This window comes from Citrobacter sp. Cpo100 (genome assembly GCF_030332595.1).
In the GTDB taxonomy this organism is placed as follows: domain Bacteria; phylum Pseudomonadota; class Gammaproteobacteria; order Enterobacterales; family Enterobacteriaceae; genus Citrobacter; species Citrobacter portucalensis.
This window is the reverse complement of sequence record NZ_JAOWHM010000034.1, coordinates 72,482-130,152: the sequence shown is the minus strand read 5'-3', so window position 1 is coordinate 130,152 and position 57,671 is coordinate 72,482. Positions and strand designations below refer to the sequence as shown.

The 57,671-nt window shown below is 50.9% G+C and carries 56 protein-coding genes and 2 tRNA genes; 32 read left to right on the top strand and 26 right to left on the bottom strand.

Going from position 1 to position 57,671, the window contains the following annotated elements; translation table 11 throughout:
* Positions 1-78: 78 nt before the first annotated feature.
* The 4 genes from OGX96_RS12200 (at position 79) to galE (ending at position 4,272) form a co-directional block, all read left to right on the top strand.
* Entirely contained in the window at positions 79-1,251 is a 1,173-nt protein-coding gene (locus OGX96_RS12200; RefSeq protein WP_198801840.1) for a MalY/PatB family protein, read from the top strand.
* Between the two features lie 154 nt (positions 1,252-1,405).
* Positions 1,406-2,041 carry a carbonic anhydrase gene (locus OGX96_RS12195; protein ID WP_003826059.1) on the top strand — a complete coding sequence of 212 codons (636 nt, stop codon included), beginning with the start codon at positions 1,406-1,408 and terminating at the stop codon, positions 2,039-2,041.
* Positions 2,042-2,249: 208 nt separating this feature from the next.
* On the top strand, positions 2,250-3,188 hold the full coding sequence (locus OGX96_RS12190; RefSeq protein ID WP_111465187.1) for a glucosamine inositolphosphorylceramide transferase family protein: 939 nt from the start codon (positions 2,250-2,252) through the stop codon (positions 3,186-3,188).
* A gap of 67 nt (positions 3,189-3,255) precedes the next feature.
* Complete coding sequence (gene galE / locus OGX96_RS12185) at positions 3,256-4,272, top strand: UDP-glucose 4-epimerase GalE (RefSeq protein ID WP_003826055.1); 1,017 nt, start codon at positions 3,256-3,258, stop codon at positions 4,270-4,272.
* Between the two features lie 46 nt (positions 4,273-4,318).
* Here the strand turns inward: galE and OGX96_RS12180 are convergent, their stop codons facing one another.
* From OGX96_RS12180 to tctD, 13 genes are all read right to left on the bottom strand, one after another.
* Entirely contained in the window at positions 4,319-5,710 is a 1,392-nt protein-coding gene (locus OGX96_RS12180; RefSeq protein WP_198801838.1) for a DUF4832 domain-containing protein, read from the bottom strand.
* Positions 5,711-5,741: 31 nt separating this feature from the next.
* A complete protein-coding gene (locus OGX96_RS12175) occupies positions 5,742-6,149 on the bottom strand; it encodes a hypothetical protein (RefSeq protein WP_003826052.1) in 408 nt (135 codons plus the stop codon).
* A gap of 2 nt (positions 6,150-6,151) precedes the next feature.
* Positions 6,152-7,264, bottom strand: a complete 1,113-nt coding sequence (locus OGX96_RS12170) for a glycosyltransferase family 4 protein (RefSeq protein WP_198801837.1) — start codon at positions 7,262-7,264, stop codon at positions 6,152-6,154.
* A 1-nt stretch (position 7,265) separates the two neighbouring features.
* Positions 7,266-8,477: a glycosyltransferase family 4 protein gene (locus tag OGX96_RS12165; protein WP_198801836.1), complete on the bottom strand. Its 1,212-nt coding sequence runs from the start codon at positions 8,475-8,477 to the stop codon at positions 7,266-7,268.
* Between the two features lie 14 nt (positions 8,478-8,491).
* Positions 8,492-9,481, bottom strand: a complete 990-nt coding sequence (locus tag OGX96_RS12160; RefSeq protein ID WP_198801835.1) for a glycosyltransferase family 2 protein — start codon at positions 9,479-9,481, stop codon at positions 8,492-8,494.
* Between the two features lie 4 nt (positions 9,482-9,485).
* The gene (locus OGX96_RS12155) at positions 9,486-10,856 is read right to left on the bottom strand and encodes a hypothetical protein (protein WP_008785587.1); all 1,371 of its coding nucleotides are present in this window, start codon (positions 10,854-10,856) and stop codon (positions 9,486-9,488) included.
* Positions 10,853-12,064, bottom strand: coding sequence for a lipopolysaccharide biosynthesis protein (locus tag OGX96_RS12150; protein WP_198801834.1), 1,212 nt, complete (start codon positions 12,062-12,064; stop codon positions 10,853-10,855). Before OGX96_RS12150 ends, OGX96_RS12155 begins: the two co-directional genes overlap by 4 nt.
* Complete coding sequence (locus tag OGX96_RS12145) at positions 12,061-14,190, bottom strand: GumC family protein (RefSeq protein ID WP_103285671.1); 2,130 nt, start codon at positions 14,188-14,190, stop codon at positions 12,061-12,063. The genes OGX96_RS12150 and OGX96_RS12145 overlap by 4 nt, the downstream gene beginning before the upstream one ends.
* 2 nt (positions 14,191-14,192) lie before the next feature.
* Complete coding sequence (locus OGX96_RS12140) at positions 14,193-14,750, bottom strand: polysaccharide biosynthesis/export family protein (protein ID WP_003826038.1); 558 nt, start codon at positions 14,748-14,750, stop codon at positions 14,193-14,195.
* Position 14,751: 1 nt separating this feature from the next.
* A complete protein-coding gene (locus OGX96_RS12135) occupies positions 14,752-16,038 on the bottom strand; it encodes an outer membrane beta-barrel protein (protein ID WP_103285672.1) in 1,287 nt (428 codons plus the stop codon).
* Entirely contained in the window at positions 16,028-17,443 is a 1,416-nt protein-coding gene (locus tag OGX96_RS12130; protein WP_008785590.1) for an undecaprenyl-phosphate glucose phosphotransferase, read from the bottom strand. Before OGX96_RS12130 ends, OGX96_RS12135 begins: the two co-directional genes overlap by 11 nt.
* 455 nt (positions 17,444-17,898) lie before the next feature.
* Positions 17,899-19,311, bottom strand: a complete 1,413-nt coding sequence (locus tag OGX96_RS12125) for a sensor histidine kinase (RefSeq protein WP_286583139.1) — start codon at positions 19,309-19,311, stop codon at positions 17,899-17,901.
* The gene (tctD, locus tag OGX96_RS12120; RefSeq protein ID WP_003826032.1) at positions 19,298-19,972 is read right to left on the bottom strand and encodes a transcriptional regulator TctD; all 675 of its coding nucleotides are present in this window, start codon (positions 19,970-19,972) and stop codon (positions 19,298-19,300) included. Before tctD ends, OGX96_RS12125 begins: the two co-directional genes overlap by 14 nt.
* A 153-nt stretch (positions 19,973-20,125) precedes the next feature.
* Between tctD and OGX96_RS12115 the strand changes: the two genes are divergently transcribed.
* The 3 genes from OGX96_RS12115 to OGX96_RS12105 are packed head-to-tail and all read left to right on the top strand — an operon-like array spanning position 20,126 to position 23,077.
* A complete protein-coding gene (locus OGX96_RS12115; protein ID WP_008785593.1) occupies positions 20,126-21,103 on the top strand; it encodes a Bug family tripartite tricarboxylate transporter substrate binding protein in 978 nt (325 codons plus the stop codon).
* Between the two features lie 14 nt (positions 21,104-21,117).
* Entirely contained in the window at positions 21,118-21,552 is a 435-nt protein-coding gene (locus OGX96_RS12110) for a tripartite tricarboxylate transporter TctB family protein (RefSeq protein ID WP_008321484.1), read from the top strand.
* A gap of 10 nt (positions 21,553-21,562) precedes the next feature.
* Complete coding sequence (locus OGX96_RS12105) at positions 21,563-23,077, top strand: tripartite tricarboxylate transporter permease (RefSeq protein WP_003826025.1); 1,515 nt, start codon at positions 21,563-21,565, stop codon at positions 23,075-23,077.
* A gap of 91 nt (positions 23,078-23,168) precedes the next feature.
* Here OGX96_RS12105 and OGX96_RS12100 read toward each other — a convergent pair whose 3' ends face one another.
* The gene (locus tag OGX96_RS12100) at positions 23,169-24,065 is read right to left on the bottom strand and encodes a LysR substrate-binding domain-containing protein (protein WP_198801833.1); all 897 of its coding nucleotides are present in this window, start codon (positions 24,063-24,065) and stop codon (positions 23,169-23,171) included.
* A gap of 83 nt (positions 24,066-24,148) precedes the next feature.
* Between OGX96_RS12100 and OGX96_RS12095 the strand changes: the two genes are divergently transcribed.
* From OGX96_RS12095 to csiR, 7 genes are all read left to right on the top strand, one after another.
* Entirely contained in the window at positions 24,149-24,766 is a 618-nt protein-coding gene (locus tag OGX96_RS12095; RefSeq protein WP_286583196.1) for a short chain dehydrogenase, read from the top strand.
* Between the two features lie 248 nt (positions 24,767-25,014).
* A complete protein-coding gene (gene glaH, locus OGX96_RS12090; protein ID WP_286583136.1) occupies positions 25,015-25,992 on the top strand; it encodes a glutarate dioxygenase GlaH in 978 nt (325 codons plus the stop codon).
* Between the two features lie 17 nt (positions 25,993-26,009).
* The gene (lhgD, locus tag OGX96_RS12085) at positions 26,010-27,278 is read left to right on the top strand and encodes an L-2-hydroxyglutarate dehydrogenase (protein ID WP_186413075.1); all 1,269 of its coding nucleotides are present in this window, start codon (positions 26,010-26,012) and stop codon (positions 27,276-27,278) included.
* Between the two features lie 23 nt (positions 27,279-27,301).
* On the top strand, positions 27,302-28,750 hold the full coding sequence (gene gabD, locus OGX96_RS12080; protein WP_198801832.1) for an NADP-dependent succinate-semialdehyde dehydrogenase: 1,449 nt from the start codon (positions 27,302-27,304) through the stop codon (positions 28,748-28,750).
* A 25-nt stretch (positions 28,751-28,775) separates the two neighbouring features.
* Positions 28,776-30,059: a 4-aminobutyrate--2-oxoglutarate transaminase gene (gene gabT, locus OGX96_RS12075; RefSeq protein WP_008785600.1), complete on the top strand. Its 1,284-nt coding sequence runs from the start codon at positions 28,776-28,778 to the stop codon at positions 30,057-30,059.
* Between the two features lie 147 nt (positions 30,060-30,206).
* Complete coding sequence (gene gabP, locus OGX96_RS12070) at positions 30,207-31,607, top strand: GABA permease (protein ID WP_032944690.1); 1,401 nt, start codon at positions 30,207-30,209, stop codon at positions 31,605-31,607.
* A 45-nt stretch (positions 31,608-31,652) separates the two neighbouring features.
* Entirely contained in the window at positions 31,653-32,339 is a 687-nt protein-coding gene (csiR, locus tag OGX96_RS12065; protein WP_032944692.1) for a DNA-binding transcriptional regulator CsiR, read from the top strand.
* Between the two features lie 12 nt (positions 32,340-32,351).
* Here the strand turns inward: csiR and lysM are convergent, their stop codons facing one another.
* On the bottom strand, positions 32,352-32,801 hold the full coding sequence (lysM, locus tag OGX96_RS12060; protein ID WP_003037241.1) for a peptidoglycan-binding protein LysM: 450 nt from the start codon (positions 32,799-32,801) through the stop codon (positions 32,352-32,354).
* Positions 32,802-32,896: 95 nt separating this feature from the next.
* Entirely contained in the window at positions 32,897-33,055 is a 159-nt protein-coding gene (locus tag OGX96_RS12055; RefSeq protein ID WP_003037242.1) for a YqaE/Pmp3 family membrane protein, read from the bottom strand.
* A 183-nt stretch (positions 33,056-33,238) separates the two neighbouring features.
* Here OGX96_RS12055 and OGX96_RS12050 point away from each other — a divergent pair, with 183 nt between their 5' ends.
* The 3 genes from OGX96_RS12050 to OGX96_RS12040 all read left to right on the top strand — a co-directional run bounded on the left by OGX96_RS12050 (position 33,239) and on the right by OGX96_RS12040 (position 34,345).
* Positions 33,239-33,538, top strand: coding sequence for an ArsR/SmtB family transcription factor (locus OGX96_RS12050; protein WP_057067657.1), 300 nt, complete (start codon positions 33,239-33,241; stop codon positions 33,536-33,538).
* 9 nt (positions 33,539-33,547) lie between these two features.
* Complete coding sequence (locus OGX96_RS12045; RefSeq protein ID WP_032944694.1) at positions 33,548-34,075, top strand: rhodanese family protein; 528 nt, start codon at positions 33,548-33,550, stop codon at positions 34,073-34,075.
* Between the two features lie 90 nt (positions 34,076-34,165).
* Positions 34,166-34,345: a GDFGVC terminal motif YodC-like protein gene (locus OGX96_RS12040; protein WP_003825999.1), complete on the top strand. Its 180-nt coding sequence runs from the start codon at positions 34,166-34,168 to the stop codon at positions 34,343-34,345.
* A gap of 36 nt (positions 34,346-34,381) precedes the next feature.
* On the opposite strand, the gene stpA is transcribed toward OGX96_RS12040, so the two are convergent.
* Positions 34,382-34,783: a DNA-binding protein StpA gene (stpA, locus tag OGX96_RS12035; RefSeq protein ID WP_008785604.1), complete on the bottom strand. Its 402-nt coding sequence runs from the start codon at positions 34,781-34,783 to the stop codon at positions 34,382-34,384.
* Between the two features lie 557 nt (positions 34,784-35,340).
* On the opposite strand from stpA, the gene alaE reads away from it, so the two are divergent.
* Entirely contained in the window at positions 35,341-35,790 is a 450-nt protein-coding gene (gene alaE / locus OGX96_RS12030) for an L-alanine exporter AlaE (RefSeq protein WP_003037259.1), read from the top strand.
* 36 nt (positions 35,791-35,826) lie between these two features.
* On the opposite strand, the gene OGX96_RS12025 is transcribed toward alaE, so the two are convergent.
* Together OGX96_RS12025 and pdxR are read right to left on the bottom strand one after the other, a co-directional pair.
* A complete protein-coding gene (locus OGX96_RS12025; protein ID WP_003037262.1) occupies positions 35,827-36,177 on the bottom strand; it encodes a DUF2002 family protein in 351 nt (116 codons plus the stop codon).
* A 123-nt stretch (positions 36,178-36,300) separates the two neighbouring features.
* Positions 36,301-37,635, bottom strand: a complete 1,335-nt coding sequence (pdxR, locus tag OGX96_RS12020; RefSeq protein ID WP_100271986.1) for a MocR-like pyridoxine biosynthesis transcription factor PdxR — start codon at positions 37,633-37,635, stop codon at positions 36,301-36,303.
* 90 nt (positions 37,636-37,725) lie between these two features.
* On the opposite strand from pdxR, the gene OGX96_RS12015 reads away from it, so the two are divergent.
* The 14 genes from OGX96_RS12015 (at position 37,726) to emrB (ending at position 52,014) form a co-directional block, all read left to right on the top strand.
* Positions 37,726-38,157, top strand: a complete 432-nt coding sequence (locus OGX96_RS12015) for a carboxymuconolactone decarboxylase family protein (protein WP_003825991.1) — start codon at positions 37,726-37,728, stop codon at positions 38,155-38,157.
* Between the two features lie 280 nt (positions 38,158-38,437).
* Complete coding sequence (gene nrdH / locus OGX96_RS12010) at positions 38,438-38,683, top strand: glutaredoxin-like protein NrdH (protein WP_048236625.1); 246 nt, start codon at positions 38,438-38,440, stop codon at positions 38,681-38,683.
* The gene (gene nrdI / locus OGX96_RS12005) at positions 38,680-39,090 is read left to right on the top strand and encodes a class Ib ribonucleoside-diphosphate reductase assembly flavoprotein NrdI (RefSeq protein WP_003825987.1); all 411 of its coding nucleotides are present in this window, start codon (positions 38,680-38,682) and stop codon (positions 39,088-39,090) included. The genes nrdH and nrdI overlap by 4 nt, the downstream gene beginning before the upstream one ends.
* Positions 39,063-41,207: a class 1b ribonucleoside-diphosphate reductase subunit alpha gene (gene nrdE, locus OGX96_RS12000; protein ID WP_198801831.1), complete on the top strand. Its 2,145-nt coding sequence runs from the start codon at positions 39,063-39,065 to the stop codon at positions 41,205-41,207. The genes nrdI and nrdE overlap by 28 nt, the downstream gene beginning before the upstream one ends.
* 10 nt (positions 41,208-41,217) lie before the next feature.
* Positions 41,218-42,177 carry a class 1b ribonucleoside-diphosphate reductase subunit beta gene (nrdF, locus tag OGX96_RS11995; RefSeq protein ID WP_286583129.1) on the top strand — a complete coding sequence of 320 codons (960 nt, stop codon included), beginning with the start codon at positions 41,218-41,220 and terminating at the stop codon, positions 42,175-42,177.
* 354 nt (positions 42,178-42,531) lie between these two features.
* Positions 42,532-43,734 (top strand): glycine betaine/L-proline ABC transporter ATP-binding protein ProV, encoded by a 1,203-nt coding sequence (gene proV / locus OGX96_RS11990; RefSeq protein WP_003825980.1) that lies wholly within the window; start codon positions 42,532-42,534, stop codon positions 43,732-43,734.
* A complete protein-coding gene (gene proW, locus OGX96_RS11985) occupies positions 43,727-44,791 on the top strand; it encodes a glycine betaine/L-proline ABC transporter permease ProW (protein ID WP_008785611.1) in 1,065 nt (354 codons plus the stop codon). Before proV ends, proW begins: the two co-directional genes overlap by 8 nt.
* A gap of 189 nt (positions 44,792-44,980) precedes the next feature.
* Entirely contained in the window at positions 44,981-45,976 is a 996-nt protein-coding gene (gene proX / locus OGX96_RS11980; protein WP_043017315.1) for a glycine betaine/L-proline ABC transporter substrate-binding protein ProX, read from the top strand.
* Between the two features lie 190 nt (positions 45,977-46,166).
* The gene (locus OGX96_RS11975; protein ID WP_071445458.1) at positions 46,167-47,351 is read left to right on the top strand and encodes an MFS transporter; all 1,185 of its coding nucleotides are present in this window, start codon (positions 46,167-46,169) and stop codon (positions 47,349-47,351) included.
* A gap of 122 nt (positions 47,352-47,473) precedes the next feature.
* Positions 47,474-48,211 (top strand): AzlC family ABC transporter permease, encoded by a 738-nt coding sequence (locus OGX96_RS11970; RefSeq protein ID WP_003825971.1) that lies wholly within the window; start codon positions 47,474-47,476, stop codon positions 48,209-48,211.
* Entirely contained in the window at positions 48,201-48,536 is a 336-nt protein-coding gene (gene ygaH / locus OGX96_RS11965; RefSeq protein ID WP_198801829.1) for an L-valine transporter subunit YgaH, read from the top strand. The genes OGX96_RS11970 and ygaH overlap by 11 nt, the downstream gene beginning before the upstream one ends.
* Before the next feature lie 90 nt (positions 48,537-48,626).
* Positions 48,627-49,157, top strand: a complete 531-nt coding sequence (emrR, locus tag OGX96_RS11960) for a multidrug efflux transporter EmrAB transcriptional repressor EmrR (RefSeq protein ID WP_003037300.1) — start codon at positions 48,627-48,629, stop codon at positions 49,155-49,157.
* Between the two features lie 129 nt (positions 49,158-49,286).
* Complete coding sequence (emrA, locus tag OGX96_RS11955) at positions 49,287-50,459, top strand: multidrug efflux MFS transporter periplasmic adaptor subunit EmrA (protein WP_003825968.1); 1,173 nt, start codon at positions 49,287-49,289, stop codon at positions 50,457-50,459.
* Between the two features lie 16 nt (positions 50,460-50,475).
* Positions 50,476-52,014 (top strand): multidrug efflux MFS transporter permease subunit EmrB, encoded by a 1,539-nt coding sequence (gene emrB / locus OGX96_RS11950; protein ID WP_003825966.1) that lies wholly within the window; start codon positions 50,476-50,478, stop codon positions 52,012-52,014.
* A 48-nt stretch (positions 52,015-52,062) separates the two neighbouring features.
* On the opposite strand, the gene OGX96_RS11945 is transcribed toward emrB, so the two are convergent.
* The 7 genes from OGX96_RS11945 to OGX96_RS11915 all read right to left on the bottom strand — a co-directional run bounded on the left by OGX96_RS11945 (position 52,063) and on the right by OGX96_RS11915 (position 57,404).
* Entirely contained in the window at positions 52,063-53,433 is a 1,371-nt protein-coding gene (locus OGX96_RS11945) for a carbohydrate porin (protein WP_103286015.1), read from the bottom strand.
* A gap of 345 nt (positions 53,434-53,778) precedes the next feature.
* On the bottom strand, positions 53,779-54,294 hold the full coding sequence (gene luxS, locus OGX96_RS11940) for an S-ribosylhomocysteine lyase (RefSeq protein WP_003037312.1): 516 nt from the start codon (positions 54,292-54,294) through the stop codon (positions 53,779-53,781).
* A gap of 149 nt (positions 54,295-54,443) precedes the next feature.
* Positions 54,444-56,000: a glutamate--cysteine ligase gene (gene gshA / locus OGX96_RS11935; protein ID WP_032944711.1), complete on the bottom strand. Its 1,557-nt coding sequence runs from the start codon at positions 55,998-56,000 to the stop codon at positions 54,444-54,446.
* Between the two features lie 77 nt (positions 56,001-56,077).
* Positions 56,078-56,506, bottom strand: coding sequence for a YqaA family protein (locus OGX96_RS11930; RefSeq protein ID WP_003825961.1), 429 nt, complete (start codon positions 56,504-56,506; stop codon positions 56,078-56,080).
* Positions 56,503-57,069: a fructose-1-phosphate/6-phosphogluconate phosphatase gene (yqaB, locus tag OGX96_RS11925; RefSeq protein ID WP_003825960.1), complete on the bottom strand. Its 567-nt coding sequence runs from the start codon at positions 57,067-57,069 to the stop codon at positions 56,503-56,505. The genes OGX96_RS11930 and yqaB overlap by 4 nt, the downstream gene beginning before the upstream one ends.
* A 121-nt stretch (positions 57,070-57,190) precedes the next feature.
* A tRNA-Arg gene (locus OGX96_RS11920) sits at positions 57,191-57,267 on the bottom strand.
* Positions 57,268-57,327: 60 nt separating this feature from the next.
* Positions 57,328-57,404, bottom strand: a tRNA-Arg gene (locus OGX96_RS11915).
* Positions 57,405-57,671 lie beyond the last annotated feature (267 nt).

The window sequence follows — 57,671 nt, the reverse complement described above, 5'->3', positions numbered from 1 at the left end:
ATATCCATTAGATATACATAAACATTCTTCGCTTTTGCGTTGCTTACACTATTTTCAGAGACTTTCCAGGAGTCAACAATGTCTTTGTTTGATGATATTGTCACAAGGGATGTTAATTGTCGTAAATACGGGCAATTACAACAGATGTACGGTACCACCGATGTATTACCACTGTGGATTGCAGATATGGATTTTGCGACACCAGAGCCAATCATGAGCACGCTGCGTTCGGTGGTGTCGCAGCCTGTGCAAGGCTATAACCTGGATTATCCACAATGGAAAGAATCTGTTATTCATTGGTATGCACAACAGTATGATGCCGATATCAAGGCACACTGGTTACATTTTATTCCCGGTGTTATAAAAACTATCGTACTCTCTTTAATGGCGCTTACCCGTCCAGGCGATAATATTTTAACCTGTACGCCAATCTATGATCCCTATCCTAATCTGGTAAACACCAGCGGTAGGAATTTGATTCAGACGCGCCTCATTGAGAAAAACGGGCACTATGAATTTGACTGGCATGATTTCAGCGAGAAACTCAAGCAGTGCAAAATGTTTTTGTTCCCTTCACCGCATAATCCAGGTGGAATGGTGTGGTCGCGGGAAACGTTGGAAAAAATAAGCCACTATTGCCAGCAGGCAGGCGTCATCATTCTGTCTGATGAAGTGCATAGTGATTTAACCCTGCCAGGAAAGCGCCATTTGCCGTTTTTTACTGTTGATGAAGCACCAAATAGTCGGTCAATCGTGCTTACTTCCATCAGCAAGACCTTCAATACGGCGGCGATCCAGGGCGGAATCGCCATTATTAAGAATGATGAATTACGCCATCAGTTCTACCACTTTCTGGATAACTGCTACCTTGCCGAGACGCATTCATTGCAGCAGGCGGCCATTTATAGCGCTTTTACCCATTGTGCCGACTGGCACCAGAGACTATTGGCCTATCTGGCCGACAATGTAGCGTTTGTAAAAAGTGAAATCGAAAAGCACTGTCCTTTGATCTCAATAGTGTATGGCGGCGCGTCGTATCTGTTATTTCTGAATGCGGAAAAAATGGATCTCAGCGATGAGCAGCTAAGCGCTTTTTTTGTGCATGACGCTAGGCTTGGCCTGTCACCTGGGGCGCAATATGGTCCCGGTGGAGAGGGGCACATGAGACTCAACGTTGGCTGCCCGCGCCCAGTACTGGTAGACGCGATGAACAGGCTAAAAGCGGCATACCAGAAATGGCAGAACGCATAGCGTACATCACACGATTTGCCCTGCCACGGTGGGGCAAAATTATCCAAAGATGTTGCTGAACTGCTATAAAGTCTTTCCCTTCTGTCGGCTGGTGTTAAACTGGAAAGTGTGATCTTCATCATAACCTGCTTAAACAGAGACAAGAGACACTGCTATGCAACATATCATCGAGGGCTTCCTCAACTTCCAAAAAGAGATTTTCCCTCAACGCAAGGAACTCTTCCGCAGCCTGGCATCCAGCCAGAATCCTAAGGCACTTTTCATCTCCTGTTCCGATAGCCGCCTGGTACCAGAACTCGTTACTCAGCAAGATCCAGGACAGCTTTTCGTTATCCGCAACGCCGGTAATATCGTACCGTCATTTGGTCCGGAACCGGGTGGTGTATCCGCAACCATCGAATACGCGGTTGTCGCACTTGGCGTAACGGATATCGTCATCTGCGGTCACTCTAATTGTGGCGCAATGAAAGCCATTGCCGATAGCCAGCCCCTGGATCCGATGCCCGCTGTCGCTCACTGGCTGCACTATGCCGATGCCGCGAAAGCCGTGGTCGATAAAAAAACCTGGGATAACCCAATCGATAAAGTTAACGCCATGGTGGAAGAGAACGTTATCGCACAGCTTAACAACATTAAAACGCATCCTTGTGTCGCGGTTGGGCTGCGCAATAATGCGCTTCGTCTGCACGGTTGGGTGTATGACATCGAAAGCGGTGAAATCCGTACCCTGGATAAAAACAGCAAAACCTACGTTTCCCTTGCAGATAACCCGCAGGTGCATTTCGAGTAATTCCCCCACTGGAGCAAGGATGCTCTGGATAGCTTTTACCTACTTTTGTGCTATAGACAAAGCACAGACTTGCGACTAGCTTTAAAATAGCTACTGGTGTTCCTACATCGGATTTCGCACATATTATAAAATATTGCGACAGGTCTCATGCACAGAGTACAGACAGCTGTTCATACATGGTGCAGGCGATAAAAAGGAGCCGGTACGAATGCAAGCAAAAATAAAAAAAATAATAAATATGATATTTTATCATGAGTCGTGGGATATCATGCTTATTAAGGATAATGGTACACACTTATTCCCCGACAACACTCTGGAGATATTAAGCAATTCCACTGCGCAGCAGTTAAAAAAGAAATATACATTTCAGGCCGATCCTTTTCTGATTGAAAAAGACGATAAACTGTATGTTTTCTATGAAGCTTTTAGCTTTCGTAACTCAAAAGGCACGCTACGATGTCGCGTTCTTGACCGTGATCTGGTTGAACTTGAAGATATTAGGCTTGAAGGCTTTGACGACTTAAAGTGTCATTTGTCTTTCCCTTATCTGATACATATCAACGATCAACTGTTCATGATCCCCGAGTCTTCAGAAAGAAAAGAGGTAATACTGTTTCAGTCAATTGAGTTCCCTGCACGCTGGAAGCAAGTTAAAGTTTTAATCTCTGATACCAAATTAACCGACAACGTATTTATCTCAATTAATGAAACCTGTTATCTGTTGTCCACCACGATGGATAACGAAATAATTATTCATTCGACAGATCATATTTATGGACAATGGCAGCGGATTACCCCGGCGTTGAAGGTGAGCAATCCTCATCATCGGGGAGCGGGTGCCCCTTATCATGTTGATAACAAAATATACTTCCTTACTCAGGAATGCACGCCGGAAACTTATGGAAAATCAATCTATATCAAAGAATTAGTGACGCTGAATGACGCTAATTTTGCTGAAGCTCTGATCGAACAAATCAATTCGTCGATCAACCACAGTGATGGCGTCCACACGCTGAACTTCTCAAATAACTATATTGTTTATGATACAAAAGTTAATAAGTTCAGTCTGTTGGCAATCTTTAAAAAAATATCATATAAATGTATGATAAAATACAGAAACACTTACCTTACCCGGCAAAATAACTGATTCACTGGATCCTCGGGTGGCATTGGTAGAAAATCGCTCGGGTTTATAGCATTTTTCTGGAGTCTGTATGGCAATTCTTGTCACTGGTGGTGCAGGTTATATTGGTTCACATACTGTGTTAACGCTACTGGAAAGAGGCGATGATGTCGTAGTCATCGATAATCTGGCGAACGCCAGCAGAATCTCGCTGGACAGGGTCGCGGAACTCACCGGAAGAGAGCCCATTGTCTATATCGCCGATGTTCTCGACAGGCAGGCATTAAAAAACATTTTCGCCGACCATAACATCACCGATGTCATTCATTTTGCGGGACTCAAATCGGTTTCAGAGTCGATAAAAGAGCCCCTCGCCTACTATGAAAACAACGTCACCGGTACGCTGGTTTTGCTGGATGAAATGCTGGCCGCTGGCGTTAATCGTTTCATTTTTAGCTCATCTGCCACGGTATATGGTAATCCAGAAAGCGTGCCGCTGAGCGAGCAATCGCGCACGGGTGGTACCACTAATCCGTACGGCACGTCTAAGTTGATGGTCGAACAAATTCTGGCCGATTTCTCACGTGCACAGCCGGATTTTCGCATTACCTGCCTGCGCTATTTCAACCCGGTTGGCGCCCATCCATCGGGTCGGATTGGTGAAGATCCTAACGGTATCCCTAATAACCTGGTTCCGTATATCTCCCAGGTCGCGATTGGTAAGCTGGAAACCGTGTCGGTGTACGGTAATGATTATCCAACCCCTGATGGTACCGGTGTGCGTGATTATATTCACGTCATGGATCTGGCGACCGGTCATTTAGCCGCGCTGGATTGCCAGAACAAAGGCGCGGCTTACAAAGTGATTAATCTCGGTACCGGTGTCGGTTATTCCGTAATTAATCTGATTGAGGCGTTTGAAAAAGCAGCGCAGACAAAAATTAACTATCAGTTTGTCGCCAGAAGACCCGGAGATATTGCCGAATGTTGGTCTGACCCATCGCTGGCATACAAAGAGCTAGGTTGGAAGGCCATCTATAACCTTGATGAAATGATGCGTGACACCTGGAACTGGCAAAAAAATAACCCGAATGGGTATCAAATTTAATGTTCTCAGCAGCGAGCCTGACCGTCAGGCTCGCTGCTGTGTCTGACTAGCGTACCGTTATTGTTGACACCCGGTACCAGCCGCTGCTCTGTTTCCCTTCATTGGCAAAGTTAATTCTCGCCGCACCCGACTTATCCAGCATCGCAACCTCAATCGCGTATTGCCCTTCCGCCAGTCGGCCAGGCATAGATAACGCATAACTGACCTGATACTTACCGGGGAGCCAGCGGCGAATATCCTCCGCGGAATTCCCCTGTGCCACCACCTTATTGGCGCTGTCTACGACCCGGAATGCCAGTATGTAAGGCAGATAAATCGGTGCGACACCCTCATTGTACCAGGTACTGTTTAATGTCAGCGTTTGTCCGCTGTCCCACACGGACTCATGGCTCAGGGACGCAAGGCGAAATCGATAGCCCAATTTGGTCAGCGCATCGTCGACAATCGGTCGATAGTCGCTGGGTATCGTTCTCGATTTCAGGTTAATGGCACTGGCGTGCTGCTTGACCGCCCAGTCAAAAATCCCCTGCACTTCAGCACGTGTATAGTGAAAGGTGTTCTTCCAGTCCTGCATATACGAGCAGATCTCCAGACTCACCGGCGCACGTTTCCAGGCGTCGTTGAACCCTGAATAACTCTGCTGCGCAGCCAGCAATCGCTGCGGGTAATCATCAGCCATATGGTTCCAGGTGTCCGAAAATACGCGCAGGTCCCCCCAACAGTCCGCACGCCACCCTGCCCCACGAGCCACCGCATTCGCCAGACTTTGTCCGCTGCTTATCAACATGATTTTTGGCGTCACCGGAAAAGCAGAAAAGTGCATCGCGACGTAGCGATCCAGTTGCGCCGTGGTGTATCGCTCCAGTAATGGCTTCAGGTTCGGGAAGTTGCTGTTATGCCATTCTCCCCACGATCCCACCATGCCAATATCAACAAACGCGAGATTCTCATTACCATCGTAGCGTTTACCAAATGCGTTCAACAGACGCTGACTGTATTGAATAAACAGAGGATCGTCTAAATCCGGGGCAAATGTCTTTTTATCCGGCGTCCAGGTTCCTTTCACACCTTTTTTAATCAGCCAGTCAGGAATTTGCGAACCGCTTTCCGGCTCTGCCAGAGCCATAAATCGTAGCCCGACATTCATCGCAGGACGATGTGCCGCCGCGTATTTGAAAGCATCATCCACCAACGCAAAATTGTACTGGCCTTCGACTGGCTCCAGATCCCGCCAGTAAAAACGCTCGTATTCAAATCCGGTATTGGGATAGTCCGCCAGCCCCAGCGTTTCACCGTATCCCTGATGAAAACTTGCCACGCCAATCCCCGGATTGGTTAACGGGCCCGTCAATGCTTTGGGGGTAACGGTCGTCAATGCGGCCATAACCGTCAGCGGGAAAAACATGCACAACAACGCACAAACCCATTTACGCTTCATCGCAATGACGTCCTCCACCAATTTGTTAACGCTAGCGGTCTTTCAGGCTTAACCACCAGTCCCAGATACCTACGTGAAAATTTTGGAACACATCAATACCTAACGCGGATTTGATCATATACAGCGTCAGCAATATGCAGCAGGTGACGAATAGCACGGCAATCAGCAGCAAAAAAGTGAGTAACATTCTCGACAGGGTTGATTCCTGGCGATGCTGGCGGCGTAAATCTCTGCCAAACAAAAAAACCAGATAATAACGCTTACTGAAAAAAGGAAAGCTTCTGCGAATATCGATCTGATGCCGCGAAGTCAGGGTTGTAGCAAGGAGCGCTTTTTCCACCCCTTCTTTTTGTTCAGGGGTCAATTCCTCCGCTATCCGCTCATCAAGGTGAGCGTAAAACCGTTCGATGGCAGGAGGACGATTTTGAGGACTGGTCAAAATTAACCTATATCTTTATCAATGGAGTGGTAGACGTTAACCGTCTTTTTGGCGATTTCATGCCAATTGTAGTTTTGCAAATATACACCATAGTCCACGCTATTTGCTGTTGCCCCTTGGCCTAATTTTTCAGCCAAACCCGCCACATCTCCCACCTTAAAATAGGCCTCGGCGGGCAGTTGAACTTCAAGGTTAGCCGGAATATCACTGACGATGGCCGGAAGAGAAAATGACATTGCCTCCAGCAGCGCAATGGGCAATCCTTCATGGTATGAGGGCATCACAAACAATTTAGCCTGCGAAAACACCGCCTGAAGTTCGTCACCACGTAAAAAACCAGTCATCACAACACCTGGCGTGTCGGCGGCAAGCTTTTTGAGGCGCACGCTGTATTCGGTCGGATGATCCGCATCGCCAATTAACACTAACGGCATGGTCAAACCACTGTGTTGATAAGCGGCGATGGCATCATGCATCCCTTTTTCTTCCACAAACCGCCCAACCACCACGAGGTAGTTTTTCGGCTGCAGCCCAAAGCGGGAGAGCGTACTGTCGATGGTGAGTTGTGATAATAACCGCGGCTCGTTCACGCCATTGTGAATTAAATGCGCATCATAGCGACCGTGTTTTTTCTGGATCAATTGATTAATAACTTCAGAAATCACAATCACCTCGTTGGCATATCTGACCGCCCAACGCTCACCCAGCAACAATATTTTTTTGGCTACAAACCCCCATTTCTGGCGATCGTAATCAGGCCCGTGGTGGGTAAAAACCACCTTTTTACCCATCACGCGTAAGAGTGGGATCACAAGGCCAGGGCCGATAGCATGGACATGCACAATATCCGAATGGTCGATACGTGTCCTAAACGCCGCTAAAACGGAATGGACAATCGCTTCCAGCGAGCGCTTTTTGGGCGCCCACAGCGCGTAGGTTTCGACTTTCTTATATACCGATCGTTTGTAATTTACATATGGCGAGCGAGCAATCACGCAAATATCCACGTCGAACTGCTGTTTAATGGCAGGATAAAGATTCTGACAGTGTGTCTCCACACCGCCCAATACATCGGGAATACCACGCGTTCCAAAAACCGTTATTTTTTTACTCATACTATGGCCTGCTCAGCAGTTCTTTATACAGCGCCTGTAGGGTATCCATATGTTTACTCAGCGCATATTTTTCACTCAACCGCGCACGGCCATGTAAACCCATATTCCTCGCCTTCTCAGGCGAGTCGGCCAGAGCGTCCATCGCATTGGCTAACTCCTGCACATTACCCGGTTCGAATAAAATCCCTTCGATACCGTCACGAATTTGTTCGGGGATGCCACCAATGCGCGACCCGATAACCGGCTTGCCTAAGGACATCGCCTCTAATATCGCCATTGAACAGTTTTCATAGCATTCTGAAGGCAGGATCACCGCTCGCGCATGCTTAATAAGCTTATCGAGCGCTTCCCCTTGTTGCACATAACCTAAAAACTCAACGTCCGGATATTTGGCGGCTAATTCATCATGCAACGGGCCGTGCCCCACAACTTTCAGCGGCGCGCTGTTCTGCATTTTTTTATGCGCTGCCAACAACGTTGCCACGCCCTTTTCACGGCTCAGACGACCGAAGTACAGCATATAGCCTTCATCGTTTACTTCGGCCAGAGGACGGCTGTCATCAACGCCATTGACGATGACATCAATGCGCGAATTTGGCAGCGTGCGCAGCAAGACACCGCGTAAAAAAACGCTTGGTGAAACAATCACATCCAGTGCCTGATAGTTTTGTGCAATATACTGCCAGGTTGCCTCCAGGGAGAGCAGAAGACTTTTTGAGGCTGAACCTTCCTGACAACGATACCTGAAGGCATTGAAAACCGTTCCGGTGATACAGGAATCACACACCTTGCCGTCGCGCAGCATGGAATACGCAGGGCACACAATCTTATAGTCATGCGCAGTCAGCACCGTTTTGCAGCCAAAATTGCGCGCAACTTTAATCAACGCCGGTGTTAACTGATGGTAGATGTTGTGAAAGTGGACGATATCCGGGCGCTCTTTTTCTAATAGCGCCAGCATTTTTTTGCAGGCCTGCGAATTATGAATAAAGTTAACCGCCGTTTTGATACCACCCAGCAGATTGCTCGCTTTGTGGTAGTCCACATTACTGACGAAATAATCCGTATAGTCCGAGGGGAAATTATTCTCATGAAGCATAGAGAAATCAATAACCTGCACTCCGGCCTGTTTCAGCATATCGCGCTCTTGAAAATAAACCGTTTCCGCGCCGCCTTTAATGAAAAAAAACTTATTCACTAATAAAACTTTCATTGCGCCAGCCTTAGTTATTCATGAATGATTTTACTGTCAGGCGGAGTCAACGGATCGCGTACTGGTTTAGTCAAGCCTTTAACCAGCCCGGCTGAAAGCACGGCCAGGTTCATTACGCTCTGCAATCCGTTCAATAACGATCGATTCTGCACGGTTTTCAGGACAATAAACGCAAGCAACGGCAAAAAGGCAATGTCGAAAAGTTCGAGATTGAAGGTCACCGCCGCAATTAACAAAGCAATCAGATAAACAGAAAAAATCGCTTCGTTCCTGACCATTTTTAACGCTTTGCCGAAATAAGGTTTTCCCCAGGCACAACGTAAAAGCTCGCCCGGAGCCTGATAGTATCCGCTTTTCCAGCGGTGCTTGAGCATCTGAAAGGTCGGCATAGTATGGGAAGTATGAATAAAATACGGAATATTCAGACGACGCAGTTTATAACCCGCATCGCGCAAACGCAGGCCCAGTTCGGCTTCTTCATAAGCATGCAAATTACGGTTGGTAAGATAACCAATTTTTTCAATTGCAGATCGGCGATATAACCCGCCACCGCCTAAATGGTCACTATCCCCGAGCGGATAAATTTTATTAATACGCTGCTTACGCGATTTAAATTCATAGTTAACAGCATCGTCCATTTCAACGGTTCCCGCAACGCCTGCATATTCCGGTTCGGCCTGCAAAAACGCGACGGCCTGATCCACAAAGCCCTCTTCCAGCTCCATGTCGCCGTCCATCAGTAGCAGATATTCCCCTTCACTATACAGATAACCTAACTGATGCCCGACGCCGCAGCAGCGATCGTCTGGGTTAGTTAAGGACACCACGGTCGCCCCTTTATCGATAGCAAGCTGTTGGGTGTTATCCGTTGACAGACTATCTGCCACTATAATTTTATGCGGATAATCAACAAGCTGCCGGCGAATACTGTCGATCGTTTTCTCAATACATTCAGATTCATTGAGTGTTTTAATACTCACTGAAATAAACGGTTTTTGGTCCATACAATTACCCTACACAGCGAAGGACGGTTCGACGAATCACTAAACTTGATCCTAGTGATAAATAGAACAGGAATTGTAACATCGGTGTAATCATCAGTATCTGGCTGTAAGGTAAGCTAATTAAGCAACTGATAGCAAAAGCGTTAAACGCCGGTGCAAAGCTCAATAACTGGAGATCCTGCTGGTCCAGTTGTTCAAGCGTCAGTAATGGCTTTGGCTGACAAACTTTCAGGATATAAATGAATAAGCTAATAAAGAGTAACGTGCCGATCACCCCAACTTCCCACAGCAGCATACTCAGGGAAGTCGAGTCGAGAATTAAGTTGTAGATAATATTCAAAAAGCCCGGCGACACCGTACTACCACTGTTAGTTGCATTGAGTCCGTAGCCAAATAACGTTCCTGAAAGCCCCCACAGATCGTTATTTTTCAACCAGAACAGGAACGTCGTAAAGCGCCCTAATTCACCGGTAGACATAATATAGTTCGGATCAAAGATATAGCTTAAGGAGTCGATAAAAATACTTAACGAGCTTTTCGACGGATCGCCGCCGAACGCCGTAGAATAATAGTACGCGAGGATCACAATCGACAGGCTAATAAGCAACAGCATTCCCGCCACAATAACCAACAACGTCTTCAGATTGACCTTACTAACGTCTTTGACGTAGCTCGGTGAAAGCCACACCCACGCCAGGAATATAGGCGATAGCAGGATGACAAACTTCACTTCACCAATGATGCATAACCCGATACCGAGAACAATATGCAGCGCCATGGACTTGAACGTGGTGAGCCCATGCTTATATTCGGAGACTTTTAACAACATAATTAACAGGCAAAACAAACCCATTGCGGCAGTATTCCCGCCTCCCATAGGGTCACCGCCAAACGTGCCAACCACGGAGTCCCATTTCTCATCTTCGCCGCGCACCGCAACGCGCTGGGGAACAACCAGTAAAACCTGATATATCATTACCGGAATCTGTGCGTAAAACACCCAATACAGATAGCGCGTTGCGCGGTAAATCTGTGATTCCCGGCAAAAGCCCAGCAGCAAACAGATCATCACCAGCGACAGCGCAATTTCGTTTTTAAATGCCACAATCGCGACGGTGATACCGCCCTGAATCAGCGTCGATGCTCCAGCCAGCACCAGAAACGAAAAGTACAACGCCAGGACAATCGTCTCCTGGGCATCCAAATGTAAGGAGCCATCACGCGTCTGCATCACCAATAATCCCACCATCAATAAGGTGAGGAAAAAAGGTATCCACAGCACTGACTGCATGCCGGTAAAGTATTGCACCAGGCCACACAGGATCAGCGTGACAAAGGTATAAACCTGTAAATAGTATCCGGTATTCAGCGTCATAGTATCACCGGCTTGTCTTTCAGGAGGTTGGCCCGCTTATTCATTTTCAGATAAATGAAGGCGTAGCGAATAAATGTCAGTGAAGAAAACAAGATGACCGACGTTGCATAATCTTTATAAAAATAGGGCGTCACAACAAAAGCGAAGAGTACAATCGCCAGCTGTTCCAGTTGGATACGCAGAAAATAGCGATGGGAACCAAAAATAAGCTCTATCACCGTCAGAGGGCTTATCGCCAGCGCCGGGAATAAATAGGGCAACATGTAGCGTGACGTCTCAATGGAGTTTATCCAGTCTTCGCTAAAGCCGAGGCGCATCACAATCGGATAGAAAATAAAAACCCCAAGGGTACAGATAACCCCTAGTACCAGCAATAGCATACGTACCCTGGTATACTCCTGATAGTTGAAGGTATTATTTCTGAAGTCGATAGACCATTTAGAAAAAATAGTATTGCGCACCGCATTCCCGATGATCACCACCGGCGCCAGGCAAAAGCGGCTAACCACGGAAAAATAACCCGCCGTCAGCGCCGAGAACCAAAAGTTAATCAGCATAATAGGCAAATTGCTGCTGGCCATCGCCAGCACTTCCGCGCTGCCCACTTTGGTAATGTGATGAATATTCTGTTTGAAAAAATGCCAATTACTGGCGGGTCGCAGATGTCTGGCCGCCACCGAACGAATATCAAACGAATGCAAAATACAGCTTATGGTCAGCACCATCGTCGTACAGGCCCACGACCAATAAAACAGCTGTACATGGTGCGTAAGAAGGACGGAAAGTACAACGACCACAGAAACAGAAATGCGCTGGAAGATCAGAAAACGAAAGTTAGCCGTGCGTAGTGACAGGTTTTCCGAGATTAAAACCCACGCCGTTGCCAGCGTCAGTAAATAGAGGAACAGAATGTTCTGGTGAAACAGCCACGCGGTCAGCACAGCGTACGGTAAGGCAATGATCGTGCTTTGGATCAGGCAAAACACAACATTCTGCACCAGTTCGTCATCCTGCTGTTTAGGAATTAACAGCTGTGATGCAAAGGTACACACCTGAGCGCCCACCACGGCGATGCTGTAGTTGAGCGCATAAAGCCCCACTTCAGCCATATCGTACTTGTGTGAAATCAACCAAATAGACAGTGCACCAATCAACTGCGAGATGACTGATGAACCGGCTATTGTGGAAGCGCTCTTCAGTAGACTCATACGCGGCCTGGCGTTGCCATCAGTTGATCGGTACTGAAGTTCAGTGAACGCAGACCCTCTTGTGTCTCAAGATCCTTTTCTTCAACTGCATTGAGCACCGCACCAATCACCACGCCGTTATTTTCCTCGATCTTATCCAGCGCGTTGGCGATTTGTCCCGCGGACCCCGCCCCGGCTTTCACAATGAAAACAACGCCATCGACGGCACGTTTGATCAGTTGAACATCCTGGCTCTGATTCACGGCAGCAACATCAATAATGATGCGCTGATAATGCGATTTCAACTCGCGCATTAAGAGTTCAACATGCTCCGACGACAGCATCAGTAAAGATGAGATGGTGTTCTTGCCGTGTGGAATAAAGTCGAGGTTATCACTGAGTTTGATCCTCGCCTGTTCAAGCTCTGTCTCCCCGCGCAGCAGTTCCGCTAAGCCTGCGGATGTAGCTGACGCCAGCTCGGATGTGAGCCCACCAGTGTTAAAGAAATCTGCATCAATAAGCAGTGTTTTCTGGTCGAAACTAAAAGAGTTCGCTAACAGATTCGCCAACAAAGAACGCCCATCGCCGTGCTCCGTCGACGCCACGGCGAGCGTCTGTAAAGGTCGATTATCCAGCATAATCCGGGTACGGATACCGTGCACAATATCGGCATTAAGCGGGTTCTTCATGATCATGTCCCGCACCTGTGCGCGCCCTGAGGTTCCGCTAAAACGACGAATTTCACCCAGCGGAACAACATTGAGCCGTTTTTTCATGCGACTAAGGGTACCGATTGAGTTATCCATTGCCGCTTTGACAATGAAATACATGATGCTGAACACCACCACCAGCATGACCACCATCAGCAACAATAAAGATTTATTCGGTTTCGCCGGTTTTAACGCGGGTACCGCAGGGTCGTATAACACCGCATCGGCATTCACGCCGGACAGCGACAGCTCCTGAGTACGTTGATAAAGCGATTTATACAGGTCTTCCATTTTATCTAACGACAGCTTTTGACTGTTCCAGGCATCCCGTTTTGACGCCATTTTCTGGAAGATCTCTTTCTGCTCAATCACTTGCTGTTGATAGTTTTTTTCGTCCGCCAGCGCCGCCAGATATTGCTGACGTAAACCGACTTTCAGCTCGCCCAATACCCGCCCGGTCTGGCTTTGGATCGACTGAACATCGGCTTCTGCTTTTAAAATGGCGGGATTTTTTGGCCCATAGACTTTACGCTGTTCGGACAACGTTCGTTGCGCCTGAATCAACGCGATGCGCAAATCCTGGATCTGAGCGTGGTTAGAGACCGAAGGCAGCGAGATAACGCTCTCAAGGGACTTACCTCCCCCGTTCACCTCGTTATAGACGGATTCAGCGGCAACCCGACGCTGGGTCGCATCGGCCAGGCGATTAGTTACGATACTTAACTGCTCGGTTTCAAAACCATCGATACCACGGAAGGTCAGCAACCCGGCATTTTTCAGATAGCTGTCCATCTCGTCTTTTTGCTTGGCTATCGACTTCTGAATCTCTTCCATTTTTTCAAAATTCAGTTCGCGAGCTTTCTCCACCTTCAGACGTTTCTGCTCCACCGTATAGTTGATGAAAGCCTGCGCGACGCCGTTGGCAATATCAGCCGCAACCTGAGGCGAAGTTGATTCATAGGTAATGGAAGCCAGGTTCGTCGTGCGAATACCGATGACATTCAGGTTTTTCGATAACGTTTTCAGCGCTTGCTCCATTCTCAGTTGCCGACTTTCATTGCTATCAGCCCCCTGGGCACCGGCTTTTTCCCCGGTAAACTCCGGGTTTTCATCCAGCTTCATATCACGTACGGCTTGCTCCAGCACAATACGTGAATGCATCAACGCATATTGTGTTTCGTAGTAACCACTGCGCGTTGAATCGAAACCATCAACCTGTGGAAACGGAGAAACATTATCAGCCTGCGCCTTAATCAGCACCGTCGCCGTTGAAACATACTTTGAAGACATCATGCTGATTAACGGATACGCGACAACCCCGGCAACGATACCGGCCAGCGCGATTTTCCAGGCGTTCTTTTTCAGCTCTTTGGCAAAGCGGGAGAATTCGACACTGCTTTCTCGTTTTTTGCCGTTTTCCACTATTGATAGTTTCATCGTCAGAAGAACCCCATGCCAATAATCACGACATCCCCAGGATGAACAGAGTGCGTTAAATCGACATTCTCAAGCAGCTGATTGCTCCCTGACAGGCGAATGTTGATATCTTTTCGGTCAGCACGATCTGTAAATCCACCCGCCTGCGCAATAGATTTCTCGACGGTAAGCCCTGGCTCATAGGCGAAGCCATTTGGACTTTTTACCTCACCTGAAACATAGTATTTGCGGAACTCGGCAATACTCACCGTCACCATTGGAGATGTAAAATAATCTCCGGTCAGGCGTTGAGTTAATTCTTTAGTCACTTGATCAACGGTTTTATCTTGTAATTTAAGAGCACCAACAAACGGGAAATTAATTTCCCCGCTCTTATCCAAAATAAACCGCATCGTCATATCGGGTTGACCATGAACAGCGATATTGACCGTATCCCCCGCCCCAAGCCGGTAATCCTGCTGAACAGTAGCAGGATCGTCCATTAATCGCGGGCTGGACGCTGTGCATCCGACCAACAGGATACTGAATAGCAAAACCGCGCACAGTTCTATTATTTTCATTTTAGATCTGAACCTTAGCTTTAAGCATAATCATAGAATTATCATAACCCAACGTTCTAATGACTTCCTGATTGTCGTTGGGACCGATATAAAACGAGTCAGTATCCTTATTCGAATTTAATGTATCTATCTGATATTTAATCTCAAAATTAACCGACGGCGTGTAGTCATAGCTCATGGTGACACTAAACACGCCATCTTTATCATGTCGATCCTTGTTCTGTTTTTTATAGTCTTCCGAAGTGAATGAGTAGTCCAATAAAGTAGAAAAACGAGTGCCTAACCAGAAATGCTGGTAAGAAAGGCCATACTGGGTCACTAAAATATATCCCCCAACTTCCGATGGGTCTTTAATGCTTTGCGCAGAGTGGGCCGTGAAAACAGACTGCTGTAACGGCTTCCACTCCGCTTTTATGTCCCAGTTTAGACCATTAAAATCATGCGAGTTTGCGTTGTTTTCAAATGTTTTATACAGCCATGAAATATTCATGTCGACATTGGTTTTCCCCGTCAACTGCGACTTCAGGCCATACAGCAAATAATACTCATTAGTGTCTTTTTCTGAGTTGTTATCATAACGACGCTGGTTAGTAATAAAGCTATAGCGAAAGCGCGTTCTGGATGAGTATTGGTCAAAAACTTCCGCTATCAGGCTATTTTCATGCCATTCCTGTTCCTGAATATAATTGTAGAAGTCTTCACTACTGTCCTGAACATCAGAAGTGTTACCGAAAGTCAGTTTTTTGTATAACAACGCCAGTTCCGCTTTGCCGCGACCATCAGGCGCACCGTAGCTGTAGCGCAATTCACTATTGATAAAATTCGTCGTCAGCGGAGATTTAATCCCATACTGTTCGAACTGACTAGGTAAAAAACCCTCGGTGATGTCACGACCGCGGGATTCATGCCCAAGCGAATCCTCCAGATTGAGGGTTAAGCCATGCTTGAGCCCATACCGCCAGGCACCGTTAAAACGGAAAAAATGATCGTTGTAGTTATCAGCAGAATCGCTTGAGTAGTTACGATAATCCCCGGAGTACATCAGCAAATACTTATCCTGACCACGCTCTCCAATCATACTAAGAACGGGCGCCGCACTCTGAAACGAGGAACCGATAGCATCACTGCTATGTGGCTGATAAGACACGTTATCATTATAACCGTAGTCCACAGCGACCTTGCCCTGGAAGTCTATCCCCGCAAAGCCAATGTGTGATTTCGGTGTTAAATCAGCCCATGCGGACTGCGATATCACGATTCCGGTAATAACGAGTAATTTAGTATGCATTCTTACCGACAAATCCTTTGAAAATAGTTTTAATAATAATTTTTATATCCAGCCATAACGACCAGTTTTGAATGTACTCAATATCGTACTGAACCCTTTTTTCCATCTTATAAAGCGCATCGATCTCCCCGCGGAATCCGTTGATCTGCGCAAGCCCAGTGATCCCTGGCTTAACTTTATGGCGAATCATGTAATTTTCGACCTGTTTGCGGTACTGCTCATTATGCGTAACCGCATGAGGTCTGGGACCGACAATCGACATACTTCCCTGTAAAACGTTAATAAATTGCGGAAGTTCATCCAGCGAAGTGCGGCGCAAAAAGCTCCCGAATTTGGTTACCCGCGGATCGTTTTTAGTGGCCTGAATAACCGTATCGGAATTCTCCATGACGCGCATAGAACGAAACTTCCAGACCTTAATTTTTTGCCCACTCAAGCCATAGCGGTCCTGTTTGAAAAAAACCGGCCCACGGGACGTGAGTTTGATACCAATGGCAATCGCCAGCATCAGGGAGGAAATCATCACCATAATGATGCTGCCAAGAACCAAATCTTCCGCCCGCTTAATAAACGAGCCCGCCCCTTCGAACGGTGAACTGAAAATACCGATAGTTTGCAGATTGTGGATGGAGCGTAACTTGGACATGTTGTTACTGTAGGTATAAAAGTCAGGGACAATATAGGTATCTACGGTGGTGTCTGACATCATGGCCAAAAAGTGACGAATGCGATGTAAAGCAACCATCGGTAAAGCAATATAGATTTCGTCTATGTTTCCCTTCTTGGCTTCCTCGACCAGATTGATCACCGGACCACGAAAGGGGCTTTTAACCTTATCAACGACATCGCCACAGCGAGATAAGGCGCGCTCATCATAAAAGGCCAGATCTAATGTGATATTGGCGTATTCATTCATTAGCGCGGTTTCTGCGGCCAGACCATTGTCGGTCAGACCAATAATCGCCACGCGTATACTCTTTTTCGTTGAATACTTAAAAATAAAAAAACGAATGTAGTAAAGAAAAGGTAATGGAATGAAGTACCAGTAAATAATAGCTGAATAAAAAGGGGAAGGCAGTCTGTCTAAGTAGCCCAGTGACTCAGGTTCAGCCACCGTCATACTGACCAGTTCGTTAAAAAAAATCGCCAGCAGCGTACAAAAAACCAAGCGCTTTTGATTACGTAAACCGATCGTCTTAATCTTTTGCTGGTACATTTTAATGTATTCAGCAAACAGCAAGAAAAAGATTGAGAAGAGAAGACTCAAAATGGCAATGGTGTTAAAGGGCACCAAACCCAGCAGATGGGCGCTAAAAATTAACGTCACATTGATAACAATGAAATCGACCAGTTTTAAAAAGACTGGATATCCTTGGCTGCTAATCTTTAGCGATTTTTTAAGCATATCTCAGCCCATTATTTATTGATCTTTAATTGTTTTTTTCTCATTTCATGTTGCTAATTATATCACAAGTCTAAAAAACGCAATGGTACATTGTCAGTAAATGTAAAAAATAATACTCATTACTGTGACAACACTCCCCAGTGAAATCGTATCTATATGATTTTAATGCAGATGACATCAATAGAAGTTTTATCTACCTCAGCAAAAAAGATAACCTTTAACAACATTTTCGCTATTGACAGATAACATCTCATGGTCTATGAAAAAGTGTTTTATGTATGATAAATTGCACAAAAGTATTGTTTCAGTGACGTTGAATCACCTTAGAGTTGCTGTTTAATACCGTAATTAAAATAAAAAACAGCTGCCTTACGACAACATTTCAAATGATATTAATAATACAATTAATTACTTTTTATTATAATTAAACAACAAATATCATCGCCATGAATACCTCATACGGTAACGCTTAAAAAGCGTACCCGAACCCTCAGCCCACCTAATGTCTCACTACGCGTTAGCTGAGGATGCGTGCGATGCAGACGAGCAATATCATTGACCAGCGCCAGGCCGATTCCGGCGCCTGGGACATTGCCAACGTTATCAAGACGATGAAACGGTAGCAGAGCCTGATGAACCATCTGCTCATCTATGCCCGGCCCGCTATCTTCGACTACCAGCACCACGGCCTCTCCTTCTCGTTGCAGCCGGGCGGTCACCATCCCCTGCGACGGCGTGTATTTCAGTGCGTTATCCAGCAGATTCCCACACAGTTCACCGAGCAGCACTTCATCTCCCTCGACCCACACCGCGTCCTGTTCCCCCTCATAGCCCAGATCGATCCCTTTACTACGCGACTGCGCCAGTCGGGTAAAACAGCTGGTTTGCACCACCTCATACAGATTAACCGGCGAGAAATGCCTTTCCCCCTGCTCCTTGCGCTTCACCGCAGACAGCTGCAACAGCCTCTCCGTCAGTTGAATGGTATTATCGAGCGTGCTACTCATGGCTTGTAAACTCTCATACCATTGCCGCGGTTCGACGCTGGCGAGAGCCACCGATGCCTGAGTTTTCAGTACCGCCAACGGCGTTTTGAGCTGATGGGAAGCATCCGCGCTGAAGCGCTCCTGACGAGAGATCAGACCGCGAAGTCGGTCCAGATAACGGTTGAAAGCCACAATCAGCAGACGGGTTTCCGACCATGGCAGCAGCTCCGGCAGCGGCGTCAGCAGGCCTGGCTCACGACGCACCATCAGCGATGACAGCTGGCGCATCGGGCGTAGCACCCGGCGCAGCAGCCAGCCAACCAGCACCAGAGTCAGTAGTACCAGCAGCCCTTGCGAAACCCACGAGGAAAACAGCAGCTGTCGCGCCAGATAACGCCGCGATTGCAGCGTTTCGGCAACATAAATCTCCGCCATGCCGACAATGCCGCCTTCGTTGACGGGCTGCAGCAGACGCGCCACGCGGATTGCCTCACCGCGATATTCGGTGTGATAAAACCATGCCAGCGCCGGGTAAAGACGCGTGCGCGAGTTGGCAGGCGGCATCGCCGGTAAATCGTCATAACCCGAGATAACCTTCCCCGCCGGATCAACCACTTTGTAATACAGTCGGTCGTTCATATTCAGTTCAAAGCTGTCCAGCACCACCCATGGCACGTTCACTTCCAGCTGTTTATTGCGCACCACCAGCCGCTCGGAGACGGTCCTGGCGGATGAAAGCAGCGTCCGGTCATACGCCTGGGTCGCCGCCTGTAGCGCACTGACATAGCTGTTAAATGCCGACAGGCCCCACAGCAACATTAGTGGCAGGCCCAGAAACATCAGCAGTTGCAGGTACAACGATTGGGGTTTAACCCACTTCATCGCTACGCTCCAGCACATAGCCCAGACCACGCAGCGTAGCAATACGCACATCGCTTCCCTGTAGCTTTTTACGTAAGCGATGGATATACAGCTCAATGCTTTCGGGACTAACCTCATCACTCAGGCTGAAGACCTGCTCAAACAACTGCTGACGTGAAACCGGTCGCAACCGACGGTACATCAGCACCGTCAACAGCGCCTGTTCACGTGGCGTGAGCGCCAACGGCTGCCCCTGCAACAGAAAATAGCCTTCATCGTGAAACGCCAGCTCCCCCAGTTGCTGTATGCCTTGCACCTGTCCCGCACTGCGACGCAGCAAGGCCCGCAGCCGGGCATCCAGTTCCTCGATTTCAAACGGCTTTGCCAGATAATCATCGGCTCCGACGTTCAACCCTTTCACCCTATCGGCCACCGCGCTACGCGCCGTCAGCAGCAGGACAGGAAGCGTCTGCCCGCGTTTGCGCAGCCGCTGAACGACTTCCAGGCCATCCAGACCGGGCATATTGATGTCCAGCACCGCCAGCGCATACGTTTCGCTATGTAAAAGATGGTCGGCTGCCAGGCCATCAAACACACAGTCAACGGCAAAACCGTTTTGCACCAGCGCTTTCTCCAGCCAGTGAGCTAACTCACGGTTATCTTCCGCTAATAAGAGACGCATATCACATCCTGTAAAGTTTCTGCCGCATTGAAAGGGAATTGAAAGGTTAATGTTTTAACAATCACGCAACCGAACTGCTACACATCGGCTCACATAATCACAAAAATCTTCTTCCGTACCTGAAAATCCGGTTTTCCGGTGTGAGGATAAACAATGAAAAAACAGTTATTTCGTACCCTTACTGCAAGCATTTTACTGATGAGTACCTCTGTACTGGCGGAACAAGCGCCGTCGCGCACTGAATGTATCGCCCCTGCTAAACCCGGCGGTGGTTTCGATCTCACCTGTAAGCTGATTCAGGTGAGTTTGATGGAAACCGGCGCTATCGAAAAACCGATGCGCGTGACCTACATGCCCGGCGGCGTTGGCGCTGTGGCCTATAACGCGATTGTTGCCCAACGCCCGGCTGAAGCAGGCACCGTGGTGGCCTTCTCCGGCGGCTCCTTGCTGAATCTGTCACAGGGCAAGTTTGGTCGCTACGGCGTGGATGATGTCCGCTGGCTGGCCAGTGTGGGTACCGATTACGGCATGATTGCCGTACGTCAGGACGCGCCATGGAAGACGCTGAAAGATCTGCTGACAGCCATGGAAAAAGATCCCAACAGCGTGGTCATTGGTGCTGGCGCCTCTATCGGTAGCCAGGACTGGATGAAGTCGGCGTTGCTGGCGCAAAAAGCCAATGTCGATCCGCACAAGATGCGCTACGTGGCCTTTGAAGGCGGTGGCGAACCGGTTACCGCATTGATGGGAAATCACGTACAGGTGGTTTCCGGCGATCTCAGTGAGATGGTGCCTTACCTCAGCGGCGACAAAATCCGCGTGCTCGCAGTGTTCTCTGATGAACGCCTGCCGGGCCAGTTAGCCAACGTACCAACCGCTAAAGAGCAGGGTTATGACCTCGTGTGGCCTATCATTCGTGGCTTCTACGTTGGGCCAAAAGTCAGCGACGCCGAGTATCAGTGGTGGGTTGATGCCTTTAACAAACTCCAGCAGACCGATGAGTTTAAAAAGCAGCGCGATCTGCGCGGTCTGTTTGAGTTCAACATGAGCGGCAAACAGCTCGACGACTACGTGAAAAAGCAGGTCACGGATTATCGTGAGCAGGCGAAAGCCTTCGGTCTGGCGAAGTAAACGCAGAGGCAAAGATGATGAGCGATCGTATTTTCGCAGGTATCTGGCTGTTGCTCTGCATAGCCGGGCTGTTCGTGGCCTGGCAAATCAGCAGCGAATACAGCTATGAACCCGTAGGGCCGCGTCCCTTCCCGCTTGGCATTATCAGTCTGATGCTGGTCTGCGCCGTGGCGCTGCTGTTGCGCCATCCGGACACCATCAGTTGGCCCCGTCGCCACGTGCTGCAAAAGCTGCTGACGATGGTCATTGTTCTGTTGATGTACGCCTGGGGTTTTGAGTGGCTCGGTTTTCCCATCGCCACCGCCATTCTCACCGTGGTGATTGGCATGCTGTTCGGCGCAACCATCCCGGCTGCAGGAATTTCCGGCGCGGTGCTAGGCATTCTGCTGTGGTATGCCTTTGACAGACTGCTTGACGTCACCTTACCACTCGGCGCCTGGCTGGGTTAACGGAGAAACGATGGATACCTGGATTTATCTTTCTCAGGGTTTCGCGGTGGCAATGACGCCGGAAAACCTGGTCATCGCCTTGATAGGCTGTTTTGTCGGCACCATTGTGGGTTTGTTGCCTGGCCTTGGGCCGATCAACGGCGTGGCGATTCTGCTGCCGTTGGCCTTTGCGCTGCATCTGCCCGCAGAATCCGCGCTGATCCTGCTGGCTACAGTCTACATAGGCTGTGAATATGGCGGGCGCATCTCCTCCATTCTGCTGAATGTTCCTGGCGATGCGGCGGCGATTATGACCGCGCTGGATGGTTACCCGATGGCGCAGCAAGGACGCGGCGGCGTGGCGCTCTCTATCTCGGCGGTCAGCTCTTTCTTTGGTTCGCTTATCGCCATCGGGGGCATCATTCTGTTTGCCCCGGCGTTAGCCCAATGGTCGCTGGCCTTCGGTCCGGCGGAATACTTTGCCTTAATGGTTTTCGCCATTGCCTGTCTCGGCAGCATGATGGCGCAAAATCCGCTGAAATCATTTCTGGCAGCGCTTATCGGTCTCGGACTTGCGACCGTCGGCGTAGACGCCAACACCGGGGTTTATCGCTTTACTTTTGACAGTGTCCATCTCTCCGACGGTGTGCAGTTTATCGTGGTGGTGATTGGGCTGTTCTCTGTCTCTGAAATATTGTTAATGCTGGAACATACCAGCAGTGGCCAGACGCTGGTGCGTAAAACGGGCCGCATGTTGTTCAACGCCAAAGAAGGTGCACAGTGCGTAGGGGCCACCCTGCGTTCATCAGTGATTGGCTTTTTCGTCGGCGTTCTGCCTGGCGCTGGCGCCACCATTGCCAGTGCCATCACCTACATGACCGAGAAAAAGCTCAGCGGCAACAGCGACAGCTTTGGCAAGGGGGATATTCGTGGCGTAGCGGCGCCAGAAGCCGCCAATAACGCCTCGGCCTGCGGCTCTTTTATTCCGATGCTGACGCTCGGCGTGCCGGGCTCCGGTACCACGGCGGTGATGATGGGCGCGCTGACGCTGTACAACATCACCCCGGGTCCAGCCATGTTTACCGAGCAGCCGGATATCGTTTGGGGACTGATTGCAGCGCTGCTGATTGCTAACGTAATGCTGCTGGTGATGAACATTCCGCTGATCGGTCTGTTTACCCGCATGCTGACCATCCCGCTGTGGTTTTTAGTACCGGCTATCGCGGCAGTTTCCGCGGTTGGCGTGTACGCCGTTCACAGCACCACCTTCGATTTGGTATTGATGGTCGCCCTCGGCGTGCTGGGCTACATCCTGCGTAAAATGCACTTCCCAATGTCGCCATTGATTCTGGGCTTCGTTCTCGGGGAAATGCTGGAGCAGAACCTGCGCCGGGCGTTGTCTATCAGTAACGGCAGTATGGATATTCTGTGGGCCAGCGGCGTGGCGAAAGTGCTGCTGGTGATGGCGGTACTGGTTATCGTGGTCCCGCCGGTGCTGCGCATGATCCGTAAACGCAACAGCAAACCGCAGGTGGATATCGGTTAATAATATGCCGGATGGCGGCGCTATTGCGCCCTATCCGGCCTACAATTTGGCTCGGTTGTAGGCCGGATAAGTGCAACGCCATCCGGCATTTTTATTTTCCGCGCAGCCCCTGCGTTCCTTCCAGCACATGTTTAACAAACCGTGTCAGCTTAGGCAAAGGACGCAAATCCTGTCGCCACAGCAAATGAATTGGCCGCGGCTGCGGCGTAAACCCTTCCAGGATCCGAATCAATTTCCCCGTAGCCAGTTCTTGCGCCAGCAGCACCTCAGGTTGCAATAACAGCCCAGCCCCCGCTACTGCCGCCATACGCAGGCCATGACCATCGTTACAGCGCAGGATCGCATCGCGCTTCCATCTGACCTCTCCCGTCACGCCAGGCAGTATCCACTCGTTGCGAGCCGTCCACACGGTATGAGACAGGCACAGATGATCCACCAGATCCGCGGGCGTCCGGGGGGTGCCATGGCGGGCAAGATAATCTGGCGAAGCACAAATTGCCATACGGTAGGGACACAGGTATTTCGCCACCACGTCAGTCTGATGGATATCGCCAATGCGGATCGCCAGATCGACACCTTCATTCACCAGATCAACCATCCGGTTGGTGAGATCCAGTTCAATACGCACCTCTGGCCAGGTCTGTAAAAACGCAGCGGCCAGCGGCGAGATCACGCAAGCGCCAAAAGAAGTGGGCGCGCTAATGCGCAGCGTCCCCGCAGGTGCCAGCCGCAGACGCTCTACCGAACGTTCGGCTATCGATACCTGCTCCAGCACGCGACGGGCTTCTTCAAAATAGACGCGTCCGGCATCGGTCAGACTCTGGCGGCGCGTATTGCGCTCCAGCAAACGCGTGCCGAGCTGCGCTTCCAGTTGGGTGATATATTTTCCCACCATCACCGCAGACATTTCGAGCCTCGTCGCCGCAGAAGTAAAGCTCCCACTCTCCACCACGGCGACAAACGTTTCCATGCCGCGCAGTTTATCCATATTACAAACCCCTGGTTAGTAATCATCTAACTTTTAGCCAGTTTATCTGATTTCATTTTCATTAAAGAATAGTGGCTCACACTATTGCGGAGGTGGTTATGAAAATCGTCATTATTGGTGCCAGTGGTACAGTGGGTCGCGCAGTTACGCAAGCATTGAGCCGTAAACATGAGGTGGTCCGCGTGGGTCGCACTCAGGGTGATTACCAGGTCGATATCACCTCGCAGGAGAGTGTCGAGGCCTTGTTTGAAAAAGTCGGTCGGGTAGATGCGATCGTTTCCGCCACCGGTAATCTGTTCTTTGGGCCGCTGTCGACCATGACCGACCAGGACTTTAATCAGGGGCTTCAGGATAAGCTATTAGGCCAGATACGCCTGGCATTAACCGGGCAGCATTTCCTGAATGATGGCGGATCGATAACGTTAATTAGCGGCATTATCGCCCACGAGCCCATCGCCCAGGGGACAAACGCCGCAACGATCAATGCCGGGCTGGAAGGATTTGTTCGCGCCGCGGCCTGTGAACTGGGCCATGGTCAACGCATTAACCTGATAAGTCCGACCGTGCTGAGTGAGTCCGCCGAAGCTTACGACAGTTTCTTCCCGGGCTTTGAAAGCGTGCCTGCCACCACCGTCGCCAACGCCTACCGCCGCAGTGTGGAAGGCATCCAAACCGGGCGTATTTATAAAGTCGGTTACTGACTTTGCCGCTGCCGTTGACACATCACCAACGGCAGCGTGATTAACCCACTGTTTTAAAATACTTTATCTTTTTCCTCGCATTAACCCACACCCTTCATAATGTTAAATATTTGTTGTTTTTGATCACAAATAATAAACAAACAAGCTCATTCTGTGCGCGTTTTTCAAAAATGTAGATATTTTTAATTTATGGCTACGAAACGAGCTGCGCCATATCTCCCTGACAATCTACTGAGAGGAACGATTTGATGAACGCACTGACTGCCGTAAAACCGAACGCTGAAGATCCAGCCCAGCACTACAGCGGTTTCACGCTGAAACCGTCAGCCCAATCCCCACGCCTGCTGGTGCTGACTTTTTCTGCTGAGACCACTGAGCAATTTCTGCAGGCCGTCGCGCAGTGGCCGGTTCAGGCGCTGGAATACAAATCCTTCTTGCGCTTCAAAGTGGGCAAGATCCTCGACGACCTGTGCGGCAATCAGTTACAGCCCCTGCTGCTGAAAACCCTGCTCGATCGTGCCGAAGGCGCACTGCTAATCAATGCCGTTGGCGTAGACGACGTGGCGCAGGCGGAAGAGATGGTCAAGCTGGCAACGGCGGTAGCGCACCTCATCGGACGCTCTAATTTTGATGCGATGAGCGGTCAATATTACGCACGTTTTGTGGTGAAAAACGTCGATAACTCAGACAGCTATCTGCGCCAGCCTCACCGAGTAATGGAATTGCACAACGACGGAACCTACCTCGAAGAAATCACCGATTACGTGCTGATGATGAAGATCGACGAGCAGAACATGACCGGCGGTAACTCGCTGCTGCTACACCTCGACGACTGGGAGCATCTGGATCAGTACTTTACCCATCCGCTGGCGCGTCGCGCCATGCGTTTTGCCGCTCCGCCAAGCAAAAACGTCAGCCAGGAAGTGTTCCATCCGGTGTTTGACGTTGACCAGCAGGGCCGCCCGGTAATGCGCTACATCGACCAGTTCGTCCAGCCAAAAGACTATGAAGAAGGCGTCTGGCTGAGCGACCTGTCCGATGCGCTGGAAACCAGCAAGAGCATTATTTCCGTTCCGGTTTCAGTAGGTAAATTCCTGCTGATCAACAACCTGTTCTGGCTGCACGGCCGCGATCGTTTCACTTCGCATCCGGACTTGCGCCGCGAACTGATGCGCCAGCGTGGTTATTTTGCGTACGCGACCAACCACTACCAGACCCATCAGTAAGCGCGAAGGAAAAGCGGATGTATGATTTTGTGATTATTGGCGGCGGCATTATCGGCATGTCGACCGCCATGCAACTGATTGATGTCTATCCGGACGCCAAAATCGCGCTACTGGAAAAAGAGTCCGGCCCGGCCTGCCACCAGACGGGCCACAACAGCGGCGTCATTCATGCCGGGGTCTATTACACCCCCGGCAGCCTGAAGGCACAGTTTTGCCTGGCCGGAAATCGCGCCACAAAAGCCTTTTGCGACCAAAACGGCATCCGCTACGACGTCTGCGGAAAAATGCTGGTTGCCACCTCCGCTCTGGAAATGGAGCGCATGCGCGCGCTTTGGGAGCGCACCGCCGCTAACGGTCTGGAGCGCGAATGGCTAAATGCGCAGGAACTTCGCGAGCGTGAACCCAATATCACCGGACTGGGCGGCATTTTTGTCCCGTCGAGCGGGATTGTCAGCTACCGCGAAGTCACCGCCGCGATGGCGAAGATTTTCCAGGCCAAAGGCGGTGAGATTATTTACAACGCCGAGGTCAGCGCGCTGAAAGAGCATGCTGCGGGTGTAATTGTCCGTACCCGTCAGGGCCAGGAATATGAAGGCGCGACGCTGATTAGCTGTTCTGGCCTGATGGCGGACCGACTGGTAAAAATGCTCGGCGTTGAACCTGGCTTTATCATCTGTCCGTTCCGGGGCGAATATTTCCGCCTGGCGCCAGAACATAATCAGATAGTTAACCATTTGATCTACCCCATCCCCGACCCGGCGATGCCGTTTCTCGGCGTTCATCTGACCCGGATGATTGACGGCAGCGTCACCGTCGGCCCCAACGCGGTACTGGCATTTAAACGTGAAGGCTACCGTAAACGTGACTTCTCGCTCAGCGATACGCTGGAGATCCTCGGCTCTTCTGGTATTCGCCGCGTGCTGCAAAACAACCTGCGCTCAGGGCTTGGCGAAATGAAGAATTCGCTGTGCAAAAGCGGTTATCTGCGGCTGGTACAAAAGTACTGCCCGAGCCTGACGCTTAAGGATCTGCAACCGTGGCCTGCGGGCGTACGGGCACAGGCGGTGTCACCTGATGGCAAGCTTATCGACGATTTTCTGTTTGTCACCACGCCACGCTCAATTCACACCTGTAACGCCCCTTCTCCGGCAGCAACGTCGGCAATCCCTATCGGCGCACATATTGTCAGCAAAGTTCATGCGCTGCTGGAGAACCAGAGTAACCCCGGACGCACGCTGCGTGCGGCACGTAGCGTGGAGACATTACACGCCGCATTTACCCGTTAAACCGATTAAGACAGGAAGCAATCATGCAACTTAACGATCCAACATTATTTCGCCAGCAGGCACTGATCGACGGCAACTGGCGTGACGCCAACAATGGCGAGACCATCGCGGTGACCAATCCCGCCAACGGTCAGCAATTGGGTAGCGTACCGAAAATGGGGGCTGATGAAACCCGCGAAGCGATTAACGCCGCTAACCGCGCTCTGCCCGCCTGGCGTGCGCTGACCGCCAAAGAGCGAGCCAATATCCTGCGCCGCTGGTTCAACCTGATGATTGAGCATCAGGACGATCTCGCCCGCTTGATGACCCTGGAACAGGGTAAACCGCTGGCGGAGGCCAAAGGCGAAATCACCTATGCAGCCTCATTTATTGAGTGGTTTGCCGAAGAGGGCAAACGCATCTATGGCGATACGATCCCTGGCCATCAGGCTGATAAGCGTCTGATCGTCATTAAGCAGCCGATCGGCGTTACCGCCGCGATTACGCCGTGGAACTTCCCCTCAGCGATGATCACCCGTAAAGCCGGTCCGGCGTTGGCAGCAGGCTGTACGATGGTGCTTAAACCCGCCAGCCAGACCCCTTACTCCGCACTGGCGCTGGCAGAACTGGCTAATCGCGCCGGGATCCCGGCTGGCGTTTTCAGCGTGGTGACTGGTTCTGCGAGCGCGGTCGGCAACGAGCTAACAGGCAACCCGCTGGTACGCAAGCTGTCATTTACCGGCTCGACCGAAATCGGCCGTCAGTTAATGCAGCAGTGCGCCAAAGACATCAAAAAGGTATCGCTGGAGCTGGGCGGCAATGCGCCATTTATCGTCTTTGACGATGCCGATCTCGATAAAGCCGTGGAAGGTGCGCTGGCATCGAAGTTCCGTAACGCCGGGCAAACCTGCGTCTGCGCCAATCGCCTGTACGTGCAGGACGGCGTGTATGAGCGTTTTGCCGAAAAACTCCAGCAGGCGGTGAGCAAGCTGCATCTCGGCGATGGTCTGCAACCTGACGTAACCACCGGGCCGCTGATCGACGAGAAAGCGATAGCCAAAGTGCAGGAACACATCGCCGATGCTCTGGATAAAGGCGCACGCATTATCGCGGGCGGTAAACCTCATGCGCTCGGCGGTAACTTCTTCCAGCCCACCATTTTGGTAGATGTGCCTGATAACGCGAAGGTCGCCAAAGAAGAAACCTTCGGCCCGCTGGCTCCACTGTTTCGTTTTAAAGACGAAGCTGACGTCATCGCTCAGGCCAACGACACCGAGTTTGGTCTGGCCGCCTATTTCTACGCCCGTGATTTAAGCCGCGTCTTCCGCGTTGGCGAAGCGCTGGAGTACGGCATCGTCGGGATTAACACCGGCATTATCTCCAACGAAGTCGCCCCGTTTGGGGGGATAAAAGCCTCCGGTCTTGGCCGTGAAGGATCGAAATACGGCATCGAAGACTACTTAGAAATCAAATATATGTGCATCGGCCTTTAATAAAACAAATACTGGAGAACACCTGATGAGCACCAACAAAGAACTCATGCAACGTCGCAGCAACGCCGTTCCCCGTGGCGTAGGACAGATCCACCCTATTTTTGCCGAGCGGGCAGAAAACTGTCGGGTCTGGGACGTTGAAGGCCGTGAATTCCTCGACTTTGCTGGCGGTATTGCGGTGCTGAACACCGGTCACCTGCACCCGCAGATCGTCTCTGCGGTAGAAGCGCAGTTGAAAAAGCTGTCCCATACCTGTTTCCAGGTGCTGGCCTATGAGCCGTACCTGGAGCTGTGTGAAATCATGAATAAGAAAGTGCCGGGTGATTTCGCCAAGAAAACCCTGCTGGTGACCACCGGTTCTGAAGCGGTAGAAAACGCGGTGAAAATCGCCCGCGCCGCCACCAAGCGTACGGGGACTATCGCCTTTAGCGGCGCTTACCACGGCCGTACCCACTACACCCTGTCACTGACCGGGAAAGTCAATCCGTACTCCGCCGGAATGGGGCTGATGCCGGGCCACGTGTATCGCGCGCTTTATCCTTGCCCGCTGCACGGCATCAGTGAAGATGATGCTATCGCCAGCATTCACCGCATTTTCAAAAACGATGCCGCGCCAGAAGACGTCGCCGCCATCGTGATTGAACCGGTTCAGGGTGAAGGCGGCTTTTACGCGGCATCTCCTTCCTTTATGCAACGACTGCGCGCCATTTGTGACGAACACGGGATCATGCTGATTGCCGATGAAGTACAGAGCGGTGCGGGCCGTACCGGTACGCTGTTTGCCATGGAGCAGATGGGCGTAGCGCCCGATCTCACCACCTTCGCCAAATCCATCGCCGGAGGCTTCCCGCTGGCGGGCGTGACCGGACGCGCCGAAGTCATGGACGCAATCCCACCGGGCGGTCTGGGCGGTACCTATGCCGGTAACCCAATTGCCTGCGCCGCCGCGCTGGCGGTACTGAACATTTTTGAACAGGAAAATCTGCTGCAAAAAGCCAACGAGCTGGGGCAAACCCTGCGCGAAGGCCTGCTGGCTATCGCGGAAACCCATCGCGAGATTGGCGACGTACGCGGGCTGGGCGCGATGATTGCTATCGAACTGTTCGAAAACGGCGACCACACGAAACCAGACGCCAAACTGACTGCGGAAGTGGTGGCGCGTGCACGCGAGAAAGGACTGATCCTGCTCTCCTGCGGACCTTACTACAACGTGCTGCGCATTCTTGTCCCGCTGACTATTGAAGATGCGCAAATCCGCCAGGGGCTGGACATTATCGCCCAATGTTTTGCCGAGGCAAAGCAAGGTTAAACCCCCGAATAAAAACGGGAAATTGTAGGCCGGATAAAGCGCAAGCGCTGCCATCCGGCAATGTTGTGATGCCCGGTGGCGCTACGCTTACCGGGCCTACGGGTAAGGTGCAGGAAGCGACGTCAATAACAATAACGAGGTTTAAAGATGGGGCAAGTGTCACAATCACATGATTTAGGGGGCGGGCTGAAATCACGCCACGTCACCATGCTGTCTATTGCCGGGGTAATCGGCGCAAGTCTGTTCGTCGGTTCAAGTGTGGCGATTGCAGAAGCCGGTCCCGCAGTATTATTAGCCTATCTGTTCGCCGGATTGCTGGTGGTGATGATTATGCGCATGCTGGCCGAAATGGCCGTTGCCACCCCGGATACCGGTTCTTTTTCCACTTACGCCGATAAGGCCATTGGCCCGTGGGCAGGTTATACCATCGGCTGGCTGTACTGGTGGTTCTGGGTGTTAGTTATCCCTCTGGAAGCGAATATCGCCGCCATCATTCTGCACTCCTGGGTACCAGGTATTCCTATCTGGCTGTTTTCTCTGGTTATCACGCTGGCGTTAACCGGCAGTAATTTGCTGAGCGTCAAAAATTACGGTGAGTTCGAGTTCTGGCTGGCGCTGTGCAAAGTGGTTGCCATTCTGGCGTTTATTACCCTCGGTGCGGCGGCGATTAGCGGTTTCTACCCTTATGCCGAGGTTAGCGGAGTTTCACGCCTGTGGGATCAGGGCGGCTTTATGCCCAACGGTTTTGGCGCCGTGATCAGCGCGATGTTAATCACCATGTTCTCCTTTATGGGCGCAGAGATAGTTACCATCGCCGCCGCCGAATCCGATACCCCGGATAAACATATCGTTCGCGCCACCAACTCGGTTATCTGGCGTATCTCTATCTTCTATCTGTGCTCTATTTTTGTGGTGGTGGCGCTGATCCCGTGGAACATGCCGGGCCTGAAAGAAGTCGGTTCTTATCGCTCGGTGCTGGAGCTACTGCATATCCCGCACGCGAAATTGATCATGGACTGCGTCATTTTACTGTCAGTGACCAGTTGTCTTAACTCCGCGCTGTATACGTCATCGCGTATGCTCTACTCCCTGAGCCGCCGTGGCGATGCCCCCGCCTTTATGGGTAAAACGAACCGCAGCAAAACGCCTTATGTGGCGGTGTTACTGTCGACAGGTGCTGCGTTCCTCACCGTCATCGTCAACTATTACGCCCCGGCCAAGGTATTTAAATTCCTGATCGACAGCTCCGGTGCCATCGCGCTGCTGGTGTATCTGGTCATTGCCGTTTCTCAACTGCGGATGCGCAAAATCCTGCTGGCGCGAGGCGGTGAAATTAAACTGAAAATGTGGCTCTATCCGTGGCTTACCTGGCTGGTCATCGCGTTTATTATCTTTGTGTTGGTGGTCATGCTGTTTCGCCCGGCCCAACAGCTGGAAGTTATCTCTACCGGGTTGTTAGCCATAGGAATTATTTGCACCGTGCCCATTATGTCACGCTGGAAAAAACTGCTATCGTGGCAAAAAGCACCATTGCAAAATACGCATTAAACCTGTTCCCGGCGCAGGCCGGGAAATCCTTTCAGGAGTATGACCATGACCGCCATTCCCCAACCGACGGCCATTGATGGATACCGCTGGCTGAAGAACGACATCATCCGCGGTGTGTATCAGCCTGATGAAAAACTGCGTATGAGTCTGCTAACCTCACGCTATGAGCTAGGCGTGGGACCGCTGCGCGAAGCGCTTTCGCAGTTAGTTGCCGAGCGGTTAGTGACAGTGGTTAATCAGAAAGGGTATCGTGTCGCCCCGATGTCAGAGCAGGAGTTGCTCGATATTTTCGATGCCCGCGCCAATATGGAAGCCATGCTGGTCGCGCTGGCCATTGAACGCGGCGACGACGCCTGGGAAGCTGAAATTCTGGCGCGCGCGCATATGCTCAGTAAGCTTGAAGCCATTGACGCCAGCGAACAGATGCTCGACGAGTGGGATCAGCGCCATCAGGCATTTCACTCGGCGATTGTCGCTGGCTGTGGTTCACAATATCTGCTGCAAATGCGCGAACGGCTGTTCTCTCTGGCGGCGCGCTACCGGTTTATCTGGCTACGTAAAACGGTGCTGTCGGTTGAAATGCTGGAAGACAAACACGATCAGCACAAGACGCTGACCGAAGCGATTCTGGCACGTGATGCCACGTGTGCCAGCGAATTAATGCGCCAGCACTTGCTGACGCCGATTCCGATTATTCAACAGGCTATGTCCGGTAAATTACTGACGCAATAAGCCTGAATAACATTACTGTTCCGGAATACGTAAAACCTGCCCAGGATAGATTTTATCCGGGCTTTTTAGCATTGGTTTATTCGCTTCAAATATCTGGTTATATAGGTTGGCATTACCGTAAACCTGTTTGGCAATAGCGCTCAGGGTATCCCCAGATTTCACGGTATAAAACTGGCTTTCGCTCGCGGGTGCAGAGGTTTTAACCTGATCATCTACGCTGGCGATACCAGAGATATTACCAATCGCGATCAGAATTTTTTCTTTTGCTTCCTGACTTAATCCATCACCAGAAACCGTGGCTTTGCCTTCGTTAATTTGCACGTCCACTTTATCCGCATCAGGGATGCCGGTTTTGTTCAGGTGTTCCTGCACTTTTTTTGCCAGATCGGCTGTGTCATGGTTTCCAGTGACCGCATCCCACAGTTTTTCACCTGCATCTTTTACAAAATTGAAGAGTCCCATATCCACCTCGGTAATTAACAATCAACACCCAAAAGTGTAGCAGAGGAGAAAGGGGCACAAAGAAAACGGCGCCAAAGCGCCGTAGTTGAAAGGAATTAATTACGCGTCTGTATCCAGAAGGCATGGATCAAACCAGGAATGTAGCCCAGCAGCGTCAGAACGATATTGAGGATAAATGCCCAGCCGAATCCCTTCCCCAGCAGCACGCCAAGCGGGGGCAGAATAATAGTAAAAACGATTCTCCAGAAACCCATGCACACTCCCTACAAGCAAAAATTAATCATTGTTTAAAAAGAGATTTTATCTCTAAGAGTAGCCATTCTACCCAACTCTGCCAGTATTCCGCGGCTGTTTTACCCTCCTTTACGCTCTTTACGCTGGCGTACGTTGGTTACTTATTTTAGAATACACTTAATTTAGATAATGCTTAAATACATATGACTGAACTTGAACAACTCCAGGCCAGCGCTGAACAGGCTGCCGCCCTGCTAAAAGCGATGAGTAACCCGAAACGGTTGCTGATTTTGTGCATGCTCTGTGGTTCACCCGGTACCAGCGCGGGTGAGTTAGCCCGTGTTACCGGCCTTAGTCCTTCCGCCACATCCCAGCATCTGGCGCGTATGCGTGAAGAAGGTCTGATAGAAAGCCAGCGCGATGCCCAGCGCATCCTCTACTCCATTAAAAATACGGCCGTGAATTCGCTGATCGCCACATTAAAAACACTGTATTGCCCATAAGGAGCCATCATGACTATTGGGACGATTTCCCCACGCGAGGCGCAGACACTGGTCGCGCAGGGTGCAAAACTGATTGATATCCGCGATGCTGACGAGTATCTGCACGAGCATATTCCTGAGGCACATCTGGCGCCATTACCCGCGCTTGAGCAGGGATCGCTGCCAGCGAATTTACGCGCCGAGCAGGTGATTTTTCACTGCCAGTCAGGCAAACGTACACAAAATGCGGCAACAAAACTGAGCGCCATCGCCGCACCCGCGCAGGTCTGGTTGCTGGAAGGTGGAATTGACGGCTGGAAAGCCGCAGGGTTGCCGGTGGCGAAAGACAGTTCACAACCGTTACCGCTGATGCGTCAGGTGCAGATAGCCGCAGGCAGCCTTGCCCTACTCGGCGTTATTCTGGGCTATAGCGTTAGCAGCGCCTTCTTCCTGCTGAGCGGTTTTGTGGGCGCCGGGCTGATACTCGCTGGCGTAACCGGCTTTTGCGGTATGGCGCGATTACTGGACATCATGCCCTGGAACCGACGTACTCATTAAGCGGTAATCATTGAAACAGCACTGTACCCGCCGGTTGACGTGATCTATGGTGAGTTCTGCGATAAATGATAAATAAAGGAGCGCAACAATATGTTTAAACCTGGCGATCTGGTTCAACCGCGTATGGGCGGTCCAAAACTGAAGGTTGTTGAAGTCAATGACGATCAAATTGTGGCGGTACAAGCCAGTAATGAAAGCGGTGATAAATTCACGCTGAAAGCAGCTGATGTCACGCGATATACCGAAGAGGGTGATTTCGGCGTTTGCTGAAAATAAGCGGTGAGGATCTCCTCACCGCCTTCGCAATTAGATCAAAAAGTCATCAAGAGATTTACCGGCAGCCAGCGCCTGGGCAATTGGCTTCGGTGTGCGACCTTGTCCGGTCCATGTTTTCGTTTCACCATTGAGATCGATAAAACGATATTTCGCCGGGCGCGGTTGGCGTTTTTTAACTGAACGTGCCGTCGCAGGTGTTATGCTCAGCAGCTCCTCCGGGCTGATCCCGTCTGCCTGCATCTGCGCCAGCAAGGCATTAATTTTTGCCTGCTGTTCTGCACGTTGGCGCTGTAGCTGTTCTTCTTCATCGCGCCGTTCTTTGGTCACTACCCTGAATTTTTCAAGCATATCTTCCAGTACATCAACGGAAAATTCACGAGCCATTGCACGCAGCGAGCGGATATTATTTAAGTTTTTTAACATTGAACTCATATTAACAAAACCTCTTTAACGTAAAACATAAAAACGGTATTACGCTAAATATTGTATGCAACCAATTATTATATTTCCAGTCTAATTTATTCGTTTGTCATTAAACAAATAGCCAACTCTGATATTTATAGCATCCATTCTGCTATCGCCCAGACAATATATTCTATTACCCTAATTGCAGCTTTGAATATACCTGCAAGGTATCCCAGCGCGTCACTTAAGAAACAAGCCACGGCATCTCGTGGAACCAACGAGTATACATATTGCACATCAGTCAACATTCAGAAAAGGAGCGCAAAAATTTCAGAAAAACAAGCAACAATAAGTCTTTGATCTAAAAAGACTTTAATTAACACAGCAACGAAAACACCAAAACGAACAAAAAACAAACCATTGCAGAGCATTTTATCGACAAAAAGACAATAAATAAAAATTTTCAGCTAGTTGCTAGTTATTATCCAGGCAGATATCCTATTAAAACGCGAAAGCAGCAAGACAAATCACTAGCAGTTAAGGTATTCAAAACCTTTTTTCCCCTTTTTACAAGGAGCATTAACATGTTCTCTCCGCAGTCACGCTTGCGTCATGCAGTAGCAGACACGTTCGCGATGGTTGTTTATTGTTCTGTCGTGAACATGTTGATCGAAATATTCCTTTCTGGAATGAGCTTCGAACAGTCGCTGTATTCCAGATTAGTCGCTATCCCTGTCAACATACTGATCGCGTGGCCATACGGCATGTATCGTGATTTGTTCATGCGCGCGGCCCGTAAAGCCACGCAGGCAGGATGGGCAAAAAATCTGGCGGATGTGCTGGCTTATGTCACCTTCCAGTCGCCGGTGTATGTGATTATTCTGCTGACGGTTGGCGCAGACTGGCATCAGATTACGGCTGCAGTAAGTTCGAACATCGTGGTGTCAATGCTGATGGGCGCTGTCTATGGCTACTTTCTTGATTATTGCCGCCGCTTGTTTAAGGTCAGCAGCTATCATCAGGCTAAAGCCTGACACGCTTCTTCGCGACTGGCACTGCCAGTCGCGTTATTAGTTAGAATTAACGTCGCCAAACAGCCCGCTCAGATAACGTTCAAGCGCAATACGCGAGCTAAAGCCGTGCGGAATACCATAATGCTCATGAGTCTCTCCGGCTAAATACAGCGGGAATTGCTGGTAATGATCGCAAGTTTTAATATCCGTTGCCGGTTCCGCCAGCGAAGAGCTACGCTCTTTCAACGTGGGATGGATAATTAATGCGGTACGTCCCATGCGAGCTTCACGATTAACATACACATAATTTTCGCCACGCCGATAGCCGTACGTTTTCTGCGTCACTACATCAACGGTAAAGCCCACTTTTTCAAGTACGCGCGCCACCTCATCAGGTCGTAAATACATATTATTTTCCTCGTTATCTTTTACTGCGGGCTTACCTTACCTGATTCAGCATTAGCAACGCTTTCAGAAAAGTCCATAAACGAGTGAACACGATGAGACGAATATCTTAAGTAACGTACAGATTTATGTCAGCGCCAACCTCAGTTGGTAGGCCGCCTGTTGCGCCATTTCCGCCGAGCTGATATTGGTAAATGACAGCAATATTCCCCCCTTTCCTTCTGACGTTATTCGCCAGCGGCTTAGCGCCTGAACCGCTAACCCGGCCTGATTCGCTTTGCGCACCAGCGCAATATCATCTCCGTCTACACTCACCACCAGTTGAATCCCACCTTCCTGAGGAATGACGCTAAACCCTTGTTCGGTCAGGGCGTTTTCCATCCATTGTCGTCGTTCGGCATAATGCTGTCGCATACGTTTTAAGTGTCGCCAGAAGTGGCCGTCTCGCATAAAATCCGCCAGCGTTTGCTGCCATAGAACCGGGACGCTACAGGCCGTTAGCGCCGCTTGCTGGCGAAAGCGTTCAACCTGGGTCAGAGGCACCACCAGCCATGCCGTACGCAAAGCCGGAAACATCGATTTGCTGAACGTTCCGGCATAAATCACCCGCTGAGGCGCATCCAGACTTTTTAGCGGCGGCAACGGCTTACCGTGGTAACGAAATTCACTGTCATAGTCATCTTCGATTACCCACGCCTGCGCGCGAGTCGCCCACTCCAGCAACTGGTGGCGACGGTCCAAAGACAGTGCTACCCCCAGAGGGCTTTGATGTGCGGGAGTGAGCAGTACAAAACGCGCCTGCGGGTAGTCGCGGATCCCGGCGCTGACATCCAGCCCATCGGCATCCACCGCTACCGACATCAACTCAATGCGTTCCTGAGACACCACGGGCCGGATCAGCGGAAAACCGGGATCTTCGACCCACATTCCCTCACCGGGATGCGCCAGAGCGCGCAGGATTAACGTCATTGATGCCGCATAGCCTGAAGTGATAAAAATCTGCTCTGGCTGGCATTCAATGCTGCGTGAAACGCGCAGATAATCAACAATTGCCTGGCGTAACACCCGTTCACCACATACATCGCCCACCGCCAGATCAAAACGCGTTTGGGTGCGTAAACGCCGTCCCATCACCCGTGCCCAGACTTCACGCGGAAAAAGATCGAGTGCGGGTAATCCCATCTGAAAAGGTTGCGGTCTGGGATTTTCTCCGGCGAAGATGGCAGGCGATGCAGGCGCCCTTTCTGGTCGCAGTTGCTCACTGACAAACGTTCCTGCCTGTCCACGCCGCGCGAGCCAGCCCTGCGCCACCAGCTCTGCATAGGCATTTTCCACCGTTGAGCGTGATACTCCCAGCTCCTGGGCCCAGGTCCGGCTGGAGGGCAATCTGGTACCAGGCTTGAGTTCGCCTTTCTCAATTGCGTTTTTTAACTGACGGGCGATTTGCTGATAACGTGGCATTTATGGTCTGCTTTTTTGGTAACAATATGGCTCTCTGTTGCAGTCCATTATAGTGCTACATTGCGGGTCATCCAAACGAGGAGAAATACCATGACAATGTTACGCCAGCCCTATTACGAACTCAGTCCCGAAATCTATAACGCTCTGGTTCAGGCAAGCCAAGCGCTGGAAAACTGCGCGCTGGAACCTACGTTGACGGAACTGATTTACCTGCGGGTCTCGCAAATCAACGGCTGCGCCTTTTGTCTGGAAATGCACAGTAAAGCACTGCGCAAATCCGGTGTTGCGCAGGCCAAACTGGACGCACTGGCAGGCTGGCGGGTGAGTCACCACTTCAGCGAGCAGGAACGTGCGGCGCTGGCGTGGGCCGAATCGGTCACCCAGATTGCCACTACTCACGCCGAAGATGACGTTTATCTGCCGCTGCTAGACCATTTCAGCGCGAAAGAAATTAGCGACCTGACATTTGCCATTAGCCTGATGAACTGCTTCAACCGCCTGGCGGTGGGGATGCGCATGTGATTTTGCGCTGCCGGATGGCGACATAAATGCCTTATCCGGCCCAGGATGTACTTTCCTGTAGGCCGGATTAGACGCGACGCGTCGCCATCCGGCAACCTGCGATGGTACATACCACTTCCCCCGCCACGCTCATCACCCAGCTCATTATCAATCTAAAATTCCCATATCTTGTATGGTTGAATCTTTTTAAAACCACATCTAGTATCTCTCCTATCAGGACACACACAACCCGACGCCCTTCATCGCGCCGATCCTTTATTTTTAAATGGAAATACGAATCATGCGTATTATTATTTACACTCGCAATAACTGTGTTCAGTGCCACGCCACCAAACGGGCAATGGAAAGCCGTGGTTTTGACTTTGAGATGGTAAACGTCGATTTACAACCCGATTTGGCTGATAGCCTGCGCGATCAAGGGTTTCGCCAGCTACCGGTCGTGGTCGCGGGTGAAACCAGTTGGTCAGGGTTTCGCCCGGACATGATCAACCGTCTGCATCCGGAACACCGTGTGGCCAGCGCATGAGTCAGCTCGTCTACTTCTCCAGCAGCTCCGAAAATACGCACCGCTTTATGCAGCGTCTGGGGCTGCCAGCCATCCGCATTCCGCTTAACGAACGCGAGCGGATCCGGGTAGACGAACCTTACATATTAATCGTGCCGTCCTACGGCGGCGGCGGCACTGCTGGCGCGGTCCCAAGACAGGTGATCCGCTTTTTAAACGATACGCACAACCGGGCATTAATCCGTGGAGTGATCGCCTCCGGCAATCGTAATTTCGGTGACGCCTACGGTCGCGCGGGTGATGTCATCTCACAAAAATGCGGCGTGCCGTGGCTCTATCGCTTTGAGCTGATGGGCACCCAAAGCGATATCGACAACGTTCGAAAAGGAGTGAGCGAATTTTGGCAACGACAACCGCAGAACGTGTAATGCAGCCAACGCTGGATTATCACGCCCTGAACGCCATGCTGAATCTGTACGATAAAGCCGGGCGCATTCAGTTCGACAAAGACCATCAGGCCGTGGAGGCCTTCTTTGCCGCCCACGTCCGCCCAAACTCGGTGGCGTTTGCCAGCCAGCAGGAGCGCCTGGAAACGTTGGTGGATGAAGGCTATTACGATGCCAGCGTGTTAGCCCGCTACGATCGCGCGTTCGTGCTGAAGCTATTCGATCACGCCCACGCCAGCGGATTCCGTTTCCAGACGTTCCTCGGCGCATGGAAGTTCTACACCAGCTATACGCTGAAAACGTTCGACGGTAAGCGCTATCTCGAAGACTTTGAGGATCGGGTCACGATGGTGGCGCTCACGCTGGCGCAGGGCGATGAAACGCTCGCGATGCAGCTGACCGATGAAATGCTCTCCGGGCGCTTTCAGCCCGCCACACCAACCTTTTTAAACTGCGGCAAACAGCAACGCGGTGAGCTGGTCTCCTGCTTCCTGTTGCGTATTGAAGACAACATGGAGTCTATTGGTCGGGCGGTCAACTCCGCACTTCAGCTCTCCAAACGCGGCGGCGGCGTGGCATTTTTGCTCTCCAACCTGCGCGAGGCAGGAGCGCCCATAAAGCGCATTGAGAACCAGTCATCTGGGGTGATCCCAGTAATGAAAATGCTGGAAGATGCGTTTTCTTATGCGAATCAACTCGGGGCACGTCAGGGTGCGGGGGCAGTGTATCTGCACGCACACCATCCGGATATTTTACGTTTTCTCGATACCAAGCGCGAAAACGCCGACGAGAAAATCCGCATCAAAACCCTGTCGCTTGGCGTGGTGATCCCGGATATCACCTTTAAGCTGGCCAAAGAGAATGCCGACATGGCGCTGTTCTCACCCTATGACGTGGAACGCATTTACGGCAAAGCGTTCGGCGATATCGCCGTCAGTGAACGCTATGACGAACTGCTTGCCGACGAACGTGTGCGTAAAAAATACATTAACGCCCGCGATTTCTTCCAGCGTCTGGCCGAGATCCAGTTTGAGTCTGGCTATCCTTACATCATGTTTGAAGATACGGTGAATCGCGCCAATCCAATTGCCGGTCGGATCAATATGAGCAACCTGTGCTCGGAGATTTTGCAGGTTAACAGTGCCTCCACCTACGATGAAAATCTCAATTACGCGCAGACCGGGCACGATATTTCCTGCAATCTCGGCTCGTTGAACATTGCCCATACTATGGATTCCCCCGACTTTGGTCGTACCGTGGAAACGGCGATTCGTGGCTTAACCGCCGTTTCGGACATGAGCCATATCCGCAGCGTGCCCTCGATTGAGGCCGGAAACAGCACGTCGCACGCGATTGGTCTTGGGCAGATGAATCTGCACGGGTATCTGGCGCGGGAAGGGATCGCCTACGGTTCGCCGGAAGGGCTGGATTTCACCAATCTCTATTTCTATACCATCACCTGGCATGCGCTGAATACGTCAATGAAGATCGCCCGCGAGCGCGGTCAAACCTTTGCCGGATTCAAACAGTCGCGCTACGCCAGCGGCGAGTATTTTAACCAGTATCTGCAGGGCGACTGGCAACCAAAAACCGCCAAGGTTCGCACGCTGTTTGCCGCCAGCGGCATTACGCTGCCGACGCGCGAGATGTGGTCACAGCTGCGTGAAGATGTGATGCGTTACGGCATTTATAACCAGAATTTACAGGCGGTTCCCCCCACCGGTTCTATCTCCTACATCAATCATGCCACGTCGAGCATTCACCCGATCGTGTCGAAAGTGGAGATTCGCAAAGAGGGTAAAACCGGGCGCGTTTACTACCCTGCCCCGTTTATGACCAATGAGAATTTGGCCTTGTATCAGGATGCCTATGAGATCGGCCCACAAAAAATCATTGATACCTATGCTGAAGCAACGCGCCATGTCGATCAGGGGCTTTCACTGACGCTCTTTTTCCCCGATACCGCCACCACGCGCGATATCAATAAAGCGCAGATTTACGCTTGGCGTAAGGGCATCAAATCCCTGTACTACATCCGACTACGCCAGCTGGCGCTGGAAGGCACCGAAATCGAAGGCTGCGTGTCATGCGCGCTGTAAGGAGGAGAAAATGACATTATCCCGCGTGAGCGCCATCAACTGGAACAAGATTGAGGATGATAAAGATCTTGAGGTATGGAACCGTCTGACCAGTAACTTCTGGCTCCCGGAAAAGGTCCCGCTCTCCAATGACATTCCGGCCTGGCAAACGTTGAACGCCGCCGAACAGCAGTTAACAATCCGCGTTTTTACCGGGCTGACGCTGCTCGACACCATTCAGAATGTTGCCGGAGTGCCAGCGTTAATGGCTGATTCGTTAACGCCGCATGAAGAGGCGGTGCTGTCGAATATCAGCTTTATGGAGGCGGTGCACGCCCGTTCATACAGCTCAATATTCTCTACCCTTTGCCAGACCAAAGACGTGGATGCTGCCTACGCCTGGAGTGAAGAAAATACCCCACTCCAGCGCAAAGCGCAGATCGTTTTGACACATTACGCCAGCGACGAACCGCTGAAGAAAAAAATAGCCAGCGTGTTTCTGGAATCCTTCCTGTTCTATTCTGGCTTCTGGTTGCCAATGTATTTTTCCAGCCGCGGCAAATTGACCAATACCGCCGATCTCATTCGTCTGATCATTCGTGATGAAGCGGTTCATGGGTATTACATTGGTTATAAATATCAAAAAGGTCTGGAGCATATTTCCGAATCTGCACGCGAGGAGTTAAAGAATTTTGCCTTTGACCTACTGATGGAATTGTATGATAACGAAGCGCGTTATACGGAAGAGTTGTATGCAGAAACCGGCTGGGTGGATGACGTCAAAGCCTTCCTTTGTTACAACGCCAATAAGGCATTAATGAATTTGGGATATGAGGCGCTATTTCCGCCTGAAATGGCGGAGGTTAACCCGGCAATCCTTGCCGCGCTGTCGCCCAACGCTGATGAAAACCACGATTTCTTCTCGGGTTCCGGCTCATCTTATGTGATGGGAAAAGCGGTCGAAACCGAAGATGACGACTGGAATTTCTAGCGCTCATTTTCACGGGAAATACCGTACATTTTTCGCGGAAATATTTTAACAGGATCACACTTTTGTCGTGCAAATATAATTGTGTGATCTACACTCAATATCAGCCGCATTATTCGCCTGCATTCCAGCAATTCAGGCGATTTTTCATTGCCATTTACAAAAAATATTAACCCGTTCACATTCGCGCTCAGCCCTTATATCACGGGAAGTCCCGCCATCTGGCCTTTGGCAATATTCATGCCACAACCAAATTCAGGGTTGTCTCAGATTCTCAGTATGTTAGGGTAGAAAAAGGTCACTATTTCCATCAGGTAATATATCGATATAAACAAATAACAGGAATCATTCTATTGCATGGCAATTAAATTAGAAGTTAAAAATCTCTATAAGATATTTGGAGAGCATCCCCAGAGAGCCTTCAAATATATTGAAAAAGGACTTTCAAAAGAGCAGATTCTGGATAAAACGGGGCTATCGCTTGGCGTTAAGAACGCCAGTCTGGCCATTGAAGAAGGCGAGATATTTGTCATCATGGGATTATCCGGTTCGGGTAAATCCACAATGGTACGCCTTCTCAATCGCCTGATTGAACCCACCCGCGGACAGGTATTGATTGACGGCGTAGACATCGCCCGGATATCCGATGCTGAGCTTCGCGAGGTGCGCAGAAAAAAGATTGCGATGGTGTTCCAGTCCTTTGCCCTGATGCCGCACATGACGGTTCTCGACAATACGGCATTCGGCATGGAATTAGCCGGCGTAGGTGCGGATGAACGTCGTGAAAAAGCGTTAGATGCGCTGCGCCAGGTTGGTCTGGAGAATTATGCTCACGGCTACCCGGATGAACTTTCCGGGGGGATGCGCCAGCGTGTAGGCCTCGCCCGCGCATTAGCCATTAACCCTGACATCTTATTAATGGATGAGGCCTTCTCAGCCCTCGATCCATTAATTCGTACTGAGATGCAGGATGAACTGGTAAAACTACAGGCGAAGCATCAACGTACCGTGGTCTTTATATCGCATGACCTCGACGAAGCCATGCGCATTGGCGACAGAATTGCCATTATGCAAAACGGTGAAGTGGTCCAGGTCGGCACGCCAGATGAAATCCTGAATAATCCGGCCAATGATTATGTACGCACCTTCTTCCGTGGCGTCGATATTAGCCAGGTCTTTAGCGCGAAAGATATTTCACGCCGTAGTCCCGAAGGTTTGATTCGTAAAAACCCCGGGGTGGGTCCACGTTCTGCGCTGCAATTATTGCAGGACAAAGATCGCGAATATGGTTACGTGATCGAACGCGGCAATAAATTCGTTGGCGTTGTCTCTATCGACTCATTAAAAACAGCGTTAAGTCAGGCGCAAGGTATTGAAGCGGCATTGATCGATGAGCCGTTAGCCGTAGATGCACAAACCCCTCTCAGCGAGTTGCTTTCTCATGTCGGTCAGGCCCCGTGCGCGGTGCCGGTTGTAGATGAGGAACAGCAGTATGTGGGCGTCATTTCAAAACGCATGCTGTTACAGGCTTTAGATCGTGAGGGGGTAAACAATGGCTGATCAAACTAATCCGTGGGACACCACACCAGCGGCCGACAGTGCCGCACAAAATGCTGATGCCTGGAGTACGCCATCAGGCGCACCCACTGACGGTGGTGGCGCGGACTGGCTGACCAGCGCACCCGCGCCGGCACCAGAGCATTTCAATATTATGGATCCGTTCCATAAAACGCTGATCCCGCTTGACAGTTGGGTCACAGAGGGGATCGACTGGGTCGTTACCCATTTCCGTCCGGTCTTCCAGGGCATTCGTGTCCCGGTGGATTACATTCTCAACGGCTTTCAACAGCTGCTGTTGGGTATGCCAGCGCCCGTGGCGATTATCCTGTTCGCGCTGATTGCCTGGCAGATTTCCGGCGTGGGGATGGGCGTTGCGACGCTGATTTCCTTGATTGCTATCGGTGCCATCGGCGCGTGGTCGCAGGCCATGATAACCCTGGCGCTGGTGTTGACCGCGTTGTTGTTCTGCGTGGTGATCGGTCTGCCGATGGGGATCTGGTTGGCGCGCAGTCCACGAGCAGCAAAAATTGTTCGCCCGCTGCTGGACGCCATGCAAACCACGCCCGCGTTTGTCTATCTGGTGCCGATTGTCATGCTGTTTGGTATTGGTAACGTCCCGGGCGTAGTGGTGACGATTATCTTCGCCCTGCCGCCAATCGTGCGTCTGACTATTCTGGGGATTAACCAGGTGCCAGCCGATCTGATTGAAGCTTCGCGCTCGTTTGGTGCCAGCCCGCGTCAGATGCTGTTTAAAGTGCAGCTCCCGCTGGCAATGCCCACCATTATGGCCGGGGTTAACCAGACGCTGATGCTGGCGCTCTCAATGGTCGTCATCGCGTCGATGATTGCCGTCGGCGGACTGGGCCAGATGGTTCTGCGCGGAATCGGTCGTCTGGATATGGGGCTTGCCACCGTCGGCGGGGTTGGGATTGTGATCCTCGCTATCATTCTCGACCGCCTGACGCAGGCCGTCGGTCGCGACTCGCGTAGTCGTGGCAACCGTCGCTGGTACACCACCGGTCCCATTGGGCTTATCACTCGCCCTTTCACGAAGTAATTCACCCGTTGCCCGGTAGCGCTGTGCTTACCGGGCCTACAATTCATTAACTTGCACAAAATCATTCAAGTTGCATCGTGGCGGTAAACGAATGTATCCCCAGGAGCGTACAAGTAGTACGTGACTGGGGTGCATGAGTGCAGCCAACAAAGAGGCAGCTTGAAGGATGAAGTGCAATAAGGAACAACGATGCGACAGAAAATAATTATTGCCACAGCGTTTGCCACCCTTGTCTCCACCAGCACTTTCGCTGCCGACCTGCCGGGCAAAGGCATCACCGTACAGCCAATCCAGAGCACTATCTCTGAAGAATCCTTCCAGACGCAGTTAGTCGCCCGTGCGCTGGAGAAACTGGGTTACACCGTTAACAAAACCAGCGAAGTTGACTACAACGTCGGCTATACCTCCATTGCCTCTGGCGATGCAACTTTTACCGCCGTGAACTGGCAGCCGCTTCATGATGATATGTACGCCGCTGCGGGCGGAGACAAAAAGTTTTATCGCGAGGGGGTATTCGTTACGGGTGCCGCACAGGGTTATCTGATCGACAAGAAAACCGCTGAGCAGTATAAAATCACCAATATCGCCCAGTTAAAAGATCCGAAGATCGCCAAAATCTTTGACACCAACGGTGACGGAAAAGCCGATATGATGGGCTGTTCACCGGGCTGGGGCTGTGAAGCAGTAATCAACCACCAGAACAAAGCTTTCGATCTGGAAAAAACCGTCGAGGTCAGCCACGGTAACTATGCGGCGATGATGGCCGACACCATTACCCGCTTCAAAGAAGGTAAACCCATTCTTTACTACACCTGGACACCGTACTGGGTGAGCGACGTAATGAAACCTGGTAAAGATGTGGTCTGGCTGCAGGTGCCGTTCTCTTCCCTGCCAGGTGAGCAGAAAGATATTGATACCAAACTGCCAAACGGCGCCAACTACGGCTTCCCGGTGAACACTATGCATATTGTCGCCAATAAAGCCTGGGCGGAGAAAAACCCGGCTGCGGCGAAACTGTTTGCCATCATGAAGCTGCCGCTGGCGGATATCAACGCGCAGAACGCAATGATGCACGACGGGAAAGCGTCTGAAGCCGACGTACAGGGTCACGTTGACGGCTGGATCAAAGCCCACCAGCAGCAGTTTGACGGCTGGGTGAACGAAGCGCTGGCCGCGCAGAAATAACCCACTCGCAGGCCTGATGAGTGTAGCGCCATCAGGCCAGTAACCGCATAAATGCCGGATGGTGGCGCGATGCGCCTAATCCGGCCTATCCTCCCTCCCCCAATCGCACAATCCATCACTCAACAAATCAGCAACATTTAATCACTTCCGTTATGATTGTTTTCTGCAACCCATTACTCAGTTGAAAACAATGACGAAAACTACTCAGGGACTTAGCCCTTCGCTGATCCTGTTAATGTCTATTGCCACCGGCCTCGCCGTCGCCAGTAACTATTATGCGCAGCCGCTGCTCGACACCATCGCGCGCAACTTTTCGCTATCTGCCAGTACCGCAGGGTTTATCGTCACCGCGGCCCAACTCGGCTACGCTGCCGGCCTGCTATTCTTAGTGCCGCTCGGCGATATGTTTGAACGTCGGATGCTGATTGTCTCCATGACGTTGCTCGCTGCTGGCGGCATGCTGATCACCGCCAGCAGCCAGTCGCTGGGTATGCTGATTCTCGGCACCGCTCTGACCGGACTGTTCTCGGTAGTGGCACAGATTTTGGTTCCGCTGGCGGCAACGCTTGCCACACCGGACAAGCGCGGGAAGGTTGTCGGCACGATTATGAGCGGCCTGCTGCTGGGTATTCTGCTGGCGCGCACCGTGGCGGGATTACTGGCGAATCTTGGCGGCTGGCGCACCGTATTTTGGGTCGCATCAGTATTAATGGCGCTGATGGCGGTTGCGCTGTGGCGCGGCCTGCCGAAGATGAAATCCGATACTCATCTTAACTATCCTCAGCTGTTAGGCTCGGTATTCAGCCTGTTTATTCACGATAAATTGCTGCGTACCCGCGCGATGCTGGGCTGCCTGACTTTTGCCAATTTCAGTATCCTGTGGACCTCGATGGCGTTTTTGCTCGCCGCGCCGCCGTTTAACTATTCGGAAGGAATGATTGGTCTGTTCGGTCTGGCGGGTGCCGCAGGGGCGTTAGGCGCACGTCCTGCAGGCGGTTTTGCCGATAAAGGTAAATCCCACCTGACCACAACCATAGGACTGCTATTACTGCTGCTCTCCTGGCTTGCTATTTGGCTTGGGCACGCTTCCGTCCCCATGCTGATTATCGGTATTCTGGTGTTGGACCTCACCGTTCAGGGAGTACACATCACCAACCAGACGGTTATCTATCGCATTCATCCGGATGCGCGTAATCGCCTGACCGCCGGATACATGACCAGCTATTTTATTGGCGGAGCGGCTGGTTCGCTAATTTCAGCCTCCGCCTGGCAGCATGCTGGTTGGGCTGGCGTTTGTCTGGCGGGTACGACCGTTGCCGTACTCAACCTGGTGGTCTGGTGGCGAGGTTTTCACCGTCAGGAAGCCGTAAATTAAGCGTATAGTGCATGTTTACCGCTGATTGGGCTCCACAGGGTGTTAAGGAGCCCATCAGTCTGCTAAGGTTATAACTCATTGAGCCAAGTTATATTAATTTCGGTAATGAAACCTATAACCCTATGGAAAGCCCTGTACCCCAGTCTGAATCCTGTTCGGCAACGTTAACGGAAGGATTCAAAGACAGCCTGCCAATAGTCATCAGCTATATTCCGGTCGCTTTTGCATTTGGTCTCAATGCCACTCGCCTTGGCTTTACGCCGGTTGAAAGCGTCTTTTTCTCCTGCATTATCTATGCGGGAGCCAGCCAGTTTGTCATTACCACCATGCTCGCTGCGGGCAGTTCGCTGTGGGTCGCCGCCCTTACCGTCATGGCCATGGATGTCCGCCATGTTTTGTACGGCCCTTCCCTGCGCAGCCGAATAGCCCAGCGACTGAGTAAACCCAAAAGTGCACTGTGGGCTTTTGGCCTTACCGATGAAGTCTTTGCCGCTGCAACGGCAAAACTGGTCCGGGATAATCGACGCTGGAGTGAAAACTGGATGATCGGCATCGCACTGTGCTCCTGGGCCTCCTGGGTGTTTGGTACGGTGATCGGCGCGTTTTCTGGCAGTGGTTTACTCAAGGATTACCCGGCGGTTGAAGCGGCACTGGGATTCATGCTCCCGGCGCTGTTTATGAGCTTCCTGCTCGCGTCATTCCAACGTAAACAAGCGCTCTGCGTGACTGCCTCCCTGGCTGGGGCGCTGGCTGGCGTCATGCTGTTTTCCATACCTGCCGCTATCCTTGCAGGTATTGTCTGCGGATGCCTGACGGCGCTCATCCAGTCATTTTGGCAGGGAGGTCCTGATGAGCTATGAGGTTCTGCTACTTGGCCTGTTGGTCGGCTGCGTTAATTACTGTTTTCGCTATTTGCCACTCCGTCTTGGGGTAGGCAATGTTCGCCCGACGAAGCGCAGCGCGACGGGCATACTACTCGACACTATTGGCATTGCATCTATTTGCGCCCTGCTGGTGGTGTCTACCGCACCAGAAGTTATGCACGACGCTCGTCGGTTCGTGCCTACGCTGGTGGGGTTTGTCATACTGGGCGCAAGCTTCTATAAGACCCGCAGCATCATCATTCCAACGTTACTGAGTGCTCTGGGCTATGGATTAGCCTGGAAAATGCTTGTTGGCTTATAGATAAAAACAATCATTTTAAAGAAATAATACATTTACTTTATTTGTCACTGTCGTTACTATATCGGCTGAAATTAATGAGGTTATACCCAAATGGATAGTTCGTTTACGCCCATTGAACAAATGCTAAAATTTCGCGCCAGCCGCTACGAAGAGTTCCCTTATCAGGAAGTGCTTCTGACTCGCCTCTGTATGCACATGCAGGGTAAGTTGCTGGAAAACCGCAATAAGATGCTGAAAGCTCAAGGGATTAACGAGACATTGTTTATGGCGTTGATTACGCTGGAGTCTCAGGAAAACCACAGTATTCAGCCTTCTGAACTGAGTTGCGCGCTTGGCTCGTCACGCACTAACGCTACCCGCATTGCGGATGAGTTAGAAAAACGTGGCTGGATCGAACGTCGCGAAAGCGATAACGATCGCCGCTGTCTGCATCTGCAATTGACCGAGAAAGGCCATGCTTTTTTGCAAGAGGTGTTACCGCCTCAGCATAACTGCCTGCATCAGCTCTGGTCTTCTCTTAGCACCACCGAAAAAGATCAGCTTGAGCAAATTACCCGTAAACTTCTGACCCGTCTTGATCAGATGGAGCAGGATGGCGCGGTGTTAGAAGCGCTGCGCTAACGCGCTGACTCGCTCAGAAATCCAGATTTATAAATGAAAAAACCGACAGGCCAGCACGCATACTGCTGGCCTGTCTGATAAACAGGTCGGCTCAGCCGATGTGAAAAAAATAAGATCGTGGAGAACAACATGAGCGCAAATGCGGAGACTCAAACCCCGCAGCAACCGGTCAAGAAGAATGGCAAACGTAAAAGTATGCTGCTCCTTCTGACCTTGCTCTTTATTATCATTGCCGTGGCATATGGGATTTATTGGTTTTTAGTACTTCGTCATGTCGAAGAGACAGACGATGCGTACGTGGCAGGGAACCAGGTTCAAATCATGGCTCAGGTATCAGGCAGCGTGACGAAAGTCTGGGCTGATAACACTGACTTTGTAAAACAAGGCGATGTGCTGGTCACCCTCGACCAGACAGACGCAAAGCAGGCATTTGAAAAAGCCAAAACTGCGCTGGCTTCCAGCGTGCGTCAGACGCACCAGTTGATGATCAACAGCAAGCAGTTACAGGCAAGCATTGAAGTGCAGAAAACCGCACTGGCGCAGGCACAAAGCGACTTTAATCGCCGAGTTCCGCTGGGCAATGCCAACCTGATTGGCCGTGAAGAGCTGCAACACGCTCGTGATGCCGTCGCCAGCGCTCAGGCCCAGCTTGATGTCGCGATCCAACAATATAATGCTAACCAGGCGATGATTCTGGGTAGCAAGCTGGAAGATCAACCCGCTGTGCAACAGGCTGCCACCGAAGTGCGCAATGCCTGGCTGGCGCTGGAACGTACCAGAATTGTCAGCCCAATGACCGGTTATGTATCCCGTCGCGCCGTACAGCCTGGTGCGCAAATTAGCCCAACCACGCCGCTGATGGCGGTTGTTCCGGCCACTAACCTGTGGGTAGATGCCAACTTCAAAGAAACACAGCTCGCGCACATGCGTATCGGCCAACCGGCGACCGTTATCAGCGATATTTACGGCGATGACGTAAAATATACCGGTAAAGTTGTCGGTCTCGATATGGGTACGGGCAGCGCTTTCTCCCTGCTGCCAGCGCAGAACGCAACCGGCAACTGGATCAAAGTCGTCCAGCGTCTGCCGGTACGTATCGAACTGGATGCGCAGCAACTGGCACAGCATCCATTACGTATTGGTTTGTCTACGCTGGTTACGGTAGATACCTCAAATCGTGACGGACAAATTCTGGCAAGCCAGGTTCGTACCACGCCGGTATCAGAAAGTAATGCACGTGAAATCAACCTTGCTCCGGTCAATAAGATGATCGAAGAGATCGTGCGGGCCAACGCGGGCTAATTCAAAGGTGCGTGTGATGCAACAGCAAAAACCGCTGGAAGGCGCGCAGCTCGTCATTATGACGATCGCGCTGTCCCTGGCGACATTCATGCAGGTGCTGGACTCCACCATTGCTAACGTGGCGATCCCCACTATCGCCGGGAACCTCGGCTCTTCACTGAGCCAGGGAACCTGGGTGATCACCTCATTCGGGGTGGCGAACGCTATCTCTATTCCGATCACCGGCTGGCTGGCAAAACGCTTTGGCGAAGTAAGACTCTTTATGTGGTCAACTATCGCCTTCGTCATTGCGTCATGGGCATGCGGGATGTCCACCAGCCTGAACATGCTGATTTTCTTCCGCGTAATCCAGGGTATTGTCGCCGGTCCATTAATTCCGCTGTCACAGAGCCTGTTGCTGAATAACTATCCACCTGCCAAGCGTTCCATCGCCCTCGCGCTATGGTCGATGACGGTGATTGTTGCCCCGATATGTGGTCCTATTCTTGGGGGCTATATCAGCGACAACTATCACTGGGGCTGGATATTTTTTATCAACGTACCAATCGGGGCTGTGGTGGTATTGATGACCCTGCAAACCCTGCGCGGTCGGGAAACCAAAACCGAGCAGCGGCGCATTGACGCCATTGGTCTGGCACTGCTGGTCATCGGTATCGGCAGTTTGCAGATTATGCTCGACCGCGGCAAAGAGCTGGACTGGTTCGCCTCGCAGGAGATTATCATCCTGACGGTGGTCGCCGTTGTCGCTATCAGCTTCCTGATCGTCTGGGAGCTTACCGACGAGCACCCCATTGTCGATCTCTCGCTGTTTAAGTCGCGCAACTTTACCATCGGCTGTCTGTGTATCAGTCTGGCCTATATGCTTTACTTCGGCGCAATCGTACTGCTGCCGCAGCTGTTGCAGGAGGTATACGGCTATACAGCAACCTGGGCTGGTCTGGCGTCAGCGCCGGTTGGGGTGATTCCGGTGATCCTGTCTCCGATTATCGGCCGCTTCGCGCACAAGCTGGATATGCGTCGGCTGGTAACGTTCAGTTTTATTATGTACGCCGTCTGTTTCTACTGGCGTGCGTGGACGTTCGAGCCGGGTATGGACTTTGGCGCATCGGCCTGGCCGCAGTTTATTCAGGGGTTCGCGGTAGCCTGCTTCTTTATGCCGCTAACTACCATTACGCTGTCCGGCTTACCACCAGAGCGTCTGGCGGCGGCATCCAGCTTGTCGAACTTTACGCGAACGCTGGCAGGTTCCATTGGCACATCGATTACGACGACAATGTGGACAAACCGCGAGTCGCTGCACCATGCTCAGCTAACGGAATCTGTTAACCCCTACAACCCAAATGCACAGGCTATGTACGATAAGCTGCAGGATTTAGGGATGACGCACCAGCAGGCTTCAGGTTGGATAGCTCAGCAGATCACTAATCAGGGGCTGATTATTTCCGCTAACGAAATCTTCTGGATGTCGGCGGGGATCTTCCTGGTCCTGCTTGGCCTGGTGTGGTTCGCCAAACCGCCCTTCGGTGCGGGCGGCGGCGGTGGTGGCGCACACTAACTATCTGATAAAAGGGATCTGCGGATCCCTTTTTTATTAGACCTACAATCAGAAGTAATATTTGAATCTCAGACGCCCGCCGTAACGCGCATCTTCGCTGTTATCACCATTATTCGGATTGGCCTCTACCCATGAAGCATAGGCACCGAGGTAGATGTTAAAGTTTTTCATATCCATCACATTGGGGAATAAATATGAGGCATGAATAGTGTGAATGTCATAATTGCCGGGATCGGTGATCCAGCAATCGTCCTCACAAACGGCATCGATATTGGTAGCATTGAAGGCTTCGATTTTGTTATGCGCATAGATATAACCCAGTTCAAATCGATGCCACAACGCATTCACCCCAGCGGTAAAATCTGTCTCATCGGTCGCATCCATATAGGCGGTATTCAGGTTAATCACTGCGCCATCTTCCGGGTCCGTTTTTTGACCATTCCAGGTCATGGTAAAACCATAGCCCGTACGATCTGACTGATCGATCCACGTCCCATTTTGGTAATAACCGTAGGCGTTGTTAACGACGTTACTTTCCATCGCTATCGCCGTTGAAAAACGCCCATTTTGCCAGGCGATAACCGGACGGACGTAAGCCACGTTTTTATCGTTGGTTAAATCCATTCCGTGGTACTGCTTCTCGGTATATAACGTACTGCCATTTTCCAGCAATGTGTTAACTTCGAAATACCAGTTGTCGATGGTTTTGCTCAGCAGGAAGTTCCCCCCGCTGTCGCTACGTCCCCGTCCTTCTTTCATCATATAGATATAGCCGTAACCGTCACTGTAGAGATCGTTCGCTGTATTCCCCGAATATTCAACAAACGTATCCTGATTCAGCGGGAACATATCGTAGGCTTCAAAACGACCAACCTTAATTTTCCAGTCATTCTCACGACCAAAGAAGAAAACGGCATCATCGAGGTTCATTTTTCCGGTCAGGTCCGCCAGAGGCTGTACCGAGAACCCTGCAAAATTACCGTTGTCCCGCCGCTGGTAGCCATCAAAGCCCAGCAACAGGCGTCCGTTAATATCCCAGCGTTCATTGGTTCCTGGTGCCCAATCTTTATTCGCTGATGTTCTCATCGATGTCAGGCTACCGGAACGGCTTGCCGCATCCATATTAAATTCGACATCGCCATAGAACTTAATATCGCTGAAGCCGGATAATGTCAGCTTAGGCGGAGTTTCACCTGCTGCAATCGGCTCGGCAGACTGGACATTCACCGTCGGCGTAGCGGCGACCTGCTGCTGCTTCAGCGAGCGAATTTGCGCCTCAGCATCGGATGCCCGTTTTTCGGCATTAACAACACGTTGCTCCAGTTCAGCCAGACGCTGCTCAATAGTGATATTATTTGCTGCCCAAAGGTTATGAGAAAAGCAAGCACCGATCATCAGCGCCAAATATTTAGCCTTCATTTTCATCCCTAAAGTTTAATGTATACCAGATAAGATTTGATAAAAACCCTATCTACCGGCTATTAAAAGAGTCTTGTTATTACCCGGATATCTGGCGCATTCCATTATGTTTTTCTATTAATTATTTATGTTTTTTAGTTTATGTGATCAATACACCCTGGCATCGTTAATTATCCACCGCTTTCTGCTTGCCAGATCACATTTTATTATTTAACAGGTCAGGCATCATTTAAATTAAAATATATTCTCGCCGCAAATATAATAAACACAAATTATATTAAGCAATAAAAAACCCCGGATATAAACCGGGGTTAATTTAAATACTGGAACAGCTAATCAATAAGACTAAATATGCAGTTCCTGCAGTTTCTCTTTCGGTAGCGCCAGCTCTTCATTGCTGTTCACGCGTACATCACGCTCCAGAATATGACGCGCGATATCCTGTGCTTCGCTAAGAGAGTGCATCTGATACGTACCGCACTGGTAAACGTTCAGCTCCGGGATCTGGTTCTGATCCTGTACTTTCAGCACGTCCGCCATTGCCGCTTTCCACGCGTCGGCTACGCGCTGTTCGTCCGGCGTACCAATCAGGCTCATGTAGAAGCCGGTACGGCATCCCATCGGAGAGATATCGATAATCTCAACGCCGTTACCGTTAAGGTGGTTACGCATAAAACCTGCAAACAGGTGTTCCAGCGTATGGATACCTTTCTCAGGCATCACTTCTTTGTTCGGAATGCAGAAACGCAGATCAAACACGGTGATTGCGTCGCCATGCGGGGTGTTCATCGTTTTTGCAACCCGGACCGCGGGAGCTTCCATCCGGGTGTGATCGACAGTAAAACTATCTAACAACGGCATTTAGCCACCTCCGATAAATTTTTTAAAAATAATCTGAACTCTTTGTTCCGGGGCGAGTCTGAGTATATGAAAGACGCGCATTTGTTATCATCATCCCTGTTTTCAGAGATGAAATTTTGGCCACTCCCGAGTGGCCTTTTTCTTTTGTATCAAGCGTGCTTTTCCAGCCACACGCTAAACGGCTCAGTATCAGCCGCTTCGATCTCCTGCTGACGACGCTTTGAAGCCTCGGTTTCAGCAATAAATTCAGCTTCCTGCACTATTTCTAACGGCTCTTCACGCAGCAGATTTCGGTAAGCCTCACCCAACGCTTTGCCCGTGCCGCCAATGCCTTCATCAATCATAGACCGTAGGATCCGGGCAGAGAAAGTCAGTTCAGGATTGTCAAAACAGGCAACCAGTTCATCACAGACCTTCTGATACTCCTCTCCCCCATCGATGCTGTCCAGCGTTTGTGCCACGCGTTTCAGATCGCGGAACAAATCTTTCCCAACCTTCGGCAGCGGGAACTGGGCTGTTTCACAGCCAATACCTAACGTCAGCCCAGGCTTACGCCCTTCGAGAATCACGCGATTCCAGTTTTTACGCGTACACAGCAATTCATCGCTGCTCATTTCCGGGGCATCAGCCAGCGCACACCAGACCATAAACAGATCGAGGAAACGCACCTGCTGCTCGTCCACGCCGATAGGCGAGAACGGGTTGATATCCAGCGAGCGTACTTCGATGTACTCGATACCGCCACGCAGAAGCGCATCTGATGGCGTTTCTCCACGACGAGTGACGCGTTTCGGGCGAATAGGCGCATACAGCTCATTTTCAATCTGCAGAACATTGCTGTTAATTTGCAGACGCTTACCGTCTTTCTCCAGACCGATCGCCGCGTACTCCTCGGAAGGCGTCTTAATCGCGCGCTTTAATCCTGCCACATACTCATGCAAATCGTTAAACGTAATTCCGAGATTGCTTTGCGACTTATTGGTATAGCCCAAATCACTCAGACGCAGCGACGTTGCGTACGGCAGGTAATACATCCCACAGTCGGTTTTTTCAAACGGCAGAGTTGTCGGTTTTCCTTGCAGGAATGAGGAACAAATGGCCGGAGAGGCACCAAACAAATACGGGATCACCCAACCAAAACGGTAGTAGTTGCGGATCAGACGGAAGTAGCCCGCGGAGATCTTCTCTTTTGCATCCTCACCTTCGGTTACACCGCATTTCGCCTGCCAGAAAGCCATAGGCAGCGAGAAATTGTAGTGTACGCCCGAGATTGTCTGCATCAACGCGCCGTAACGGTTTTTGAGGCCTTCACGGTACAGCGTCTTCAGGCGACCGGTATTCGACGTACCATACTGTGCCAGTTCGATATCCTGACCTTCGGCAATATAGCAAGGCATGCTCAACGGCCACATACGCTCGTCGCCAAGGTTTCTGGCGGTATAACGATGTAAGTCGCGCATGAACGTGAGCATTTTCTCAATGTCGTCACCGGGAGGAGTAATGAACTCCAGCAATGCTTCGGCAAAGTCAGTGGTTATCCACTTATGCGTTAGCGCTGAGCCTAACACCTCAGGATGGCCTGTTGTTGCTAATGACCCATCTGCATTAACACGCAGCGTTTCGCGCTCCAGACCACGTTGAATCCCCTTTAACGCCTGAGGATGGTTTTCCAGCCAGGCCAGCGCCTGTGATACGTCCGGGATCAAATTGACCTCCCGCCTGTCAAAATCGTTTTAATTAGCATAATGGTATTGGTTACCCTGAAGGCTATCCCACAACACAATTAGTGCCACCACATAATGCCTTGTGTCGTAACCGCTGCGACAACAACATAGCGCAGCGCCTTGCCAAGGCATAAGAAAAAGAGAACTGGGCCCCACGAGATGCGCATCCACCCGGCTAACAGGCACAGCAAATCCCCCACAACCGGCATCCAGCTTAATAATAGTGTGACAGCGCCATAGCGCCGCAACCAGCCTGTGGCTTTTTCTTGCCAGCGCGATGTTTTACGCAATGGAAAGAAACGCCCAAGGATAACGTTAGTTAACCCTCCAAGGCTATTACCCATTGTTGCTGTTAAGACTAAGACCCAGGGATGACTGACCCCGGAAACCAACAAAGCAACCAGAACAACTTCAGAATTGCCGGGTAATAGCGTGGCACTGAGAAAACTGCTGGCAAACAGTGACAGGAGCGACAGTCCATCACTCACAATAACCGGACATCCACAGCATCCATTCCCGCGGCATGCGCCGCCTGTATTCCAAAATCGGCATCTTCAAACACGACGCAACGAGCCGGAACAACCCCCATACGTTCGGCACAAAGCAAAAACGTATCAGGAGCCGGTTTATGGTGTTGTACGTGATCTGCTGCGACTACAGCATCAAAATAGCGACGCAGACCAAGGTGAGCGAGCAGCGCTTCTGCAATTGCGCTTTCACTACCCGTACCTACCGACATAGGACGACGACCATGCCAGGCTTTCACGACATCAACCAACGGCAAAGGCTGGACGCTATCCAGCAGCATGCTTCTCACCTTGTCGGTTTTTTCACGTGCCAGTGCATGAGGATCAAGATCGGCATGGTTCAATTCAATTACCGACTGCGCAATACGCCACGTTGGGGAACCATTGAGAGCGACCATGGCATGTTCATCAAACCGTAGTCCATAATGCCCCAATACCTCATGCCACGCCTTACGATGCGTAGGCTCGGTATCCAGGATGGTACCATCCATATCAAAAATCAAACCCGCATAACGTTCGTACATCGTCTTCTCACAAGCCGAGTGACCAGACGTTATTTTATCGTAATTGATTGATTTTGTCGCTGACAGCGAATTGAGGGGGGGTCAGAGAGTATGTGGAAATGATTTAGAGGGAGGGACAAGATGGTGCATCCGGGAGGATTCGAACCTCCGACCGCTCGGTTCGTAGCCGAGTACTCTATCCAGCTGAGCTACGGATGCATCGGGAAACTTGCTTTACTGTCGATACTGATACCGTGATAAGCGATATCAAGTAAGAGATGGTGCATCCGGGAGGATTCGAACCTCCGACCGCTCGGTTCGTAGCCGAGTACTCTATCCAGCTGAGCTACGGATGCATCGGAAAACTTGCTTTACTGCCGATATTGATATCGTGATAAGCGATATCAAGTAAGAGATGGTGCATCCAGGAGGATTACTCGGCTGCGCCTCACCCTGCGGGCCGTTGCTAAAGCAACGTTATCCTCCCTGGTGCTCGCGATTATCTCGCAGACCATGAAACAACAGTTTGCTGTTGCCTCGGAGAAGATGGTGCATCCGGGAGGATTCGAACCTCCGACCGCTCGGTTCGTAGCCGAGTACTCTATCCAGCTGAGCTACGGATG

What these genes read in the sequence shown, in the direction of transcription:
- OGX96_RS12200 (WP_198801840.1), top strand. Translation starts at nt 79, where the DNA reads ATGTCTTTGTTTGATGATATTGTCACAAGGGATGTTAATTGTCGTAAA.
- OGX96_RS12195 (WP_003826059.1), top strand. Translation starts at nt 1,406, where the DNA reads ATGCAACATATCATCGAGGGCTTCCTCAACTTCCAAAAAGAGATTTTC.
- OGX96_RS12190 (WP_111465187.1), top strand. Translation starts at nt 2,250, where the DNA reads ATGCAAGCAAAAATAAAAAAAATAATAAATATGATATTTTATCATGAG.
- galE (WP_003826055.1), top strand. Translation starts at nt 3,256, where the DNA reads ATGGCAATTCTTGTCACTGGTGGTGCAGGTTATATTGGTTCACATACT.
- OGX96_RS12180 (WP_198801838.1), bottom strand. Translation starts at nt 5,710, where the DNA reads ATGAAGCGTAAATGGGTTTGTGCGTTGTTGTGCATGTTTTTCCCGCTG.
- OGX96_RS12170 (WP_198801837.1), bottom strand. Translation starts at nt 7,264, where the DNA reads ATGAGTAAAAAAATAACGGTTTTTGGAACGCGTGGTATTCCCGATGTA.
- OGX96_RS12165 (WP_198801836.1), bottom strand. Translation starts at nt 8,477, where the DNA reads ATGAAAGTTTTATTAGTGAATAAGTTTTTTTTCATTAAAGGCGGCGCG.
- OGX96_RS12160 (WP_198801835.1), bottom strand. Translation starts at nt 9,481, where the DNA reads ATGGACCAAAAACCGTTTATTTCAGTGAGTATTAAAACACTCAATGAA.
- OGX96_RS12155 (WP_008785587.1), bottom strand. Translation starts at nt 10,856, where the DNA reads ATGACGCTGAATACCGGATACTATTTACAGGTTTATACCTTTGTCACG.
- OGX96_RS12150 (WP_198801834.1), bottom strand. Translation starts at nt 12,064, where the DNA reads ATGAGTCTACTGAAGAGCGCTTCCACAATAGCCGGTTCATCAGTCATC.
- OGX96_RS12145 (WP_103285671.1), bottom strand. Translation starts at nt 14,190, where the DNA reads ATGAAACTATCAATAGTGGAAAACGGCAAAAAACGAGAAAGCAGTGTC.
- OGX96_RS12140 (WP_003826038.1), bottom strand. Translation starts at nt 14,750, where the DNA reads ATGAAAATAATAGAACTGTGCGCGGTTTTGCTATTCAGTATCCTGTTG.
- OGX96_RS12135 (WP_103285672.1), bottom strand. Translation starts at nt 16,038, where the DNA reads ATGCATACTAAATTACTCGTTATTACCGGAATCGTGATATCGCAGTCC.
- OGX96_RS12130 (WP_008785590.1), bottom strand. Translation starts at nt 17,443, where the DNA reads ATGCTTAAAAAATCGCTAAAGATTAGCAGCCAAGGATATCCAGTCTTT.
- OGX96_RS12125 (WP_286583139.1), bottom strand. Translation starts at nt 19,311, where the DNA reads ATGAAGTGGGTTAAACCCCAATCGTTGTACCTGCAACTGCTGATGTTT.
- tctD (WP_003826032.1), bottom strand. Translation starts at nt 19,972, where the DNA reads ATGCGTCTCTTATTAGCGGAAGATAACCGTGAGTTAGCTCACTGGCTG.
- OGX96_RS12115 (WP_008785593.1), top strand. Translation starts at nt 20,126, where the DNA reads ATGAAAAAACAGTTATTTCGTACCCTTACTGCAAGCATTTTACTGATG.
- OGX96_RS12110 (WP_008321484.1), top strand. Translation starts at nt 21,118, where the DNA reads ATGATGAGCGATCGTATTTTCGCAGGTATCTGGCTGTTGCTCTGCATA.
- OGX96_RS12105 (WP_003826025.1), top strand. Translation starts at nt 21,563, where the DNA reads ATGGATACCTGGATTTATCTTTCTCAGGGTTTCGCGGTGGCAATGACG.
- OGX96_RS12100 (WP_198801833.1), bottom strand. Translation starts at nt 24,065, where the DNA reads ATGGATAAACTGCGCGGCATGGAAACGTTTGTCGCCGTGGTGGAGAGT.
- glaH (WP_286583136.1), top strand. Translation starts at nt 25,015, where the DNA reads ATGAACGCACTGACTGCCGTAAAACCGAACGCTGAAGATCCAGCCCAG.
- lhgD (WP_186413075.1), top strand. Translation starts at nt 26,010, where the DNA reads ATGTATGATTTTGTGATTATTGGCGGCGGCATTATCGGCATGTCGACC.
- gabD (WP_198801832.1), top strand. Translation starts at nt 27,302, where the DNA reads ATGCAACTTAACGATCCAACATTATTTCGCCAGCAGGCACTGATCGAC.
- gabT (WP_008785600.1), top strand. Translation starts at nt 28,776, where the DNA reads ATGAGCACCAACAAAGAACTCATGCAACGTCGCAGCAACGCCGTTCCC.
- gabP (WP_032944690.1), top strand. Translation starts at nt 30,207, where the DNA reads ATGGGGCAAGTGTCACAATCACATGATTTAGGGGGCGGGCTGAAATCA.
- csiR (WP_032944692.1), top strand. Translation starts at nt 31,653, where the DNA reads ATGACCGCCATTCCCCAACCGACGGCCATTGATGGATACCGCTGGCTG.
- lysM (WP_003037241.1), bottom strand. Translation starts at nt 32,801, where the DNA reads ATGGGACTCTTCAATTTTGTAAAAGATGCAGGTGAAAAACTGTGGGAT.
- OGX96_RS12055 (WP_003037242.1), bottom strand. Translation starts at nt 33,055, where the DNA reads ATGGGTTTCTGGAGAATCGTTTTTACTATTATTCTGCCCCCGCTTGGC.
- OGX96_RS12050 (WP_057067657.1), top strand. Translation starts at nt 33,239, where the DNA reads ATGACTGAACTTGAACAACTCCAGGCCAGCGCTGAACAGGCTGCCGCC.
- OGX96_RS12045 (WP_032944694.1), top strand. Translation starts at nt 33,548, where the DNA reads ATGACTATTGGGACGATTTCCCCACGCGAGGCGCAGACACTGGTCGCG.
- OGX96_RS12040 (WP_003825999.1), top strand. Translation starts at nt 34,166, where the DNA reads ATGTTTAAACCTGGCGATCTGGTTCAACCGCGTATGGGCGGTCCAAAA.
- stpA (WP_008785604.1), bottom strand. Translation starts at nt 34,783, where the DNA reads ATGAGTTCAATGTTAAAAAACTTAAATAATATCCGCTCGCTGCGTGCA.
- alaE (WP_003037259.1), top strand. Translation starts at nt 35,341, where the DNA reads ATGTTCTCTCCGCAGTCACGCTTGCGTCATGCAGTAGCAGACACGTTC.
- OGX96_RS12025 (WP_003037262.1), bottom strand. Translation starts at nt 36,177, where the DNA reads ATGTATTTACGACCTGATGAGGTGGCGCGCGTACTTGAAAAAGTGGGC.
- pdxR (WP_100271986.1), bottom strand. Translation starts at nt 37,635, where the DNA reads ATGCCACGTTATCAGCAAATCGCCCGTCAGTTAAAAAACGCAATTGAG.
- OGX96_RS12015 (WP_003825991.1), top strand. Translation starts at nt 37,726, where the DNA reads ATGACAATGTTACGCCAGCCCTATTACGAACTCAGTCCCGAAATCTAT.
- nrdH (WP_048236625.1), top strand. Translation starts at nt 38,438, where the DNA reads ATGCGTATTATTATTTACACTCGCAATAACTGTGTTCAGTGCCACGCC.
- nrdI (WP_003825987.1), top strand. Translation starts at nt 38,680, where the DNA reads ATGAGTCAGCTCGTCTACTTCTCCAGCAGCTCCGAAAATACGCACCGC.
- nrdF (WP_286583129.1), top strand. Translation starts at nt 41,218, where the DNA reads ATGACATTATCCCGCGTGAGCGCCATCAACTGGAACAAGATTGAGGAT.
- proV (WP_003825980.1), top strand. Translation starts at nt 42,532, where the DNA reads ATGGCAATTAAATTAGAAGTTAAAAATCTCTATAAGATATTTGGAGAG.
- proW (WP_008785611.1), top strand. Translation starts at nt 43,727, where the DNA reads ATGGCTGATCAAACTAATCCGTGGGACACCACACCAGCGGCCGACAGT.
- proX (WP_043017315.1), top strand. Translation starts at nt 44,981, where the DNA reads ATGCGACAGAAAATAATTATTGCCACAGCGTTTGCCACCCTTGTCTCC.
- OGX96_RS11975 (WP_071445458.1), top strand. Translation starts at nt 46,167, where the DNA reads ATGACGAAAACTACTCAGGGACTTAGCCCTTCGCTGATCCTGTTAATG.
- OGX96_RS11970 (WP_003825971.1), top strand. Translation starts at nt 47,474, where the DNA reads ATGGAAAGCCCTGTACCCCAGTCTGAATCCTGTTCGGCAACGTTAACG.
- ygaH (WP_198801829.1), top strand. Translation starts at nt 48,201, where the DNA reads ATGAGCTATGAGGTTCTGCTACTTGGCCTGTTGGTCGGCTGCGTTAAT.
- emrR (WP_003037300.1), top strand. Translation starts at nt 48,627, where the DNA reads ATGGATAGTTCGTTTACGCCCATTGAACAAATGCTAAAATTTCGCGCC.
- emrA (WP_003825968.1), top strand. Translation starts at nt 49,287, where the DNA reads ATGAGCGCAAATGCGGAGACTCAAACCCCGCAGCAACCGGTCAAGAAG.
- emrB (WP_003825966.1), top strand. Translation starts at nt 50,476, where the DNA reads ATGCAACAGCAAAAACCGCTGGAAGGCGCGCAGCTCGTCATTATGACG.
- OGX96_RS11945 (WP_103286015.1), bottom strand. Translation starts at nt 53,433, where the DNA reads ATGAAGGCTAAATATTTGGCGCTGATGATCGGTGCTTGCTTTTCTCAT.
- luxS (WP_003037312.1), bottom strand. Translation starts at nt 54,294, where the DNA reads ATGCCGTTGTTAGATAGTTTTACTGTCGATCACACCCGGATGGAAGCT.
- yqaB (WP_003825960.1), bottom strand. Translation starts at nt 57,069, where the DNA reads ATGTACGAACGTTATGCGGGTTTGATTTTTGATATGGATGGTACCATC.